The organism is Planotetraspora phitsanulokensis (assembly GCF_016863295.1).
GTDB classification, from domain to species: Bacteria; Actinomycetota; Actinomycetes; order Streptosporangiales; family Streptosporangiaceae; genus Planotetraspora; species Planotetraspora phitsanulokensis.
This window is the reverse complement of sequence record NZ_BOOP01000011.1, coordinates 221,413-278,159: the sequence shown is the minus strand read 5'-3', so window position 1 is coordinate 278,159 and position 56,747 is coordinate 221,413. Positions and strand designations below refer to the sequence as shown.

General features: G+C 69.9%; 51 protein-coding genes, 1 tRNA gene and 1 riboswitch (2 of these 53 only partly in view). Of the genes, 29 read left to right on the top strand and 23 right to left on the bottom strand.

The features are described 5' to 3' along the window. From Pph01_RS15555 to Pph01_RS15535, 5 genes are all read left to right on the top strand, one after another. Window positions 1-440 carry the 3' portion of an ABC transporter permease gene (locus tag Pph01_RS15555; RefSeq protein ID WP_239116717.1) on the top strand. 610 nt of this gene lie to the left of the window's left edge, so only the last 440 of its 1,050 coding nucleotides appear in the window; the start codon falls outside the window, past its left edge; it ends in the stop codon at window positions 438-440. A 9-nt stretch (window positions 441-449) separates the two neighbouring features. Beyond that, complete coding sequence (gene rhaS / locus Pph01_RS15550; protein ID WP_204073770.1) at window positions 450-1,535, top strand: rhamnose ABC transporter substrate-binding protein; 1,086 nt, start codon at window positions 450-452, stop codon at window positions 1,533-1,535. A 69-nt stretch (window positions 1,536-1,604) separates the two neighbouring features. Then, window positions 1,605-1,922 (top strand): L-rhamnose mutarotase, encoded by a 318-nt coding sequence (locus Pph01_RS15545; protein ID WP_204073769.1) that lies wholly within the window; start codon window positions 1,605-1,607, stop codon window positions 1,920-1,922. Between the two features lie 47 nt (window positions 1,923-1,969). Further along, the gene (gene rhaI, locus Pph01_RS15540; RefSeq protein WP_204073768.1) at window positions 1,970-3,121 is read left to right on the top strand and encodes an L-rhamnose isomerase; all 1,152 of its coding nucleotides are present in this window, start codon (window positions 1,970-1,972) and stop codon (window positions 3,119-3,121) included. Window positions 3,122-3,154: 33 nt separating this feature from the next. Then, window positions 3,155-5,233, top strand: coding sequence for a bifunctional aldolase/short-chain dehydrogenase (locus Pph01_RS15535; protein WP_204073767.1), 2,079 nt, complete (start codon window positions 3,155-3,157; stop codon window positions 5,231-5,233). 4 nt (window positions 5,234-5,237) lie between these two features. On the opposite strand, the gene Pph01_RS15530 is transcribed toward Pph01_RS15535, so the two are convergent. Beyond that, window positions 5,238-7,577 (bottom strand): ATP-binding protein, encoded by a 2,340-nt coding sequence (locus Pph01_RS15530; RefSeq protein ID WP_204073766.1) that lies wholly within the window; start codon window positions 7,575-7,577, stop codon window positions 5,238-5,240. Window positions 7,578-7,767: 190 nt separating this feature from the next. Between Pph01_RS15530 and Pph01_RS15525 the strand changes: the two genes are divergently transcribed. Beyond that, window positions 7,768-10,050, top strand: coding sequence for an ATP-binding protein (locus Pph01_RS15525; RefSeq protein WP_239116716.1), 2,283 nt, complete (start codon window positions 7,768-7,770; stop codon window positions 10,048-10,050). On the opposite strand, the gene Pph01_RS15520 is transcribed toward Pph01_RS15525, so the two are convergent. Beyond that, complete coding sequence (locus tag Pph01_RS15520) at window positions 10,007-10,411, bottom strand: ATP-binding protein (RefSeq protein ID WP_204073764.1); 405 nt, start codon at window positions 10,409-10,411, stop codon at window positions 10,007-10,009. The genes Pph01_RS15525 and Pph01_RS15520 overlap by 44 nt on opposite strands. A 146-nt stretch (window positions 10,412-10,557) precedes the next feature. Further along, window positions 10,558-10,752, bottom strand: coding sequence for a DUF5999 family protein (locus tag Pph01_RS15515; protein WP_203881702.1), 195 nt, complete (start codon window positions 10,750-10,752; stop codon window positions 10,558-10,560). Window positions 10,753-11,006: 254 nt separating this feature from the next. On the opposite strand from Pph01_RS15515, the gene Pph01_RS15510 reads away from it, so the two are divergent. Beyond that, complete coding sequence (locus Pph01_RS15510; protein ID WP_204073763.1) at window positions 11,007-11,468, top strand: PPOX class F420-dependent oxidoreductase; 462 nt, start codon at window positions 11,007-11,009, stop codon at window positions 11,466-11,468. Between the two features lie 333 nt (window positions 11,469-11,801). Beyond that, window positions 11,802-13,055, top strand: coding sequence for a protein phosphatase 2C domain-containing protein (locus Pph01_RS15505; RefSeq protein WP_204073762.1), 1,254 nt, complete (start codon window positions 11,802-11,804; stop codon window positions 13,053-13,055). On the opposite strand, the gene Pph01_RS15500 is transcribed toward Pph01_RS15505, so the two are convergent. From Pph01_RS15500 to Pph01_RS43325, 3 genes are read right to left on the bottom strand one after another with little or no spacing between them, the layout of a single operon-like run. Continuing rightward, on the bottom strand, window positions 13,024-13,746 hold the full coding sequence (locus Pph01_RS15500) for a response regulator (RefSeq protein ID WP_204073761.1): 723 nt from the start codon (window positions 13,744-13,746) through the stop codon (window positions 13,024-13,026). The genes Pph01_RS15505 and Pph01_RS15500 overlap by 32 nt on opposite strands. A gap of 12 nt (window positions 13,747-13,758) precedes the next feature. Then, complete coding sequence (locus Pph01_RS15495) at window positions 13,759-14,961, bottom strand: sensor histidine kinase (RefSeq protein ID WP_204073760.1); 1,203 nt, start codon at window positions 14,959-14,961, stop codon at window positions 13,759-13,761. A gap of 10 nt (window positions 14,962-14,971) precedes the next feature. After that, window positions 14,972-15,097, bottom strand: coding sequence for a hypothetical protein (locus tag Pph01_RS43325; RefSeq protein WP_275412833.1), 126 nt, complete (start codon window positions 15,095-15,097; stop codon window positions 14,972-14,974). Here Pph01_RS43325 and Pph01_RS15490 point away from each other — a divergent pair. Further along, on the top strand, window positions 15,096-15,719 hold the full coding sequence (locus tag Pph01_RS15490) for a DedA family protein (RefSeq protein ID WP_204073759.1): 624 nt from the start codon (window positions 15,096-15,098) through the stop codon (window positions 15,717-15,719). The genes Pph01_RS43325 and Pph01_RS15490 overlap by 2 nt on opposite strands. On the opposite strand, the gene Pph01_RS15485 is transcribed toward Pph01_RS15490, so the two are convergent. The 3 genes from Pph01_RS15485 to Pph01_RS15475 all read right to left on the bottom strand — a co-directional run bounded on the left by Pph01_RS15485 (window position 15,716) and on the right by Pph01_RS15475 (window position 20,093). Next, the gene (locus Pph01_RS15485) at window positions 15,716-16,624 is read right to left on the bottom strand and encodes an alpha/beta hydrolase family protein (protein ID WP_204073806.1); all 909 of its coding nucleotides are present in this window, start codon (window positions 16,622-16,624) and stop codon (window positions 15,716-15,718) included. The two genes, Pph01_RS15490 and Pph01_RS15485, sit on opposite strands and share 4 nt — an antisense overlap. 208 nt (window positions 16,625-16,832) lie before the next feature. Further along, on the bottom strand, window positions 16,833-19,568 hold the full coding sequence (locus tag Pph01_RS15480; RefSeq protein WP_204073758.1) for a helix-turn-helix transcriptional regulator: 2,736 nt from the start codon (window positions 19,566-19,568) through the stop codon (window positions 16,833-16,835). An 81-nt stretch (window positions 19,569-19,649) separates the two neighbouring features. Then, complete coding sequence (locus Pph01_RS15475) at window positions 19,650-20,093, bottom strand: MarR family winged helix-turn-helix transcriptional regulator (RefSeq protein ID WP_204073757.1); 444 nt, start codon at window positions 20,091-20,093, stop codon at window positions 19,650-19,652. Between the two features lie 63 nt (window positions 20,094-20,156). Between Pph01_RS15475 and Pph01_RS15470 the strand changes: the two genes are divergently transcribed. Next, window positions 20,157-20,981, top strand: coding sequence for an alpha/beta fold hydrolase (locus tag Pph01_RS15470; protein ID WP_204073756.1), 825 nt, complete (start codon window positions 20,157-20,159; stop codon window positions 20,979-20,981). Window positions 20,982-21,005: 24 nt separating this feature from the next. Here Pph01_RS15470 and Pph01_RS15465 read toward each other — a convergent pair whose 3' ends face one another. Next, the gene (locus tag Pph01_RS15465) at window positions 21,006-21,710 is read right to left on the bottom strand and encodes a GntR family transcriptional regulator (RefSeq protein WP_204073755.1); all 705 of its coding nucleotides are present in this window, start codon (window positions 21,708-21,710) and stop codon (window positions 21,006-21,008) included. A gap of 136 nt (window positions 21,711-21,846) precedes the next feature. On the opposite strand from Pph01_RS15465, the gene Pph01_RS15460 reads away from it, so the two are divergent. From Pph01_RS15460 to Pph01_RS15445, 4 genes are read left to right on the top strand one after another with little or no spacing between them, the layout of a single operon-like run. Further along, the gene (locus Pph01_RS15460; RefSeq protein ID WP_204073754.1) at window positions 21,847-22,647 is read left to right on the top strand and encodes an N-acyl homoserine lactonase family protein; all 801 of its coding nucleotides are present in this window, start codon (window positions 21,847-21,849) and stop codon (window positions 22,645-22,647) included. Between the two features lie 10 nt (window positions 22,648-22,657). Further along, on the top strand, window positions 22,658-23,944 hold the full coding sequence (locus tag Pph01_RS15455) for a hydroxyacid-oxoacid transhydrogenase (protein ID WP_204073753.1): 1,287 nt from the start codon (window positions 22,658-22,660) through the stop codon (window positions 23,942-23,944). A 9-nt stretch (window positions 23,945-23,953) separates the two neighbouring features. Beyond that, window positions 23,954-24,349 (top strand): FmdB family zinc ribbon protein, encoded by a 396-nt coding sequence (locus tag Pph01_RS15450; RefSeq protein WP_204073752.1) that lies wholly within the window; start codon window positions 23,954-23,956, stop codon window positions 24,347-24,349. Between the two features lie 38 nt (window positions 24,350-24,387). Beyond that, the gene (locus Pph01_RS15445) at window positions 24,388-27,159 is read left to right on the top strand and encodes an FAD-binding and (Fe-S)-binding domain-containing protein (protein ID WP_239116715.1); all 2,772 of its coding nucleotides are present in this window, start codon (window positions 24,388-24,390) and stop codon (window positions 27,157-27,159) included. 35 nt (window positions 27,160-27,194) lie between these two features. On the opposite strand, the gene Pph01_RS15440 is transcribed toward Pph01_RS15445, so the two are convergent. The 4 genes from Pph01_RS15440 to Pph01_RS15425 form a co-directional block, all read right to left on the bottom strand. After that, window positions 27,195-28,190: a ribonucleotide-diphosphate reductase subunit beta gene (locus Pph01_RS15440; RefSeq protein ID WP_204073751.1), complete on the bottom strand. Its 996-nt coding sequence runs from the start codon at window positions 28,188-28,190 to the stop codon at window positions 27,195-27,197. Window positions 28,191-28,216: 26 nt separating this feature from the next. Then, window positions 28,217-30,592: a ribonucleoside-diphosphate reductase subunit alpha gene (locus tag Pph01_RS15435; RefSeq protein WP_239116714.1), complete on the bottom strand. Its 2,376-nt coding sequence runs from the start codon at window positions 30,590-30,592 to the stop codon at window positions 28,217-28,219. 134 nt (window positions 30,593-30,726) lie between these two features. Next, window positions 30,727-30,993: riboswitch (cobalamin riboswitch) on the bottom strand. Window positions 30,994-31,111: 118 nt separating this feature from the next. Then, a complete protein-coding gene (locus Pph01_RS15430; protein WP_204073750.1) occupies window positions 31,112-31,837 on the bottom strand; it encodes a DsbA family protein in 726 nt (241 codons plus the stop codon). Between the two features lie 351 nt (window positions 31,838-32,188). Further along, a complete protein-coding gene (locus tag Pph01_RS15425) occupies window positions 32,189-34,075 on the bottom strand; it encodes a hypothetical protein (protein WP_204073749.1) in 1,887 nt (628 codons plus the stop codon). A gap of 466 nt (window positions 34,076-34,541) precedes the next feature. On the opposite strand from Pph01_RS15425, the gene Pph01_RS15420 reads away from it, so the two are divergent. The 4 genes from Pph01_RS15420 to Pph01_RS15405 all read left to right on the top strand — a co-directional run bounded on the left by Pph01_RS15420 (window position 34,542) and on the right by Pph01_RS15405 (window position 38,105). Then, complete coding sequence (locus Pph01_RS15420) at window positions 34,542-35,504, top strand: hypothetical protein (RefSeq protein ID WP_204073748.1); 963 nt, start codon at window positions 34,542-34,544, stop codon at window positions 35,502-35,504. 10 nt (window positions 35,505-35,514) lie between these two features. Beyond that, window positions 35,515-36,363: a hypothetical protein gene (locus Pph01_RS15415; protein ID WP_204073747.1), complete on the top strand. Its 849-nt coding sequence runs from the start codon at window positions 35,515-35,517 to the stop codon at window positions 36,361-36,363. A 148-nt stretch (window positions 36,364-36,511) separates the two neighbouring features. After that, window positions 36,512-36,853, top strand: coding sequence for a hypothetical protein (locus tag Pph01_RS15410; RefSeq protein WP_204073746.1), 342 nt, complete (start codon window positions 36,512-36,514; stop codon window positions 36,851-36,853). A gap of 736 nt (window positions 36,854-37,589) precedes the next feature. Beyond that, window positions 37,590-38,105, top strand: coding sequence for a DinB family protein (locus Pph01_RS15405; protein ID WP_204073745.1), 516 nt, complete (start codon window positions 37,590-37,592; stop codon window positions 38,103-38,105). 724 nt (window positions 38,106-38,829) lie between these two features. On the opposite strand, the gene Pph01_RS15400 is transcribed toward Pph01_RS15405, so the two are convergent. Further along, the gene (locus Pph01_RS15400) at window positions 38,830-39,867 is read right to left on the bottom strand and encodes a pentapeptide repeat-containing protein (protein ID WP_204073744.1); all 1,038 of its coding nucleotides are present in this window, start codon (window positions 39,865-39,867) and stop codon (window positions 38,830-38,832) included. A 196-nt stretch (window positions 39,868-40,063) separates the two neighbouring features. Here Pph01_RS15400 and Pph01_RS15395 point away from each other — a divergent pair, with 196 nt between their 5' ends. Continuing rightward, entirely contained in the window at window positions 40,064-40,264 is a 201-nt protein-coding gene (locus Pph01_RS15395; RefSeq protein ID WP_204073743.1) for a hypothetical protein, read from the top strand. A 42-nt stretch (window positions 40,265-40,306) separates the two neighbouring features. Here the strand turns inward: Pph01_RS15395 and Pph01_RS15390 are convergent, their stop codons facing one another. The 3 genes from Pph01_RS15390 to Pph01_RS15375 all read right to left on the bottom strand — a co-directional run bounded on the left by Pph01_RS15390 (window position 40,307) and on the right by Pph01_RS15375 (window position 43,338). Further along, window positions 40,307-41,845, bottom strand: coding sequence for an alkaline phosphatase D family protein (locus tag Pph01_RS15390; protein ID WP_204073742.1), 1,539 nt, complete (start codon window positions 41,843-41,845; stop codon window positions 40,307-40,309). A gap of 441 nt (window positions 41,846-42,286) precedes the next feature. After that, window positions 42,287-42,360: transfer RNA gene (locus Pph01_RS15380), tRNA-Pro, on the bottom strand. A 63-nt stretch (window positions 42,361-42,423) separates the two neighbouring features. Then, a complete protein-coding gene (locus Pph01_RS15375; protein ID WP_204073741.1) occupies window positions 42,424-43,338 on the bottom strand; it encodes a metallophosphoesterase in 915 nt (304 codons plus the stop codon). A gap of 70 nt (window positions 43,339-43,408) precedes the next feature. On the opposite strand from Pph01_RS15375, the gene Pph01_RS15370 reads away from it, so the two are divergent. Next, the gene (locus Pph01_RS15370; protein ID WP_204073740.1) at window positions 43,409-43,864 is read left to right on the top strand and encodes a GatB/YqeY domain-containing protein; all 456 of its coding nucleotides are present in this window, start codon (window positions 43,409-43,411) and stop codon (window positions 43,862-43,864) included. A gap of 147 nt (window positions 43,865-44,011) precedes the next feature. On the opposite strand, the gene Pph01_RS15365 is transcribed toward Pph01_RS15370, so the two are convergent. Beyond that, window positions 44,012-46,231 carry a transglycosylase domain-containing protein gene (locus Pph01_RS15365; protein ID WP_204073739.1) on the bottom strand — a complete coding sequence of 740 codons (2,220 nt, stop codon included), beginning with the start codon at window positions 46,229-46,231 and terminating at the stop codon, window positions 44,012-44,014. Window positions 46,232-46,489: 258 nt separating this feature from the next. Between Pph01_RS15365 and Pph01_RS15360 the strand changes: the two genes are divergently transcribed. Beyond that, complete coding sequence (locus Pph01_RS15360) at window positions 46,490-46,786, top strand: WhiB family transcriptional regulator (protein WP_036326687.1); 297 nt, start codon at window positions 46,490-46,492, stop codon at window positions 46,784-46,786. A 210-nt stretch (window positions 46,787-46,996) separates the two neighbouring features. Here the strand turns inward: Pph01_RS15360 and bagB are convergent, their stop codons facing one another. Further along, a complete protein-coding gene (bagB, locus tag Pph01_RS15355; protein ID WP_204073738.1) occupies window positions 46,997-48,151 on the bottom strand; it encodes an ATPase BagB in 1,155 nt (384 codons plus the stop codon). Between the two features lie 40 nt (window positions 48,152-48,191). Then, window positions 48,192-49,220 (bottom strand): ATPase BagA, encoded by a 1,029-nt coding sequence (gene bagA, locus Pph01_RS15350; protein WP_239116712.1) that lies wholly within the window; start codon window positions 49,218-49,220, stop codon window positions 48,192-48,194. A gap of 231 nt (window positions 49,221-49,451) precedes the next feature. Between bagA and Pph01_RS15345 the strand changes: the two genes are divergently transcribed. The 5 genes from Pph01_RS15345 (at window position 49,452) to Pph01_RS15325 (ending at window position 52,882) form a co-directional block, all read left to right on the top strand. Further along, on the top strand, window positions 49,452-50,393 hold the full coding sequence (locus Pph01_RS15345) for a slipin family protein (protein WP_204073737.1): 942 nt from the start codon (window positions 49,452-49,454) through the stop codon (window positions 50,391-50,393). A 20-nt stretch (window positions 50,394-50,413) separates the two neighbouring features. Continuing rightward, a complete protein-coding gene (gene sp36 / locus Pph01_RS15340; protein ID WP_203881737.1) occupies window positions 50,414-50,566 on the top strand; it encodes a Sp36 family protein in 153 nt (50 codons plus the stop codon). Next, window positions 50,566-51,030 (top strand): RidA family protein, encoded by a 465-nt coding sequence (locus Pph01_RS15335; protein WP_204073736.1) that lies wholly within the window; start codon window positions 50,566-50,568, stop codon window positions 51,028-51,030. Before sp36 ends, Pph01_RS15335 begins: the two co-directional genes overlap by 1 nt. Before the next feature lie 218 nt (window positions 51,031-51,248). Beyond that, the gene (locus Pph01_RS15330; RefSeq protein WP_204073735.1) at window positions 51,249-52,094 is read left to right on the top strand and encodes an NUDIX hydrolase; all 846 of its coding nucleotides are present in this window, start codon (window positions 51,249-51,251) and stop codon (window positions 52,092-52,094) included. After that, complete coding sequence (locus Pph01_RS15325) at window positions 52,091-52,882, top strand: MBL fold metallo-hydrolase (protein WP_204073734.1); 792 nt, start codon at window positions 52,091-52,093, stop codon at window positions 52,880-52,882. Before Pph01_RS15330 ends, Pph01_RS15325 begins: the two co-directional genes overlap by 4 nt. On the opposite strand, the gene Pph01_RS15320 is transcribed toward Pph01_RS15325, so the two are convergent. Continuing rightward, a complete protein-coding gene (locus tag Pph01_RS15320) occupies window positions 52,879-53,559 on the bottom strand; it encodes a Crp/Fnr family transcriptional regulator (protein ID WP_204073733.1) in 681 nt (226 codons plus the stop codon). The two genes, Pph01_RS15325 and Pph01_RS15320, sit on opposite strands and share 4 nt — an antisense overlap. 85 nt (window positions 53,560-53,644) lie before the next feature. Between Pph01_RS15320 and nth the strand changes: the two genes are divergently transcribed. Then, window positions 53,645-54,364 (top strand): endonuclease III, encoded by a 720-nt coding sequence (nth, locus tag Pph01_RS15315; RefSeq protein WP_204073732.1) that lies wholly within the window; start codon window positions 53,645-53,647, stop codon window positions 54,362-54,364. 151 nt (window positions 54,365-54,515) lie between these two features. Continuing rightward, the gene (locus tag Pph01_RS15310) at window positions 54,516-55,148 is read left to right on the top strand and encodes an NUDIX hydrolase (protein ID WP_239116711.1); all 633 of its coding nucleotides are present in this window, start codon (window positions 54,516-54,518) and stop codon (window positions 55,146-55,148) included. On the opposite strand, the gene Pph01_RS15305 is transcribed toward Pph01_RS15310, so the two are convergent. Then, window positions 55,095-55,718: a HEAT repeat domain-containing protein gene (locus Pph01_RS15305; protein WP_204073730.1), complete on the bottom strand. Its 624-nt coding sequence runs from the start codon at window positions 55,716-55,718 to the stop codon at window positions 55,095-55,097. The genes Pph01_RS15310 and Pph01_RS15305 overlap by 54 nt on opposite strands. A gap of 71 nt (window positions 55,719-55,789) precedes the next feature. Here Pph01_RS15305 and Pph01_RS15300 point away from each other — a divergent pair, with 71 nt between their 5' ends. Continuing rightward, window positions 55,790-56,747, top strand: partial view of a MarP family serine protease gene (locus tag Pph01_RS15300; protein ID WP_204073729.1) — the 5' portion only. Its footprint extends 227 nt past the window's final position; the window shows 958 of its 1,185 coding nt (coding positions 1-958); it begins with the start codon at window positions 55,790-55,792; the stop codon falls past the right edge of the window.

Below are 56,747 nucleotides of genomic sequence, written 5' to 3'. Positions count from 1 at the left end.
TCGGCCGGGCGCTGTTCGCGATCGGCGCGCAGGTCGAGGCGGCCCACTTCGCCGGCATCCGGGTCAAGCGGATCAAGCTCGTCCTGTTCGTGATCTCCGGGCTCGTCGCGGCCTTCGCCGGCGTCGTCTACACGCTCAGGTACGGCAGCGCACGCGCCGACAACGGCAGCGGCCTCGAGCTCGCGGTCATCGCCGCGGTCCTGCTCGGCGGGGTCGACTTCGACGGGGGCAAGGGCACGCTCGGAGGGGTCATCGCCGGGGTGCTGCTGATCGGGTTGCTGCGCAACCTCCTCATGCTCAACGACGTGTCGACGGAGATCCAGTCCGTCGTCACCGGACTGCTGCTGGTCATCTCAGTGATCACCCCACGTCTCGTCGCCGTGGCACGGCAACGGAGACGCGTTCCATCGCCGGTCATGCCCACCCCTCCCACCACCTGAGGAACACGTATGTTCACTTCTTCGCGAAGGTTCACCTCGGCAGTCGCCATGGTCGGTCTGGTCTCGCTCGGGCTCTCGGGCTGCGGCGGGACCACCAAGGAGTCCGCCTCCTCGCAGGCGCCCGCGGCGCCGGCGCAGACGGCGGCGGCCACCGCGAACCCGAACGCCCCGATCAAGGAGGGGCTGCAGATCGCCTTCCTGCCCAAGCAGATCAACAACCCGTACCTGACGATCCTCGACAAGGCGGGCATCGACGCGGCGGCGGAGTACAAGGGAACGGCCAAGGAGGTCGGCCCCTCCGACGCGTCCGCGTCGTCCCAGGTCTCCTACATCAACACGCTGATCCAGCAGCAGCAGGACGCCATCCTCATCTCCGCCAACGACGCCAACGCGGTCTGCGGCCCGCTCAACCAGGCCAGGTCCAAGGGCATCAAGGTCGTGTCGTACGACTCGGACGCCTCCAAGGACTGCCGCGACCTCTTCATCAACCAGGCCAGCTCGGAGGACGTCGGCCGCAGCGAGGTGAAGATGCTCGCGGACATGATCGACCACAAGGGTGAGATCGCGGTCCTATCGGCCACGGCCAACGCGACCAACCAGAACACCTGGATCGAGTTCATGAAGGACGAGCTCACCAAGCCCGAGTACAAGGACATGAAGCTGGTCAAGGTCGCCTACGGAGACGACGACGACCAGAAGTCGTTCCAGGAGACCCAGGGACTGCTCCAGGCCTACCCGAACCTCAAGGGCATCATCGCCCCGACCACGGTCGGCATCGCGGCCGCCGCCCGCTATGTCTCGGGCTCCAAGTACAAGGGCAAGATCGTGGTCACCGGCCTCGGCACGCCGAACCAGATGCGCGAGTTCGTCAAGAACGGCACCGTCGAGAAGTTCGCGCTGTGGAACCCCAAGGACCTGGGCTACCTCGCCAGCTACGCCGCGGCCTCGCTGGTCTCCGGCCGGATCACCGGCGCCGAGGGTGAGAAGTTCACGGCCGGCAAGCTCGGCGAGTTCACCGTCGGCAAGGACGGCGAGGTCATCCTCGGCCCGCCCTTCACCTTCGACGCGAGCAACGTCGACGACTTCGACTTCTAGCCATTTCTCGCCATCGGCGGGTACGGCGTGCCGCGCGTCGGCACGCCCTACCCCCAGGGGGGTTCCACCATGCAGCGTGTCTGCTTCCTGCTGAAGGTCCGGCCGGAACGGATCGAGGAGTACCGCGAACGGCATGCCGCGGTGTGGCCCGAGATGCGGGCCGCCCTCAGCGAGACCGGCTGGCACAACTACTCGCTGTTCCTGCGGGAGGACGGCCTGCTGGTCGGTTACCTCGAGACGGACGACTTCGAGGCCGCCCGCGCCGCGATGGCCGAGCGCGACGTCAACACCCGATGGCAGGCGGAGATGGCGCCCTTCATCGAAGAGCTCGACGGCGCGCCCGACGAGGGCATGGTCGGCCTCCGCGAAATCTTCCATCTCGACTGATCTCGACTGATCTGCACTGAAACTGACTCGACTGAATCGGGGATTCCATGAGCGACATCAAGGCGGCGTTGCGGCGGCAGCACATCGAGACGCCTTCCTGGGCGTACGCCAACAGCGGCACGCGGTTCAAGGTGTTCGCCCAGGAGGGCGTTCCCCGTGATCCGTACGAGAAGCTCGCCGACGCCGCCCAGGTGCACGCGTTCACGGGGGTTGCGCCGACGGTGGCGCTGCACATCCCGTGGGACAAGGTCGACGACTACGCCGACCTCGCCCGGCACGCGACGGATCTGGGCGTGCGGATCGGCGCGATCAACTCCAACGTGTTCCAGGACGACGACTACCGGCTCGGCAGCGTCACCAACCCCGATCCGGCGGTGCGGCGCAAGGCGCTCGACCACCTGCTGGAGTGCGTGGACATCATGGACCAGACCGGGTCGGACACCCTCAAGCTGTGGTTCTCCGACGGGACGAACTACCCCGGCCAGGACGACATCCGTTCCCGGCAGGACCGGCTGGCCGAGGCGCTTTCCGCCGTCTACGACCGGCTCGGCGACGACCAGCGCTTCCTGCTGGAGTACAAGCTCTTCGAGCCGGCGTTCTACGTGACCGACGTGCCCGACTGGGGCACGGCCTATGCCCACTGCGTCCGCCTCGGGCCGAAGGCGCAGGTGGTCGTGGACACCGGCCACCACGCGCCGGGGACGAACATCGAGTTCATCGTGGCGTTCCTGCTGCGGGAGGGGAAGCTCGGCGGCTTCGACTTCAACTCCCGGTTCTACGCCGACGACGACCTGATGGTCGGCGCGGCCGACCCGTTCCAGCTGTTCAGGATCATGTACGAGGTGATCCGCGGCGGCGGGTACACGTCCGATGTGGCGTTCATGCTCGACCAGTGCCACAACCTCGAGCCCAAGATCCCCGGCCAGATCCGCTCGGTCATGAACGTCCAGGAGGCCACCGCCAAGGCGCTGCTCGTCGACGCCGACGCGCTGGCCGCCGCGCAGGCGGAGGGCGACGTGCTCGGCGCCAACGCGGTGCTGATGGACGCGTACAACACCGATGTCCGCCCGATCCTCGCCGTACTGCGCGAGGAGATGGGGCTGGACCCCGACCCGATGAAGGCCTACGCCCGCTCGGGCTACTTCGAGAAGATCCGGACCGAACGTGTGGGTGGCACACAGGCCGGCTGGGGCGCCTGACCAGCGCGTTTCAGCGATATAGGGGGAAATATCATGACCATGCCGGTTGAGCAGCTGCTTCAGCGCGCGCACACTCTCGGGGCCGATCCCCGCAACACCAACTTCGCCGGAGGCAACGCCTCCGCCAAGGGTGAGGCCGTCGACCCGGTCACGGGCACCGCCGTCGAGCTCATGTGGGTCAAGGGGTCGGGCGGCGACCTCGGCACGCTCACCGAGGCCGGCCTGGCCGTACTCAGGCTGGACCGGCTGCGCGCGCTGACCGCCGTCTACCCGGGCGTCGAGCGCGAGGACGAGATGGTCGCGGCCTTCGACTTCTGCGCCTTCGGCCTGGGCGGGGTGGCGGGGTCCGGAAAAACACAGCGAGGCGCCGCGCCCTCCATCGACACGGCCATGCACGGCCTCCTCGACGCGGCGCACGTCGACCACCTCCACCCCGACGCGGGCATCGCGATCGCCGCCGCCGCCGACGGCGAGGAGCTCACCCGGCGGATCTACGGCGACCGGGTGGTGTGGGTTCCGTGGCGACGGCCCGGGTTCCAGCTCGGCCTCGACATCGCCGGGATCAAGGAGGCCAACCCGCAGGCCGTGGGCGTCGTACTGGGCGGCCACGGCATCACCGCGTGGGGCGAGACGTCGGCGGAGTGCGAGGCCAACTCGCTGTGGATGATCCGCACCGCTGAGGCGTACATCGCCGAGCACGGCGCGCCCGAGCCGTTCGGGCCGGTCAAGCCGGGTTACGAACCGCCGGCCGACGAGGTGAGGCGCGAACGCGCCGCCGCCCTGTTCCCGGTGGTCCGCGGGTTGTGCTCGACCGACGCTCCCCAGGTGGGCCATTACACCGCGACCCCCGAGGTCCTGGACTTCCTGGCCCGCGAGCGGCATCCCGAGCTCGCCGCGCTCGGGACGTCGTGCCCGGACCACTTCCTGCGGACGAAGGTCGCCCCGCTGGTCGTCGACCTCCCGGCGGACGCTCCCGTGGACGACGTGATCGGCCGCCTCAGGGAACTGCACGCCGCCTACCGCGAGGCCTACCGGGCCTACTACGAGCGGCACGCCACCGAGAGCTCTCCCGCGATGCGCGGCGCCGACCCGGCGATCGTGCACGTGCCGGGCGTCGGCATGTTCTCCTTCGGCAGGGACAAGCAGACCGCCCGGGTGGCCGGCGAGTTCTACGTCAACGCGATCAACGTGATGCGCGGTGCCGAGGCGCTGTCCACCTACTCCCCGATCGAGGAGTCGGAGAAGTTCCGGATCGAGTACTGGGAGCTCGAGGAGGCCAAGCTGCGCCGAATGCCGGCGCCCAAGCCCCTGGCCACGCGGGTCGCGCTGGTTACGGGAGGCGGCTCGGGCATCGGGGCCGCGACCGCCCGGCGGCTGGCCGCCGAGGGAGCCTGCGTGGTCGTCGCCGACCGCGACTTCGCAGCCGCGGAGAAGGTCGCCGCGGAGATCGGCGCGAGGGCCCACCGGCCCGAGGACGTCGCGACAGCCGTACAGGTCGACGTGACCGACGAGGCGCAGATCGTCTCCGCCGTACGGCAGGCGGTGCTGGCCTTCGGCGGGATCGACCTGATCGTCAACAACGCGGGGCTGTCGCTGTCCCGGTCCCTGCTGGAGACCACGGCGGACGACTGGGACCTCCAGCACGACGTCATGGCGCGTGGCTCGTTCCTGGTCGCCCGCGAGAGCGCACGCGTGATGATCGCTCAGGGCATGGGCGGCGACATCGTCTACATCGCGTCCAAGAACTCCGTGTTCGCCGGGCCCAACAACGTGGCGTACGGCGCGGCCAAGGCCGACCAGGCCCACCAGGTGCGGCTGCTCGCGGCCGAGCTGGGTGCGCACGGCATCAGGGTCAACGGGATCAACCCGGACGGCGTGGTGCGCGGCTCGGGTATCTTCGCGTCCGGGTGGGGGGCCAACCGCGCGGCCGTCTACGGCGTGCCGGAGGACAAGCTCGGTGAGTTTTACGCGCAGCGGACACTGCTCAAGCGCGAGGTGCTTCCCGAGCACATCGCCGCCGCCGTCTTCGCCGTCACCGGAGGAGATCTCTCCCTGACGACGGGACTGCACATCCCCGTAGACGCCGGCGTAGCCGCCGCCTTCCTCCGCTGACCCCCTAACCCCCCGGGTCGTGCTCGGCTTTCTGGGCGGTCATCCATGCGGCGATCTGGGCGCGAGAGGTGTAGCCCAGCTTGGCCAGGATGTGCTCGACGTGGCCCTCCGCGGTCCGCTGGGCGACCACGAGGGCGGCGGCGATCTCCTTGTTGCTCAACCCCTGGGCGATCAGCTCGGCGATCTCCAGTTCGCGCGCGGTCAGCGGCGACGCCGCGGAGGCGGCCGTCTCCGGTTCCTCGCCCGCCTGCTCGTCACCGAGTGCCTCCGCGACGGCCTGTTCGAGGGTCAACCGGCCGCCCTGCTGCATCGCGCGGGCGAGTCGCTTGGCGCCGAGCTGACTCTCGAGGGCGGCGACGCACTCCTCGTGTTGCTCGACGTACCGTCCCATTCGCAGGGTGGACACGCCGACCGTGCGGGCGATGGCGTCGGCCGCGCCGAGCATGCGGGCCGCCTTCGGATGGTGCCCTTCCGCGGAGAGGATCCAGGCGAGGACCTCGACGGCGGTCGCCAGGCTCAGCCGGTCGTCGAACGCCCTGCCGAGCAGCAGGCTCTCCCGCGCCGCGGCCGTCGCGCGCTCGTGCTCGCCCTGCCGCCACAGATGGATGGCGTATATCGCCAGAGTCCAGGCGCGGCACCAGCTCTCCTCATGATCGGCGGACAACGCGAGACCCCGTTCGAACAGGTCGCCCGCACGCACCGGATCCCCGAGGCAGCCGGTCGCGTCCGCGAGGGCGAGAAGCGCGGCCGCGACCGCGAAGCCGTCCCCAGCGGCGGTGAGCAGGGTGACGGCCTCCTCGAGGAGCGGGACCGCGCCCTCGAAGTCGCCGCGGTTGTGCGCGGCCTTGCCGGAGACCAGGCACGCCAGGGACAGGCTCACCGGATCATCCACCTCGCGGGCCAGGTCGGCGGCCTCCTCCAGCAGGGGCTCGCCCGCCGGGGCGTCCCCCTGGGCGAACGCCAGCCAGGCCGCGCCGCACAACGCCCGCGCGCGGGCCTCGGTGCGGCCGGGTTCCGCTTCGAGCATGCGGCCGATCCAGTGGCGGCCCTGGATGAACAGCGAGTTGGGCAGCCAGTGAGGCCGGTGCAGGTCGGTGGCCATGCGGAGCCCGGCCGCGGCCTCACCCGGCTCTCGCAGGCAGAACTCCAGCGCGGCCCGGAGATTGTCCTGTTCGAGCTTGAGCCGGGTGTACCAGGCGACCTGGCGACGCCCGAACCACTCGGCCGCCGCCTTGCCGGTGAGCCGCAGGTAGAAGTCCCGGTGCCGGCGTGCCAGCGCCGGACGCTCATCCGGTCCGCCCTCCTGGGCCCTGGCGAACGCGCGCAGGGTCTCCAGCAGGCGGTACCTGACGTCGCCCGTGTGCTCCTCTCTGAGCAGCAACGACTTGTCCACCACGGCGTCGAGGAGGTCGAGGACGTCTTCCTGGGCGATGCCGTCGCCTGAGCAGACGGCCTCGGCGGCCTCCAGGTCGAAATGGCCCGGGAAGATCGACATGCGCGTCCACAAGGTCCGCTCCGCGGGCGACAACAACTGGAAGCTCCAGTCGATCAGGGCGTGCAGGGTGCGCTGACGCGGCACCGCCGTACGGCTCCCGCCGGTGAGCCAGCGGTAGCGGTCGTCGAGGCGCTCGACCAGCCCGCTCACCGACAACGTCCGCAGCCGGACGGCGGCGAGTTCGATCGCGAGCGGGATGCCGTCCAGCCGGCGGCAGAGGGTGGCCACGTCCTCGCGGTTGCCGTCGTCGAGCGTGAATCCGGGCAGCACGGCGGCCGCGCGCTCCATGAAGAGGGTGACCGCGTCGTAGCGCTCCAGGGCCTTCAGCGTCCTGGGGCCGTCCGGCTCGGGCACCGGGAGCGGCGCGACCCGCATGACGCGCTCACCCATGATTCCGAGCGACTGCCGGCTCGTCGCGAGGATGCGAAGCTCCGGGATGCCGCGCAGGAGGGTGTCGGCGAGCGCGGCCACGGCGTCGAGCAGATGCTCGCAGTTGTCGAGGACGAGCAGGGTCCGGCGGGAGGCGAGGAAATCCGACAGCGCGCGCACGGGGCACCCGGCGGTCTGGTCCCGCAGGCCCACGGTCGCCGCGACCGTCTCGCCCACCAGGGCGGGGTCGTCGAGCGTGCCCAGGTCGGCCAGCCAGACCTCGTCGAACGCGCGATGCTGCTCGAACGCCGCCCGGAGCGCGAGGCGGGTCTTGCCCACGCCGCCCACACCGGTGAGGGTCACCAGGCGCGAGACCGACAGCAGCCGCCTGATCTCCGCGAGCTCGTGCCTGCGGCCCACGAAGCTGGTCATGTCGGCGGGAAGGTTGCCGACCTGCCGCGCGAACGCCGTACCGGCCATGATTTTTAACGCTAGGCGGCGAGAAGTGCCTGGTCAAACCCGATCAGCGGGGTTTGGGGCAGAAATGTACCCTGAATATGGCAGGGCATAATTCGCGCGGGATCGGGGTGCCGACAGCGGTATGACCGCGGTACTACCGGGGGGCTCGACGCGGCGGCCCTTGGGGCTGCCCGCCGAGGTGACGAGTTTCGTGGGACGTCGGCACGAGATGGCCGAGGTCCGTCGGCTGCTGTCCGCCACGCGAGTCGTGACCCTCACCGGCGTGGGCGGCGTGGGCAAGACCCGGCTGGGGCTGCGGGCGGCCGCCGACGCGCGCAGGCAGTTCCCCGACGGCGTCTGGCTGGTCGAGCTCGCCGGGCTGGACGAGCCCGACCTGCTCGAGCAGACCGTCGCGGAGGGTCTGGAGATCCGCGACGCCTCCCGGTTGTCTCCGCTGGACCTCATCGTCGAGCATCTGGCGGACAGGCAGGCGATGATCGTCCTCGACAACTGCGAGCACCTCCTCACGGAGTGCGCCGTCCTCGTGGACGCGCTGGTCCGGGCACTTCCCGAGCTGCGTGTGCTGGCGACCAGCAGGCAGCCGCTCGGCATCCCCTGCGAGCAGACGCTCAACCTCGCCCCGTTTCCGGTCCGCGAGGCCTCGCCGCTCGCGTCGGACGCTCTGGTGGAGTCCGACGCCATCCAGTTGTTCGCCGAGCGTGCCGCGGCCGTGGTGCCGGACTTCGAGGTGACGCCGGACAACCAGGAGGTCGTCGCGGCCATCTGCCGCCGGCTCGACGGCCTGCCCCTCGCGATCGAGCTCGCGGCCGCCCGGCTGCGCGCCCTCTCGGTGGAGCAGGTCCTCGCCCGGCTGGACGACAGGTTCCGCCTGCTCACCTCGGGATCGAGGGTGGCGCTGCCCCGCCAGCGCACGCTCCGGGCGCTGATGGACTGGAGCTATGAGTTGTGCACGGAGCAGGAGAGGCTGCTGTGGCAGCGGGTCTCGGTGTTCGCGGGCGGCCTGGACCTGGAGGCGGCCGAGGAGGTGTGCTCGGGCGACGGCATCCCGAGGGGGGACGTCCTCGACGTGGTGACCGGCCTGGTGGACAAGTCGGTGCTGGCCAGGGAGGAGCAGCGCGGAGCGGTCCGCTACCGGTTGCTGGAGACCGTCCGGCAGTACGGCAGGGAGCGTCTTCTCGCCACCGGCAAGGAGCCCGCGCTGCGGCGGCGGCACTGTGATCATTACCGGTGGCTGGCCGCCCGCGCGCGCGCCGAGTTGTTCGGGCCCGCGCAGGTCGACTGGTTCCTGCGCCTGTCGGCCGAACACGCCAACCTGCGCACCGCCCTCGAGTACTCCTTCGCCGAGCCGAGCCGGTGCGGCGAGGGCCTCGCGATGACGACCGACCTGCTCTACCACTGGATCAGCGGCTACTACCTCGGAGAGGGCAGGCGCTGGCTGGAGGAGGGCCTGGCCCGGGAGACGGTCCCGGACGAGGGCCGGGGCAGGGCGTTGTGGGCCGCCACGTGGGTCGCCCTCGTCCAGGCGGACATCCCGTCGGCCGCCGCCCTGATCGAGGAGGCGGGGGCCGTGGCGGAGGCGCTCGGATCCGAGAGCCTGCTCGCCTACGTCACCCTCTTCCAGGGCATGGTCGCCACCTGCCGCGGGGAGGCCGAGACCTCGATCAAGCTGCACCACGAGGCGGTGGACCGGCAGCGGAGCGCCGGGGATCCGCTCGGCCTCGCGCTCGCGCTCATCCGGCGGTCCCTCGTGCACTCCGTCGTGGGGGAGGACGTGCTGGCGGTCTCCGACGCCGAGGAGGCCGTGGCGATCTGCGACGCCCATGGGGAGAAGTGGCACCGGGCGTACGCGACGGCGGCCATGGGCATCGGGGTCTGGCGGCTCGGCGACGTCCGGCGCGCCACGGCGCTGGAGAAGGAGAGCCTCAGGTTCAACGACGCGCTCGACGACGCGCTCGGAGTGGCGATCGGCCTGGAGACGCTGGCCTGGATCGCCGCGGGCGAGGGGCGGTTCGAACGGGCCGCCCGGCTGCTCGGTGCGCTGAAGGAGGCGTGGGGTGTGCTGGGCGCCCCGCTGTCGGGGTTCGGCCATCTCGCCTGCTACCACGACGAATGCGAGGCGCAGACCCTGCGGGCGCTGGGAGAGCAGGACTTCCGGGCCGCGGTCAGGGACGGCGCCGCGTTGCCGTACGAAGAGGCGATCACCTATGCGTTGCAGGAGGAGGCGGTCGGCGCGAAGCCGGTGGAGCCGGCCGCTCGGCTGGCCCCGCTGACGCGGAGGGAGACGGAGATCGCCGAACTCGTCTCACAGGGGCTCAGCAACAAGGAGATCGCGGCGGCGCTGGTGATCTCACAGCGCACGGCCGAGGGGCATATCGAGCACATCTTGAACAAGCTGGGGTTCAACTCGCGGGCGCAGGTCGCCGCGTGGCTCAGCGAGCGGAGGGGGTATGCACGGGCAGTTCGAACCACATGACCTTGCCGGTGGGCGTGCGGGCCCCGCCCCAGCAGCAGGCCAGGGTGTCGAGCATGCAGAGGCCGCGGCCGCCCTCGTCGTCGTGTCCCGCGCAGTACGCGCTCGGCAGCACCGTCCCCGCGTCCTCGACCTCGCAGCGCAGCAGGCCCTCCATGGCGGAAAGCGTCAGTCCGACCGGTCCGTGCGCGTGACACAGGGCGTTGGTGACCAGTTCGCTGACGAGCAACTCGGCGACGTCGGTCACGTCGTCCATGCCCCAGGCCGCAAGCCGGTCGCGGGTGAGTCGCCGTGCCCTGGCGACGGAACGGGCGTTGGCCGCCAGCGGCCAGAACGACATTTGCACCTCAGGTCCTTCAACCATGATCACACGATGCCGTCGGCGGGTGGCCGTCCACCGCTCTCTGGCGGCGGCGTGGCGTTCGTCACGGACGGGCGAGAAACACATGGACGTTCCCACGCGCCACGGCGGACTTCCCGTCCTGGCCAGGTGAGACGTCATGACGTGGCTCATGCCGCGACGCCCACGCTCGCACGGTGGGCCGGGATGCTGCTGCCGTCGGGGAGCAGTTCGCCGGTGTCGTCGAACAGGACGACGCCGTTGCAAAGGAGACCCCATCCCTGCTCGGGGTGGAAGGCGACCAGGTGGGCCGCCTCACGGTCGGAGGCGGTGGCGGGCGGGCACGGAGGCTGGTGCTGGCACATGATTCGTTTCCCTTGGTCCTCGCTGAGGTCAGATGGGACTTTCTTGACGACGTTTTCAGCATGTCGCGTCCGAGTGCTGGTAGAGCACGGGGAAAACCCCCGTATCGGTACCCATTCCGCCCTACGTAGGTAGTGCGTATCCCTGCAAGCGCCCCTGAACGTAGATCCTTTTCCTCCTCTCGACCCCGATTCCGCCAGTTTCTGGGCATTTTGGGGTCCAAGTGGAGGGCAAAGGGCTCATTAGAGTTGGCCGTATGAGCCCAAAGATCGCGACCACGGACACCGTCACCCGTGAGCAACTCCTCGAATTCCTCCGGGAACGGCACCGGGCGATCGTCATCACGTCACGGCGTGACGGTCACCCGCAGGCGTCGCCCGTCACGTGCGGCGTCGACGACCAGGGCAGGATCGTCGTCTCGACCTATCCCGAACGCGCCAAGACCCGCAACGCCCGCAGGTCCGCGCAGGTGAGCGTGGTCGTCCTGTCCGACGACTTCGACGGCCCGTGGGTCCAGGTCGACGGCACGGCCGAGGTGCTCGACATGCCCGAGGCTCTGGAGCCGCTGGTGGACTACTACCGCTCGATCTCAGGCGAGCACCCCGACTGGGACGAGTACCGCGCGGCCATGGAGCGCCAGGGCAAGTCCTTGCTCCGCGTCACCCCCACCCGCTGGGGCCCGGTCGCCACGGGCGGCTTCCCCGCGCGCCTCGCGTAGATCTCCTCCGGCCCCGGCCGCCGCTCCGGGGGCATCGTGAACCTCATCCGCCCCCGGAGCGTCATCCTTACTGGCCGGTATCCCCACCGCCTGTGGGAGACCCGCATCGGGAGGTTGATCGCCGGTGAGGAGTGAGGGGACCTATCGCAGGAGCCGCTTTTGCGATCACAATGCCCTTTCGGCCCTTTCCGGGTCGATTAGGGGCTGGACCTCATGCGGGCGCGCCCGTCAGCGGCCGATCCTGAGTGAGCTGTGTTCGCCGAGCGGCCGGTGAACGGACCTTCGGGAGAAAGAGGTAGAGAGATCGTCGGCGACACCCCTGGAGCGGGCTGAGTGATTGTCACGCTTGCGGCCTCGGCGGTCGTGGCGGGTCTCGTCATCTGCGGGATCATCGCGTTCGCGGCCAGCGAGAACAGGGGCGTCCAGTACGCGCGCGGCATGGAACGGCGGACGCCGCCGCACGGTGAGCGGCTGGGCGGAGGGGGCGACGAGCCCGTGCCGGGCGTCGCCGCGGGGGCTCATCCGGCAGGGCCCGTGGCGACAACAGGCGGCAGCGGCGCGGCCTCGGAGGACCCCGCCTCGGAGGACCCCGGCCCCGGCGAGACCGGATTCGATGCGGCCGGGTTCGACGAGCCCCCGTTCGACGAGCCCCCGTTCGACGAGCCCCTATTAGGTGAGCCACTGTCGGACCCGGACGGGGACACCCACGCCGGCGGCACGGACGGTGAGGGCGCGGCGGGGAGCCGCGACTGGTCCAGCCTGCCGCTCGCCCCGTTGGTCGCCTCACCCCGCCCGGCGCTGGACGACGGCGTTCCCCGGCGAGGCCCCGACGTCATCGGCCGTCGGGCCGCACGTCCACAGCCGGGCGGGAGGCCGCGTCCCGTCCCCCTGGTGAAGTTCGACGCGGCCGGCCGTACGAATGCGGGGAACCTGGGGGAGAACGCGGACGGGTACCTCATCCAGGAACAGCTGATTGCGATGGCCGACGGGATCACCCGGGCGACGGAGGGCCGCTGGGCCTCGGCCCTCGCTCTCGGAGCGGTCGTGGCCGACCAGACGGGGGACACGCCCGATCCCCGGCAGGCGCTCCGCGACAGCCTGGAGTTCGCCAACGCCACCCTTCGAGGGAAGGGCGAGGAGGTCCCCGAGTTGGCCGGGATGGCGACCACCCTCGACGTGGTGCTCCTCGCCGAGGTCGCCGGCGGGTGGGCCCTGGTCTCCGCGCACGTGGGCAGCGGGAGCATCTTCCTGTTCACCACGCCCGACCAGGGAGAGATGCTGACGACCCCGCACTCCGTCGGGCTGGACCCGATCGTCCGGGCCGTGGGCGCGACCGACCAGGTGGCCGGTGACGTGGAGAGCACGGCCGTGCGGCCGGGCGCCCTGGTGGTGCTCGCCTCCAACGGCCTGACCGGCGTGTTGTCGTTCCCCGAGATCCAGGCGGTCGTCGGCCGGTATTTCCACGCCGCACCACAGGCGTGCGCGGAGGTCCTGCTGCGGACGGCCTACCGCCATGACCCGAAGGACGACGTGACCGTGGTCGTGGCCCGCGTGGTCAGGGTGACCGGGTACGTGTGGGGCTCGTGACCCCGCTCGTGACCCCGTTCGTGACCCCGGAGGAGGACCCCGGCTCCACCAGGTCCGCCTCGTAGGCCAGGATCGCGGCCTGGACGCGGTTGCCGACCCCGAGGCGGGCCAGGATGGCGCTCACGTGGGCCTTCACGGTCCCCTCGACCAGATGGAGGCGGGTGCCGATCTGGGCGTTGGACAGGCCCGCGCCCAGGAGGGCCAGCACGTCGCGTTCGCGTGGTGTCAGGCCCTCCGTTCGGGAACGCGCGTCGGCCGCACGGCGCATCCGTCCCCGATCGAGCCGGGTGATCACCCGGTGGGCCACCTCGGGCGACAGATACGCGGCGCCGCCCGCCACCGCACGCACCCCGGCGATCAGTTCCCGGGGATCGCCCGACTTGAGGAGGAACCCCCCGGCTCCCGCGCCCAGGGCGCGGGCGATGTACTCGTCCTCGCCGAACGTCGTCAGCATCACCACCCCTGTGTCCGGCAACGTACGGCGGATCTCGGCCGCGGCGCCGAGCCCGTCGAGGCCGGGCATGCGGACGTCGAGGAGCACCACGTCAGGCCGGCACGCGAGCGCGAGTTCGACGGCCTCCCGCCCGTCGCCCGCCTCGGCCACGACCTCGATCTCCGGATCCGTTGCCAGGATCGCCCGGACTCCGGCCCGGATCATCGCCTCGTCGTCGGCCAGGACCACCTTGATCATTACTGATCCCACCTACTCGCTGTCGTACGGCAGGCGGGCGACCACCTCGAACCTGCCGTCCCTCGATCCGGCGTGGAAGGCGCCGCCCGCCAGCCGTACCCGCTCGCGGAGCCCGACCAGGCCCGTGCCGTCCCCGATCGTGGCCGCCTGCGCCGGGTTGGAGACCGACACGGTCACGGATCCGGGACCCGGCTCGATGACCACGGAGACGGGCGCCCCCGGCGCGTGCCTGGCCGCGTTCGTGATGGCCTCCTGCACCACGCGGTACGCCGCGTTGCGCACCAGCGAACGTTCCCAGTCGTCGTCCGCCTCCGGCCGGGAGAGCGTGCAGGCGTCCGTCAGCTCGACCGGCATCCCCGAGGACCTCACCCGCTCGACCAGCGTGGAGATGTCCTCGTGGTGCGGGCCTAGCGGCGGTGGCTCGCCGTCCTCCCGGAGCATCCCGATCACCTGGCGGAGCCGTTCCGTGGTCGCGGCCGCCGCCGCGCGCAACTCGGCCGCCGAGGCCCGATGCCGGTCGTCGAGGTCGGGCGACATCTCCAGCGCGCCGGCCCGCAGCGCGATGAGCGCGAGTTCGTGCCCGAGCGAGTCGTGCATGTCCCCGGCGATGCGGGCCCGCTCGCGGAGCCTCGCCTGACCGGCCACCATGTGCCGCTCGTGGGCGCGCCGTTCGACCCGCCTCCGGACGTGGCGTCCGACGGCCCACGGCACCAGGCTGCTGATGAGCACACCCGAGAGGATCGGCACCCAGACGGTCTCCTGTGGAACGGGACCGGACGATGCGACGAGCGCGATGGCGCCCCCGACGCCGAAGATCGCACCGAAGATCCGCAGGGCGGCGCGCGGCCGATCCATCCGCCGTCCGGCCAGGTAGCTGAAGGCCACGATCGCGAGCGTGAACCCGTTCACGGGCCCCACCTTCACAACGGTGCCCAACTGCCAGAGCTGGACGGTGGCCAGCGAATCCGTCGCCCGCCACGGCCCCAGGGCGAGGACGACCGACATGGCGGCGAGGGGCGCCGCCCGGCTGACCAGAACGGCGGCTGTCACGACGGACATGCCCGCCAGCACGACGAGGACCAGTGTGTTGCCGGCCAGCGGCTCCCAGGCGTAGGGGTCGCGGGGCGGAAGCACGATCGGCAGGCACAACACGGCCCAGAGCAGGAGGTCGGCGAAGATCTCCCGGCTGTTCGCCCGGCGGATCCATCGCGTCATGACCTCGACGCTACAAGCCGGGACGCGGGCCGCCCTCCTCCGTGAGGACCACCAGGCCCCTGCCGAAGGTGGGGGGTGGGCGGTGCCGTTCGTCCGCGGTGCCGGGCAGGCCGTCGTCCGTAGCGTCGGTCATCATGACCGATGCGATCCTCGACCTGCTCAGACAGGTCATGACGTCCCCCTGGGTCTACCTCGCGCTCTTCGCGGTCGCGTTGGTCGACGGCTTCTTCCCCGCGGTGCCCAGTGAGACCGCGGTCATCACCGCCGGCGTCTTCGCCGCGACCGGCCGGCCCGAGGCGATCTTCGTGATCGCCGCCGCGGCGCTCGGCGCGTTCGCCGGGGACCACGTCTCCTACCTGATCGGTCGTGCCGGTGGGCGCCGGATGCTCAGGCGATTCGGGCCCGGAACCCGGGGCCGCGCCGCCTTCGAGTGGGCCGAACGGGCGCTGGCGGAGCGCGGCGGCCTGCTGCTGGTGGTCGCTCGTTACATCCCCGGCGGACGTACGGCGGCGACGCTGACCGCCGGCGTCGCCGGGTATCCGCTGCGCCGGTTCTCGTTCTTCGACGCGGTCGCCGCCGTCTCGTGGGCGGTGTACTCCACGCTGATCGGATTCGTCGGCGGCATGGCGTTCGAGGACGATCCGTTCAAGGGGCTGCTGCTCGGCCTCGGCATCGCGATCACTGTCACGGTCGTCACCGAAGTGGGCCGGCACCTGCGCGGGCGGGCCGCCAGGCGGCAGGTGCCGGCTGATCTCTAGGCGTGCGGGCAGGTGTCGCGGTACTCCTGGATCGCGGTGCTCCTCGGCGCCGGGCAGAGGAACTGGTCATAACGGGTGTCGTTGTCGATGAAGCGCTTCATCCACGAGATCATGTACTTCGCCATCGTGGTGTTCGACGTCTGCGGGAAGAAGTGCGAGGCGCCGTTGAGCTCCATGTACGCCTTCTCGGACGACGCCGGGATGCTGGTGTAGAACGGCTCCGAGTGCGAGGACACCGGGGCGACGGTGTCCGACTCGCCGCCGATGATCATCGTCGGGACGCGGACCCCCGACCAGTTCTTGGTCGTGTTCCACGGCGCGAGCGGGATGGCCGCCTGCAGGGACGGCCGGGAGGCCGCGGCCTCCAGGGTGCCGCCGCCGCCCATCGAGTGACCCGCCACGGCGAGCCTGCTCGAGTCGATCCGGCTGCGCACGGAGCTCGACTGCACGAGGTAGTCGAGCGCCGCCAGGAGCTGGCGACCCCGGCTGTCCGGCTGGTCGTAGATGGAGTCGGTCTCGATGCCGATGACCACGAAGCCCTGCGAGGCCAGCCGGGGACCGAGCCAGCTGAGGCTCGACCACCTCGCGGTGAATCCAGGAGAGATCGCGATGGCCCCGAAGGTTCCCTGGCTCGTGTCGGTCGGGTAGTAGATGGTGCCGCCGCCGAATCCGGTGACGAGCGAGGAGACCGAGGTCTGCGCCGTGGCGAAGGGGCCGCGCGTGGCCTCGATGCTCGCGTTGGTGGGAGCGGGGCCGCGCTCGTACGGGTTGTCCGCGGCCTGGGCGCCGGTGCCGAAGGCGACGCCGCCGACGACCGTGGAGACCGCCAGGCCGACGGCGGCGACCAACCGGGCGGCGCGGGAGCGCCGGGCGGGAGAGGGGGTGACGGGACGGGAGGGGATCATCCGTGGCTGCACGTTGCTGTGCTCCCTGCGGTAGGTGGGGAGCCACGCAGGCGGCCGTCCGGTTCAGTGCGGTGGACGGCTCGCGCCGGGTGGGGGTTCCCGATGGCTGCTGACCGTCGCCATTGTTCGGTCGCCCGGTCACCCCGGCATCGGCGAAATCACGTGCCTTGTCGCGACACGGTGGGCTGACCCGGTGTGGTGGCACGGGTCATGACAGCAGCCGGACCAGTTCCACGCGGGAGCGGATGCCGAGCTTGGCGAAGATGTTCCTGAGGTGGTGCTCGACGGTGCGCGGGCTCAGATAGAGGCGGGCCGCGACCTCGCGGTTGGTGGCGCCGTCCGCGACGAGCCGGGCGATCTGCAGCTGCTGGGCCGTCAGCTGGTCGGTCTTCGAGGAGAGCGCGGGCCGGACGGTCTGGCCCGCGGCACGCAACTCGCCCCCCGCCTGCTCGGCCCACTGGCGGGCGCCGAGCCGTTCGAACGTCTCGAGCGCTTCGCGCAGATGTCGCCTGGCGGCGGTGGGCCGCCGCCCTCTGCGCAGGGCGCCGCCGAACAGCAGTTGCGTGCGCGCGGTCTCGAACTCGCAGGAGCCCTGCTGGTGCAGGTCGAGGGCGTCGTGGAAGAGCCGCTCCGCCTCGCCCGGTTCGGCGAGGAGTGCGTGGCAGCGCATCGCCAGCGCGAGCCGGTCGGGGCTTCGGGTGCTGTCCGCCCATCGGCCGAGCACCCGAAGCGCCGCCGCGGCCTGCTCCCGGTCACCCGTGCGCGCGGCCGCCTCGATGAAGGTGGGGGTCGCCATGACCCGCACCACGACGTGGTTGTTCCTGCGCTCGGCCCCCAGCCGGGCGGCCGCGTCGGCCACGCGGCCCGCCGCGAGGTCGAGGTGGGCCAGCGCCCAGTTGCCCAGTGCGGCGGCGACCCCGAGCCCGTGGGCGTCGGCGAGCTCGAAGGCCGCCTGCGCCCGGATCCTGCAGGTCTCCTCGTCGCCGTGGACGGCAGCGGTGAGGGCGAGCCACGCCAGGTGGTGGCCGGCGGCGTTCAGTCGTCCGGTCTCCTGGGCCAGCCGGAGACCCTCCATGGCGTTGGCGGCGACGGAGTCGTAGCGGCCCATCCAGATCTCGGCCTGGATGACCGACTCCAGCAGGTGCGGCAGCGCGGAGTCGCTTCCCCGGTTGCGCGCGACCTCAACGGCTCTCGTGGCGAGCATGTGGGCGTGCCCGTCCTCGCCGAGCAGAAGGCTCGCGACGCCGGCCCAGACCGGCATCGCGGGAGTGCGGACCGACGAGGCGAGCCGCAACACCCGGCGCAGCGGCCCGGCGGCCTCGGCGTGCCGTCCCTTGAAGGTCGCCGCCAGGCCGGCCAGATACTCGAACATGAGCTGGGTGGCGGCGGAGTCGTCGGAACGGCGCACGGCCGCGGCCTGGCGGGCGATGGCGATGAACCGCTGGTTGTCCCCGGCGAAGTAGCTCGCCTCGGCGGCGCGCACGAGCGCGCGGATGCCCAGCGCGCGGTCGCGGTCGAGGAGCCACCCGGCCGCGGCCAGGAACTTGTCGTGGGCGCTCGCCGTCTCTCCCGCGAGCAACTCCAGGCTGCCCTGGAGCAGCTCCGCCTGGCCGCGCGTCTCCTCGCTGATCGTCAGCGAACGCAGTCGCGCGAGCAACGACCTGGCGTGCTGGGGCCGGCCCGCCATCGACGCGTGCCGGGCGGCGGACGCCAGCCGCGCCGCCCTGACGTCTCCGCGTTCGGTCAGCTCGGCGGCGCGTTCGAGGGCGAGGAACGGCTCGGGGTGGCCGCCTTGGCGGCGGGTCGCCTCGGCCGCGGCGGCGAGCTCGTCGCCCAGTTCCTCCGCCGGGCCGTCGAGGGCCGCCGCACGGTGCCAGGCCCGGCGCAGGCGCTGGTGGCCGGCGTCGAGGAGGTTCGCGAGCACACGGTGCGCCGCACGTCTCCGGGCGGCTGAGGCGTCGTCGTAGACCACCGCGCGCATGGCGGGCTCGCTGAAGACGTACCGGTCTCCTGCCGCCCGGACGATGTTCGATCTCTCCGCGGGTTCGAGGCCGATGAGCGGGCATCTCGGGCCGGCGGCGCGGAGCAGCGTCGCCGTGTCCAGGTCCGGGTCGGCAGCGATGAGGAGCAGGAGGTCACGGGTGCCGGAGGGCATGCCCGCCAGCCGGTCGGCGTGGGCGCGCCACAACCGCCCGGCCGGAGGGAGCGACTCCGGTGGCGGGGCCGCGCCCGTCAGCTGGTCGGGCGTGAGCGAGCCGACGAGCTCGCCGAGCGCGAGCGGGTTGCCCTGGGCGACGCGTTCCAGCGATACGCGCAGGTCGTCGCCGAGCCGTACGGGTGAGAGGTCGTCGGTCAGTTCCCGGGTCGCGTCGCCGGTGAGAGGCGCGAGCACGCGGGACGGCACACCGCCTGGGCCGGTGTACCCGGCGTCAGCGGTGAAGACCAGCGCGACGCGTTCCCGTGCCACGCGGCGGGCGGCGAAGAAGAGCACGTCCCGGCTGGCCGCGTCGAGATGGTGCACGTCGTCGACGCAGACGAGCAGAGGTCTCCTGGCCGCGACGGCCGAAAGCAGGTCGAGCGCCGCCGCCGGCAGCGCGAGCCCGGCGTCGGCCACGCCCAGCTCCATCACCCTCTGCAGGATGGCGGCGCGGGCGGGCGGCAGCGCCGCGAGCGCCGTCGTGACAGGCCGCAACAGGCCGTGCAGCCCGGAGAACGCGACCTGCGCCTCCGGCACCACGCCGCAGACCCTCAGCACGGTGAAGTCGTGCGCCTCCGCCGCGGCGAGGTCGAGCAGCGCGGTCTTGCCCATTCCGGCCGCGCCGAGCAGGATCAGCGCCCCGCCCGACGTGGTGCGCGCGCCGGCGAGCAACCGCCGCAGCGACTCCTGCTCCTCGTGACGGCCGCGCAGCACCGGTGCCTGAACAGTCCGGGGGGCGCGAGACACGCTCCCCAGTGTTACCCGGACATGTCATCGCTCAAAGGGAAATGTCGTCCGGGTTAGCGCATCGGCCGACAACTGGTGATTTCACCGATGCGCGCTCCCGGGGGACAACCGCTGCGCGAGCGACTGGAGCATGGCCACGATCTCGGCGACCTGACCGGGGTCGTCGGTTCCGGCCGCCGCGGCGATCGCCCCCTCGATCGACGAGGCGCGTACCTGCTCGAGCCGGGGGGAGACCTCGGGCGCGTGCCGGATCAGGACGCGGCGGCGGTCCCGCGGATCGGTCTCCGTCACGATGGAGCCCGCCTCCTTGAGCCGGGCGACGGCGCCCGACACGGCGCTCTGCGGGAGGCCGGTGCGGGCCGCGATCTCGCCGACCGAGGTCTCCGGATGCTCCCTCAGGTCGCTCACCACCACCAGGACGGTTCGAACGCCGGTGGTCTGAGGGCCGACGCCCTCCGTGGGCATGGCCTCTTCCCCGATCTTCATCAGGGTCCGTCCGAGGAGGAAGAGCTCGACACCGTTCATGCGTTCATGATACATCTAAAGAGATGCATCAATAGTGATGTATCTGATCGGAAGGAACTGCTCATGGAAACCGCCGAAATGATGCGCGTGCCCGGAGCGAGGCTCTACTACGAGGTTCGCGGCAGCGGGCCGGTGCTGCTCATCTCGCAGAGCGGCGAGGGAGACGCGGGACGCAGCCGCGACATGGTCGACCATCTGGCGGCCGCCTACACGGTGGTGACCTACGACCGCCGCGGCCTGTCCCGCAGCACGCTCGACGATCCCGCCGCGGGCGCCACCGTGGCGGATCACGCCGGCGACGTGCGGCGCCTGCTGGCCGAGGTGGCCGACGAGCCCGCCTTCATGCTCGGCTGCAGCTTCGGCGCGGTCCTCGGGCTCCATCTGGCGATCGAGCACCCCGAGGTGCTCCACATGCTGATCGCCCATGAGCCCGTCGCACCCCGGTTGCTGCCTGGCGGACTGCGGGTCCGGCAGGAGCGTGAGCTCCTCGAGTTGCGGGACCTCTACCGGCGGGAGGGGCTGACGGCGACGTTCGCCGAGGTCGCACGCGTTCTCGGCATCGACCCTGTCGCCCAGGAGACCGAGCCCGACATCACGCGTCATCCGATGGACGACCGCAGGAAGGCGAACTTCGCGTTCTTCGTCGAGAACGACTTCGCCGCCGTCGTCGAGGACACGCTGGAGGCCGGCGAACTGGCGGGCTCACCGGTCCGGATCATCCCGGCGGTCGGCCGGGCCACCCCGCGGACGGTCTTCGACCACCGCTGCGCGGTCGAGCTCGCCGCTCTGCTCGGTGTCGACGCCCAGGAGTTCCCCGGCGGCCACAACGGCAACCTGACCCATCCCCGGGCGTACGCGGCCAGGGTCCACGACCTGCTGGGCGGATAGGCCGTGCTCACCCGGGCGGCGCGGTCACGTGCTGTGGATCAGATCGACGTCCTCGGGCGCGGCGGCGACGCCGTTCTCGGCGGTGGCCTGGGCGAGCAGCAGCTCGCCCGTGTGGGCGATGTGGGAGCGCATCGCCCGGCCGGTGGCGTCGGCGTCGCCCGCCTCGACGGCGGTGAGGATGGGCTCGTGCTCGGCGGCGATGTCGGCCAGGGCCCGGGAGCGGTCGAGGGTGGAGGCGCCCAGCGTCATCGTCGCGTCGCGCAGGTTGCCGACCACGCTGACGAGCTTGCGGTTGGCGCCCGCGGTGAGCAGGAGCTCGTGGAACGCGCGGTCGTGCCGCATGAAACGGGGCTCGTCGTGGTCGCCGGCGGCGGCGCGCATGGCGTCGAGCTCGGCGCGCATGGCCTCGACCAGGGCGGGGTCGGCCCGTCCCGCCGCGATGCGGGCGGCCGGCACCTCCAGCAGCAGGCGAAGGTGGAACACCTCGGCGATCTCCCTGGGATCGCGTCTGAGCACACGGAAGCCGCGGCTGCGCTCGAACCGCACCATGCCGGCCTCGGCCAGCCGGAGCATCGCCTCACGGACCGGGGTGCGTGACACGTTGAGCTGGGCGGCGAGCCGATACACCGAATAGAGCTCGCCGGGGCGTAACTCGCCTGAGTGGATGGCCTCGCGGACGGACTCGATGACCTGCTCCGTGAGGCTGGACGCGCCGTCGACCGCTAGCACTGGGCACCTTCCGGAACTCGATCGGTGGCGGGGGACCCTAGCCCCGAACATCGTTCTACTCCATCGTTGACATGCAGCATGCTACATGCCAGATTCGGAAATCTGCTGGTAACAGTGCAAAACCGGAGGAATGGTCATGAAAGTGCATGTCCTCGACTGCGGAGCGATGAGCTGTGACCTGACCTGGCTGCTGCTCAAGCCGGGCCGTTCCATCAGACCCAGAACCGAGCGGGACAAGCCGGTCGAGTGGTACTCCTGCACCACCCACGCCGTCCTCGTCGAGACCGACGAGGGCACCCTCCTGTGGGACACCAGCTGTCCTCGTGACTGGGAGACCCGCTGGGTCCCCACCGGCCTTCAGGAGTTCTTCCCGTACGACCAGGTCTCCGACGAGCAGTACCTCGACGCCAACCTCGGCCGGCTCGGCGTCAGCCCCGAGAACCTCGACTACGTGGTGCTCTCCCACCTGCACTTCGACCACGCGGGCAACGTCCGGATGTTCGCGGGCACCGGGGCGCGCCTGGTCTGCAACGACAAGGAGAAGGAGTTCGCCTTCGGCTACGAAGGCGCGTTCAACGGGGCCCACCTGAAGTCCGACTACGAGGGGCTCGACTTCGAGACGGTCTCCGGCGACACCGAGATCCTCCCCGGCGTCACGCTCATCGAGGCTCCCGGGCACACTCCGGGGACCATGGCCATGCGGGTCGACCTCCCGGAATCCGGCACCATGATCTTCACTTCGGACGCCGTCTACCTGGGCGACTCCTACGGGCCGCCCGCCACCCCGGCGGCCATCGTCAACGACCTGAACGCCTGGTACGCCTCCGTCGAGAAGATCCGCTCGATCGCCGAGAGGTCGCAGGCCGATGTGATCTTCGGTCACGACGCGGAGCAGTTGCGCGCCATGCGCACGGCTCCCCACGGGTTCTACAGCTGAGGGGGCGGCCGTGGACAACGCTCCCGCCAATCCCGAGTCCGTCTTCACCTACGGCGCACCCGCGCTCAAGTTCGGCCCCGGCGCGTCGGCGGAGATCGGCTTCGATCTCGCCCAGTACGGCGTCCGCCGCGTCCTCGTGGTCACCGACCCCCGGGTCGCGGCCACCGGCGGGCCCCAGCGGGTCGCCGACCAGATCGCCGCGTACGGCATGGAGGCCGTCGTCTACGACGGCGCGCACGTCGAGCCGACCGACGAGAGCCTGGCCGCCGCCATCGAGTACGCCCGCGCGTCCGGCCCCTGGGACGCGTTCGTCGCCGTCGGGGGAGGGTCGAGCATCGACACGACCAAGGCCGTCAACCTCCTCACCACCAATCCCGGCGAGCTGATGGACTACGTCAACGCGCCGGTCGGGGGCGGCCGGGCGCCGTCCCAGCCGCTCAAGCCCCTGGTCGCGGTGCCCACGACCACGGGCACGGGCTCGGAGAGCACCACGATCTGCGTGCTCGACGTGCTGGACCAGAAGGTCAAGACCGGGATCAGCCACGTTCGGCTGCGCCCCGTCCTCGCGGTCGTCGACCCCGACCTGACGCTGACCCAGCCCGCCGGGGTGACCGCGGCGGCGGGGATGGACATCCTCTGCCACGCCCTGGAGAGCTACACGGCCAGGCCGTACACGTCCTTCGAGCACAAGCGCCCGGAGGAGCGGGTGCCGTACTGCGGGTCGAACCCGGTGGCCGACATGTGGTCCGAGCGCGCGCTGCGCCTGCTCTCCGGCTCGTTCCGCAGGGCCGTACGCCATGGGGACGACGCGGCGGCCCGGGCGGACATGGCGCTGGCCGCCACCTTCGCCGGCCTCGGCTTCGGCAACGCGGGCGTGCACATCCCCCATGCCAACGCCTACCCGATCGCGGGGCGGGTCAGGGACTTCCACCCGGACGGCTATCCGGCCGACGAGCCGATGGTGCCGCACGGGATGGCCGTCGCGTTGACCGCTCCCGAGGCGTTCCGGTTCACGTTCGAGGCCGAGCCCGAGCGGCATCTGCGCGCCGCCGAGCTGCTCGACCCGGCGGCGGACAAGCCCGACGATCTCGCGGAGCTCCTCCCCGGCGTGCTGATGACCCTGATGCGCGACATCGGGATCCCGAACGGCATCGGCGGCGTGGGCTACGACGAGACCGACGTGCCCGCGCTGGTGAAGGGCGCGATGAAGCAGCAGCGGCTGCTCGCGACCTCCCCCCGGCCCGTGGGCGAGGACGACGTCGCGGGCATCCTGACCCGTTCGATCGCGCTCTGGTGAGGTGACGACATGGCGATATACGAGCTGCGCTGCGACGGCGGGCATCGTTTCGAGGTCATCCAGTCCTTCTCCGCGCCCCTGCCGGACTGCCCGCACTGCGGCGCGGCCACCGGCAAGGTCCCCAGCCGGTTCGGCATCGGAGGCTCCGCCCGCACCCCTCCGCCCGCCGCGATGATGCCCCAGACCTGGCGGGGCACATACGGCGGCGACCGCGAGTACGTCACCGAGCTGCGGCGGACCGCCGAGGCCCGGCGCGACCTGGAGGAACGCCATCCCGAGCTGGCGGGGGACCGGCGCCCGATCATCGCCCACGAGGGGCGTTACGAGAACGCGCCGCTGCGCGCGGGCGATCAGCCTCCCGCCCATACGCACACGCATGGGCATGCCGGGGAGGGGGGATCCTGAAGCCGGCCGAACTGGCCGCGGCGCTGCGCCGGGCCGGTGTGCGCGACGTCGACGCCTCGTCGAGACGCCGCGCGGAGTACTCCTCCGACGCCTCGCTCTACCGGGTGCCCCCGGCGGTGGTGGCCTTCCCGCGCGACGCGGAGGAGGTCGCCGCCGCCCTCGCGACCTGCGCGGCGGAGGGGGTGCCGCTGACCTCCCGCGGCGCGGGGACGTCCATCGCGGGCAACGCCGTCGGGTCCGGGCTGGTCCTCGACTTCGCCCGCCACATGAGGCGGGTGAAGTCGCTCGATCCGGAGAGGCGGACCGCGGTCGTCGAGCCCGGCGTCGTGCTCGACACGCTGCAGGGCCGGGCGGCGCCGTACGGGCTGCGCTTCGGGCCCGATCCCTCGACGCACGACAGATGCACGATCGGGGGCATGATCGGCAACAACGCGTGCGGATCGCGGGCGCTCGCGTACGGCCGGACGGCGGACAACGTCCTGACGCTCGACGTTCTCACCGGAGGCGGCGAGCGGCTGACCGCCGGGCGCGGCACGGGCGACTCGCCCACTCTCGTCGCCCTGGAGGGGGTCGTCCGCGAGAACCTCGCGGTGATCCGGACCGAGCTGGGGCGGTTCCGCCGCCAGATCTCCGGATACTCCCTGGAGCACCTGCTCCCCGAGCACGGCTTCGACGTGGCCAAGGCCATGGTCGGCACCGAGGGCACCTGGGGCGTGCTGCTCGAAGCCGAGGTCTCCCTGGTCGAGGCGTCCGCGCACAGCGTGCTCGTCGTGCTCGGCTACCCGGACATGGCGACGGCGGCGGACGCCGTGCCCGCTCTGCTGCCCCATCGGCCCGTGGCCCTCGAAGGCATCGACGCCCGCATCGTCGACGCGGTGCGAACCCGGCGCGGTCCCGGCCGGGTGCCCCCGCTTCCGGCGGGGGGCGGCTGGCTCCTGGTGGAGCTCGGCGGCGGATCGGTGGAAGAGCTCCGCTCGCGGGCCGCCGCGCTGGAGGCGGACGCGGCGGCGGCCGGCAGCCTTCTGGTCACCGACCCGGCCCTCGCGGCCGTCGTCTGGCGGATCAGGGAGGACGGAGCCGGGTTGTCGGCGCGCACCCCCGCGGGAGCGCCCGCGCACGCGGGCTGGGAGGACGCGGCCGTCCCGCCCGAGCGTCTCGGCGCCTACCTGCGCGGATTCGAGGCGCTCATGACGGGCTACGGGCTGACTGGCATGCCGTACGGACATTTCGGCGACGGCTGCCTGCACATACGCATCGACTTCCCGTTCGACCGGGCGGAGGGGGTGCGGGTCTTCCGCGAGTTCCTGCTGGACGCCGCGCGACTGGTCGCCTCGCACGGCGGCTCGATGTCCGGAGAGCATGGCGACGGCCGGGCACGCGGCGAACTGCTGCCGCTGATGTACTCCCCGGAGGCGCTGGCCGCCTTCGCCGCCGCCAAGGCCGTCTTCGACCCCGGTGACGTGCTCAATCCCGGAGTGATCGTACGGCCGGCCGCGGTCGACGCGGCCCTTCGGCCGGTGCCGCCGCCCCCGGCCACCCGGGGGACGGCGTTCCGCTATCCCGACGACCCCGGCGGCCTCACCGCCGCCGTGCACCGGTGCACCGGGGTCGGCAGATGCGTGTCCGTGGCCCCCGGGGGCGTCATGTGCCCGTCGTACCAGGCCACCCGTGACGAGAAGGACACCACGCGAGGCCGGGCGCGGGTCCTGCAGGAGGCCGTGAACGGCGCGCTGCCGGGAGGGTTGCGGGCGCCCGAGGTGCGTGAGGTGCTCGACCTGTGCCTGTCCTGCAAGGGATGCAGGTCGGACTGTCCCACGGGCGTCGACATGGCCACCTACAAGGCCGAGGTGCTCCACCAGGCCTACCGCCGCCGCCTCCGTCCCGCCGCCCACTACACGCTGGGGTGGTTGCCGCGCTGGGCCCGCCTGGCCGGCCTCGCTCCCCGGGCGGCCAACGCGGTGCTTCGCGGGCGGCTCACGGCCGCGCCGGTCAGACGCCTGGCCGGGATCGACGCCCGTCGTGCGCTGCCCGCCTTCGCCGAGCGTCCCTTCCATCGGCAGGCGCACGACGGGGACGGCGCGGGGCCTCCTGTGCTGCTCTGGGCTGACACCTTCACCGACCACTTCTCGCCGCGGATCGCCCAGGCCGCCGTCCGGGTGCTGAACGGCGCGGGCTTCTCCGTGACCGTGCCCCGCTCGTCCCTGTGCTGCGGGCTGACCTGGATCTCCACCGGGCAGCTCGGCGCGGCCCGGCGCAGGCTCCGCCGTACGGTCGACGCCCTGGCCCGGTACGCGGAGGCGGGCACGCCGATCGTCGGGCTCGAGCCCTCGTGCACCGCCACGCTGCGTTCGGACGCGGTGGAGCTGCTCGGCGCCGACGACCGCGCCGCCCGGCTCGTCGCCGGCTCGGTCAGGACCCTCGCGGAGTTCCTGAGCGGCCTGCCCGACTGGACGCCGCCCGATCTGGGCGGCGTCGAGGTGCTGGCCCAGCCGCACTGCCATCACCACGCGGTGATGGGGTGGGAGGCCGACCGGGCCCTGCTGACCCGGGCGGGAGCCTCGGTCACGTCGGTCGGCGGGTGCTGCGGCCTCGCGGGCGACTTCGGCGTCGTCCGGGGGCACTACGACATCTCGGTCGCCGTCGCGGAGACCCGGCTCCTCCCGGCCGTACGGCAGGCGGGCGAGGGCACGGTCCTGCTCGCGGACGGTTTCTCCTGCCGCACCCAGCTCGACCAGCTCGCCTCCGCGAGGGCGTACCACCTCGCCGAGTTGCTGGCCGGGGACGTGATGCCGCCGCCCCCGGCCGGTTGACGGGCCCTTAAGAAGCAGCCGTCAGAAGTAGCCGCTCAGAAATCGTCGTCGAAGGTGACCGTGCCGGTCACCCCGACCTGGTACGCCGAGACCCGGCGCTCGAAGAAGTTCGACAACTCCTGGACGTCCTGCAGCTCCATGAAGGCGAAGGGGTTCTTCGACCCGTAGAGCGGCGGGATGTCGAGCTGGGCGAGCCTCCGGTCGGCCACGTGCTCCAGGTAGGCGCGCATGTCCGTCAGCGACAGGCCGGGCACGCCCTGCCCGAGCAGGTCCTCGGCGAACTGGACCTCGCAGTCGACCGCCTCCGCGAGCATCTCGCTGACCTGGCGCCGCATCTCGTCGTCGAACAGGTCCGGCTCCTCACGCCGTACGGTCTCGACCACGTCGAACGCGAAGGCCATGTGCATCGACTCGTCGCGGAACACCCAGTTGGTGCCGGAGGCGAGGCCGTTGAGCAACCCGCGCGACCGCAGGAAGTACACGTAGGCGAAGGCGCCGTAGAAGAACAGGCCCTCGATGCAGGCCGCGAAGCAGATCAGGTTGAGCAGGAACGCCCGCCGGTCCTCACGGGTGCGCAGCTCGCGCAGGTTGAAGACCGAGTCGATCCAGCGGAAGCAGAACTCGGCCTTGCGCCGGATGGAGGGGATGTTCTCGATCGCGTCGAAGGCCGCGAAGCGCTCGGTCTCGTCGGGCACGTAGGTGTCCAGCAGGTTCAGATAGAACTGGACGTGCACCGCCTCCTCGAACAGCTGGCGCGACAGGTAGAGCCGGCCCTCGGGCGAGTTGACGTGCTGGTAGAGGTTGAGCACCAGGTTGTTGGCCACGATCGTGTCGCCGGTGGCGAAGAAGGCGACCAGCCGGCTGATCAGATGCCGTTCCGCCGGCGACAGCCGGGCGAGGTCCTTGAGGTCGGAGTGCAGATCGACCTCCTCGACCGTCCAGGTGTTCTTGATCGCGTCACGGAAACGCTCGAAGAAGTGCGGGTAGCGCATGGGCCGCAACGTCAGGTCCATGCCGGGATCGAGCAACATCGGGCTCTCCTTGGGATCGGCGGCGCTCACTGGCAGGCCTCGCAGGACTCGGGGTTCTCCAGGGAGCAGGCGACGGCTTCCTCGACGGGGATCGCGGGCCTGGCCACGGCGACCGTGGCCTGCTGGATGCGGGTCGCGGGCCGCGACCGCAGGTAGTAGGTCGACTTCAGGCCCGACTTCCACGCGTGGAGGTACATCGAGCTGAGCTTGCCGATGCTCGGCGCGCTCATGAACAGGTTGAGCGACTGACTCTGGTCGATGTACGGCGCCCGCGCGGCGGCCAGGTCGATCAGCGCCCGCTGGGGCAACTCCCACGCGGTGCGGTACAGCTCGCGCAGCTCGGCCGGGAGCGCCTCGATGCCCTGCACCGACCCCTCGGCCCGCTTGATGGCGTCCCTGATCTCCTGCGTCCACAGGCCCCGGGCCTTGAGCTCTCCGACGAGCGCGGTGTTGATCTGGAGGAACTCGCCGCTGAGCGTCTCACGCTTGAACAGGTTGGACACCTGCGGCTCGATGCACTCGTAGCAGCCGGCGATCGAGGCGATGGTGGCGGTCGGGGCGATGGCGATCAGCAGGGAGTTGCGCACCCCATGGGCGGCGATCCGCTTCCGCAGCGCCGCCCAGCGCTCGGTCTGCGTGACGGTCACACCCCACAGGTCGGGCTGCAACCGGCCCCTGGACACCCGGGTGCGGTCGTACGCCGGATGAGCGCCGAACTGCTCCGCCAGACCCGCGGAGGTCTCCAGCGCGGTCAGGTAGATCTCCTCCGCGATCCGGGTCGACAGGTCCTTCGCGGCAGGCGAGTCGAACGGCAGGCGCAGCGCGAAGAAGACGTCCTGCAGGCCCATGACGCCGAGTCCGACCGGGCGCCAGCGGGGGTTGCTCGCCGCCGCCTGCTCGCTCGGGTAGTAGTTGATGTCGATCACCCGGTCGAGGAACGTCACCGCGGTGCCGACCGTGGCGCGCAGCCGCTCCCAGTCGATGTCCCCGCCGGCCAGGTGCGCGGCCAGGTTGACCGAGCCGAGGTTGCACACCGCGGTCTCGGTGTCGCTGGACACCTCGATGATCTCCGTGCAGAGGTTGGACAGGTGGACCACGTCGCCGGGCTCCGCGGTCTGGTTGCACAGCCGGTTCGAGGCGTCCTTGAAGGTCATCCAGCCGTTTCCGGTCTGGGCCAGCGTGCGCATCATCTTGCCGTACAGGTCGCGGGCCTTGACCTGGCGGACGTAGCGGCCCTGCTCCTCGGCGGCGCGGTAGACCGCATCGAACTCCTCGCCCCACAGGTCGGGCAGCTCGGGGAGCTCGTCGGGGTCGAACAGCGACCACACCCCGTCGGCCTCGACCCGGCGCATGAACTCGTCGGGGATCCAGTTGGCCAGGTTGAGGTTGTGGGTGCGCCGAGCGTCCTCGCCGGTGTTGTCCCGCAGTTCCAGGAACTCCTCGATGTCGGGATGCCACGGCTCCAGGTAGACGCAGGCGGCGCCCTTACGCCGGCCGCCCTGGTTGACCGCCGCGACCGACGCGTCGAGCGTGCGCAGGAAGGGGACGATGCCGTTGGACTGCCCGTTGGTGCCGCGGATCAGCGCGCCGCGTGAGCGGACCCTCGACCAGGAGATGCCGATCCCGCCGGCGAACTTCGACAGGTGGGCGACCTGCGCGTATCGCTCGTAGATCGAGCCGAGTTCGTCGCGCGGCGAGTCGACCAGGTAGCAGGACGACATCTGGCTGTGCCGGGTCCCGGAGTTGAACAGGGTCGGCGAGCTGGGCAGGTAGGCCAGCGACGACATCAGCCGGTAGAGCTCGATCGCCTCCGCCGGGTTGTGCGCCAGCCCGCAGGCCACGCGCAGCAGCCAGTACTGCGGAGTCTCCACGACCAGCCGGGTGACCGGGTGCCGCAGCAGGTAGCGGTCGTAGACCGTGCGCAGGCCGAAGTACTCGAACCGCAGATCCCCCCGTGGGTCGACGGCGTCGTCGAGCTCGCCGGCGGCGGCCGCGACGAACTCGGCGGTCGAGTCGCCGATGAGCCCCTCCGCGTGGCCGAGCCGGATCGCCTGGCTGAAGGAGGCGATGCCCTGGCCGCGGACCTCCTTGCCGATGTATCCCGACAGCAGGCGGGCGGCCAGCCGGGAGTACTGCGGCTCCTCACCGATCATCTCGGCGGCGGTCTGGATCGACAGCCGGTCCAGCTCGTCGGTGGTCGCGCCGTCGTACAACCCGCTGATCGTCTTCGTCGCGACCCGCAGCGGGTCGACGTCGTTCAGGTCCCCCGCCCAGTGCTCGACCGCACGGACGATCTTGTTGACGTCGACCGGCTCGGTGGAACCGTCGCGCTTGCGCACCCGCATCTGCGTGCGGTGCGGCGCCTCGGCACCGGTCGTCGAAACACCCTCTGTGAGCGTCACAGCTCTCCCCTCGCGACCCTCTGATCGGAGGTCCGATCGGCGCGCAGGGAGGCATGCCGGCGCATGCGCCCATGAGGGCGTGCGCCGGAGCCGTCAGCCGTCCCGCGCGGCCTCGGACCTGCCGCGCACACGTGGTCGTGCGCGGCGCGCTGGCAGGTCTTCGGACTCATGGGCGGTACGGCGGACGCCGTTTTCCTACTGGCTGTCGCTTCCCGGACCGCCACCGGCTCGGGCCGGATGGATCCAGTGCATGTGACAGCGGTCGTTCCCAATCACCGCTGCGGGGCAGCTCCGGAATTGGCGAGGCTCGCGCGCCGGGCACGCGAGCACGACCGCACCGGATTCCCTCTTGCCTCGGCCCGCCCTGGATGGACGGCCGAACCAGCTGCACGGGACACCATATATAGGGGCTCGGAGAAAGTCACACCCAACATGTCGTGTTGGCGTGTCGTCTGAGTGGCGTCTTCCGGTGGTGTACGGTGGGTCCCGCCTCGCTGGAGGCGGGACGCCGCCGTGCGGCTACTTGGTCGCCTGCTCCAGGACGTCGCGCAGGCCTGACGAGGTCAGCGCGTCGTTGTCGTCGACCTTCTGGCCGTTGAGCATCAGCGTGGGAGTGCCCTGGATCGACGCCAGCGCCGTCTGCGTCAACTGCTGGACCTGGCCGGCGTAGCGCTGCGACTCCATGCAGGACAGCACGGTCGGATCGGTGATCTTCGCCTCCGCGGCGAACTTCTTGAGATCGTCGATCGTCAGGGCGACGGTCTCGTCCGGCTGCTTGGCGAACAGGACGTCGTGGAACGCCATCCAGGAGTTGTTCGGCACACACTGCGCCGCCGCGGCCGCCCGGAGGGAGCCCTGCGGGTTGACGAAGGCGATGGGGTGGTAGACCACCTTGATCTTTCCCTGGGCGGCGAACTGCTTGACCAGGCCGCCGTTGATGTGCTCGAACGTCTTGCAGATCGGGCACTGGAAGTCTTCGTAGATGTCGAGCACCGGCTTGGTCACCCCGGGCTGGGCCATGGTGACCGTGCCGGTCTCCTGGACCGTGATCGGAGCGATCGTGCCCGAGAACGACGTCGGCTTGGTCCTGTTCGCCTGCACGAGGACGCCGGCCACGATCGCGGCGACCACGACCACGGCGATGGACGTGAACACGATGATCCGCCGGCGCTTCTCCTTCTGGGCCTGCCGGATTCGCTCTTCGCGGACCCGCTCGCGGGCCGACTGCCGAGCCGCCTTACTCATGATGCTCCAAATCCTCTAAACCACATGTTCGACGCTATTGCCGCGATATATGGCCTTATGGGCTGCTTGTTTAGATTTAGGCGGTTTATGGACAACCGCGGCCGAAGTGAGCCCTGCCGGGTGCGAGGTGGCCCGGCGATGGCCCGCGGCGTGTACGGCCGGGCGGGGCGAACCAGGTCCATCCAGGGGCGCATGTCCTCCACCGCAGCTCAACGGGCATATAGAGGCGAGCCTATAGCGGGAGGTCTTCGGTCAGAGTAAGGGCGGCCGTTTGTCCCGATGGAAAACGACTCGTGCCGGCACCGAGATCGGTGCCGGCACGAGGGTCAGGCCGAGGAGGATCGTGGTCGATCAGCGGACGTCGACGTAGTCCTCAAGGCTGTAGGCGTTGATGTAGTGCGAGTTGGGGGTGAACCAGGCGGCCATCCAGTAGCCGTCCTTGGTGGCCTTGAACTTCTTGCTGAACTGGCCCTTGGAATTGGTGCTGGTGTAGCCCAGGTACCGATAGGTCTTGCTGCCCTTGGCCCGGTGGTAGATGTAGATCCGCTGCTTGGTGACCTTGACGAACTTGCTGCCCGACAACTTCTGCAGCGTGCCCTTCACGGTCGCGTAGCGCCCCTTGCGGACCGGCTCAGGTGAGGCGTTGAAGCTGACGATCCGCGTCTCGATGCGCGAGTAGTGGACCTTGTTGCTGTAGGCCGCCTGGTAATCGGTCTGGGCGGGGAGGTACAGCCGCCAGTAGCCCTTGGGGTGCTGGACCCACGCGTCGAGGTTGTAGGAGCCGCTCTTGGACGCCGTGAACCAGCCCAGCGTCTTCCATCCGGTGCTGCCGTTGCTCGACTGCTGCAAGTAGACCTTGCGGTTGGCCGGGATCTTGTAGTTGCTGGTGCTGAGGTTGCCCTGGATGTGCAACTCGGAGAGCTCGCTCAGCCAACTCGTGCACAGGCACAGGTAAACACTCTGGACGACGTCGAGGGCGAAAGTGGCCTTCGACGGGACCAGGAAGGGACTTGCCGTGTAATCCTGGGCGGTCTCGACGCTTCGGATGCCGTCTCCGCCCGCCATGTAGCGGTCGGTAAGCGTGAAGCGACCGTTCGACCAGGTAGTGGCCTTGGCGTAGTCGCCCATTCTCACGGGGACGCCCGGCGCGGGCTTCCAGGTGGAGCCGTCCAGGTATTCGAGTATTCCGCTCGCCGTGACCGTAACTCCGTAGTTGACCCGCTGGCTGGTCTTGTCGAGCCTGATCCGCGTCTTGTCCAGCCTCGACGGGACCGTGACCGAATCGAAGGTCGTCCAGGAGCCGCCCTCGGCGTTGGGGTCGGAACCGTCGACGGTGATGGCTACAGGCTTGCCCGGGTTGTCCGGATGTGCCGTCGTGGTGAGCCGGTAGCTTCCATCGGAAGCGGTGACGGCCGACGTGCCGTAGTGCCCGATGGTCAGGTGCAGAAGCACGCCAGGCAGCGGTGTCTCAGCTCCGGTGGCTGGATCGAAGGTGGCGAGTTTGCCGGTCGCGGTCGCATTCGGGTGGAGGAAGTCGAGCGTCGTCGGGGTGATCTGATGCTGCTTGACTCGGGTCACACGCCGGAAGGCGACGGCGTCGTGCGCCTCCTTGCTGCTCTGGTCGCCGTCGGCGTCTTCGGCGATGAGGCTCACCGAGTAGGTGCCGTAGCCGGGCAGCTTCAACCGCGTCGAGCGCCACACGCCGTTTGCGGCGACCCCGGTGACCAGCGTGAACGAGGTCACGGTTACAGGGGCGGAGCCGTCCCGGGTGATGGTCGCGCTCAGCGTGCTGATGGCCGAGTCGGAGGACGCGGCCACCTCGAGGATTCCGCTGTCCCCGGTTACGGTGGCCACCTTGCCGATGGTGGGGTGTACGGCCGTCTCCGGCTCGTCGTCACCCGGCTCTGTGGGGTCGGTCGGCTCGCTCGGGTCGGCCGAGGACGGAGTCTCCTCCGGGGTGGGGGTCGGGGTGGGAGTAGGTGTGGGGGTGGGGTCGGCTGAAGGCGGGGGCTCCTCGGAAGTCAGGTCGGCCGGGGGAGGGGTGTCCTCCGGCGTGGCGGCTGGGGTGAGAGTCGGAGTCGTTGTCGGGGCGGGGCTTTCCGATGGGGCAGGCGTCTCTGCGGCCGCCGTGATCGCCGGCGTCGGCTCGTCGTCTGCGAGGGCCGTGTTGGGCCCGACCAATAAGGACGCGGAAAGTGCCGCCGAGAGCACCGCGGAGAGGGCGGTGGTGCTTCTCACTGAGTCGATCCTCCACAATGCACGAATCAAGCACGGTGCTCGCCGCGCGCGAGGGATGTGGCGTCGGCCCACCGTGGTCTGTGTTCTGGTAGACGCCCAGAAACGATCATAAGATTACTGCTCGGCACGGACATTTCGGCAACCGTTATTCGGCATTCGGCGAACAGCATCTTGGTCACGAATTCGTCGGCGCGTGAGGCCTCAGTCGTGCGTGATCGCATCCTCACCGAGGGTCGATGACGACGGTCTCGAAGTGCCTCCGCGACCGCAGCCCCTTTGCTCCGGCCGCATGCTCAGCGAACGCGCGGTTGACGTCAATAGATCTCCAGAACCGGAACCGATTCTTGCGGCACAGGTGAGAAGGGGCGCGGAGCGCGTCTCGGATAAATCACATGTGATTGAGGAGTCAGGTCTGCTCCGGAATGCAGCGTGGATACTCGCTGAGAAGGCGATCTAGAGTCGGGGCATGACTGCTCCCTTGGTTTTCGGGGTCTTTCCACTGGGGATGGCCGGTGGACCGGACGGACTGGCCGTGGGGCCGCTCGACGACTTCGAAGCGATCGGGCGCGCGCTCGGCGAACTTCAGGGGGACGGCAAGGCCCTCCTGCCCCGGATGTACGTGGTCTGGTCCGGGCCTGAGTCGACCGCGGAGGTGAGCGCGCAGGTGGCTCAGCTCGCCGGAATCGGTGTGCCGCTCGACATGGTGCTGTGTTACCGGGATCCCAGTGGTGATGTGGCGGCCTGGGCTTCGTTCGTGTCGCAGGTGGTGATCCGGCACGGGCGGGAGTTCGCCGCGCTCCAGGTCACCGGTGAGCCGAACCTGACCTGGGCCGGTGCCGCCGCGGATGGGGCCTTCCCCGGTGCGCTGGACGCCCTTGTGCAGGGGGTGCTGGCCGGCGCGGCCGCGAAGCGGGAGGCGGGGGCGACGGTGGAGATCGGGTTCGCGGTGGTCCCCGACATCGATCCGGCGACCGGTGGTTTCTGGGCCGAGGTCCGCGATACGGGAGGTGTGGAGTTCGCGGCGGCGCTCGACTACGCGGGCATCGACATCTACCCGGACGTTTTCGGCCCGAGGCTGGGCCCGGACGAACTGCCGGCCGCCGTCGAGCAGATGTTGCGGGACTTCCGGGAACGAGATCTGGCGACGGTGGGCATCCCGGCCTCAGTGCCGATCCGGATCTGTGAGAACGGCTGGCCGACCGGCCCGGATCGGCCGGAGGAGCAGCAGGCCGCCGCCTTGGAGACCGTCATCCGCACCGTGCACGCTCTGCGTACGGAGCTGAACATCACGCACTGGGAGCTGTTCACCTTGCGCGACGCCGACAGCTCCAAGGACGACATCTTTCATCGGTTCGGCGTTCTGCGCGACGATTACTCCCCCAAACCGGCGTTCCACACCCTGTGCCGGCTGATCTCCGAGCTCGGCTGAAGCGCCTGCCGTGTCGAACATCTTCACGGATTCCGTCCGGGTCTACGCACTACCCGACCGGCAGATCGACCAGGCCGAGGCGCAGTGGATCACCCGGCAGCTGCTCGGGCCGTACGGTTCGTACCACGTTCCCGTCTCGATCCGATTGGCACCGGCGGGGCAGCACGCCGACATCCAGTACGGCGGGGGCAAGAGCCCCGACATCGTGGACTTCTGCGAGGAACAGGTGGGGCACCGGTACCTCACGATCTGGGGCCGGCACTACAACGAGGGGGGCCTGCAGCAGGACGAGATCTGGAGCGAAGACGTCAACGAAGGCCCCCGGCGCTTTTGCCGGTACGGCTTCGACGAGGTGCGCGTGATCGCCACAGGTGAGCGGCCTCCGGTAGCGGCTGAAGAGCCGTGGCGGCGCGGTTCCGACGGCTCCTGGCGGCTGCCGGTCGCCGGCAGCTACCGCACGGGCAATGACCGCTGCGCGGACGTCGGTCCATGCGCCACCCTCGCGACGGAACCGCCCGCGCCCGTCCCGTCGGCCTTACCCACACCGACGACTCCGAACGAGTCGGGAGACGCGCTGACGAGCATCGACCCCCCATGGCTGGCCCCGCTCGCCGACGAGCACCCGGGTGTGACCTTGATCGAGTACCGCTGGCGGGGCCGGCTGGTGCACCGCGTCCGCGAGGACGACGATGACGTGTGGGGTCGCGCCTGGCAGCACCGCTGCGCCGATGACTGGGACAACTGCCTCGACCCGGACTTCCTCCGCTTCACCAGAGAGACCGACCTGGTTCTCTCCGAAGAGGTGTACCGCCGCGACGAACATGACTGGCAGGAATATGTTCGACGGTACTCACGGTGACCCCGTCGGCCTCGTTCAATGCCGCTCCAGGGACCAAGGTCATGGGGGCTCGTCGGGACCAGGGTTCAGCGCCCCCGCCATGGATGATGCACGAGTTCGGCAGGACAGAGCGACGGGACCTGTCCCGGTGCGTCGAGGGCTAAGAGTCATGGCCGCCTGGTATGCGGGAGCTTTTGCGGTGGCGATGACAGTCGTCATTCTGTTTCTGTCGGTAGGGGTGGATGACCAGTCTGAACCGTTCCGGTCGTGTACTGCTAAGACGCTGGAGTGCTGGCAGACGTCCCGAACAGACGTTTTCATATTCGCCGTGATCGTTGGTGTGCTGCTCCTGCTCGTCAGTCTGCCTGGATCGCTGGTGGCGTTGGCCATCATGACGGTGAGTCGGGTGCGCTCGGCGATGGTCACCGGTACGGTGGCCGCTTTCGCCGGGTGGTTCTCTTGCACGTTGGGTGTGCTGTGGATCGGGGGAGTAGGTGTCCCTTGGCTTTAGGCAGCAACGAGGAAGGCCGGTTCCGATGATCGGAACCGGCCTCTCAGCTGGTACTACGGGGTCGGGGTGGCGGGATTTGAACCCACGGCCTCTTCGTCCCGAAGGAACCCGGGGGACGTCGCTAACGGCGCTGATACTGGCCTTCACCTGCGCGGATGAGCGCTCGGTGATCGCGGCTGTTAGCCGACGTTCGCGGCGGTTGTCACTCAGTTAGTCACCCAAAATCGGGGCGCTGACCTGCGGTTTTCGTTAGGTCCCGCCCGGGTCTATTCGGCTTCGTCCTTGGGCTTGAGCTGGCACGTCGCCCTGACAGCCTGCTTGCAAAAGGGAGCCAGTCACCACTTGGGAATCTCCTCGGCCTGCTCCGGCGTGTGGTGGTGGTCAGTGTGAGGCGTCGTGTGGTCTCGTTGCTGTATTTGCTGCTGTACGGCTTCCGCTCTCCCGCCTGCCCGCGTTTACGGTTGGCCTGGTAGGTGTGCATGCAGCTCAGCCGTGATGAGGCCCTTCAACATCCCTGGCGCTCCGTTTACTGGCAAGCCAAACGATCACTGTTCGGGGACGGGCGGTGCTCACCTCTTCTGGCAGTAGACGATCTCCTTGTCGCCGCGTGCCGGGTACGCCATGATCAGCAGCCGCTCTCCCGCCAACCCTGAAGGTGCCTTCCAGAACCCCTAATCTAACGGCGCGGCAGAAAATATCGTGCGATGCCAGGATCGCCGAAGTAGTGTCGGCCCTCATGAGTATTCCTCGCGTACGTCCGCCCTTGGTCGCTGACGAACGCACCCAGCTCGTCGGCTGGCTCGACACGCAGCGCGCGATCGTCCAGTGGAAGTGCGAAGGGCTGTCGGAGGAGGACGCCTACCGGCCGGTGCTGCCCACCTCGCCGCTCATGACCATGGCGGGCCTGGTCTCGCACCTGCGCTGGACCGAGCACTGCTGGTTCGAGGTGCTCTTCCTGGGGCGCCCCGCTGGCGGCAACCCGCAGTTCGACGAGAGCGTGGAGGACGCCGACATGCGGGTCGAGGGCGTCCCGCTGGCGCAGCTCCTCGACGAGTACGAGCGCCAGTGCCGGATCTCAAACGAGATCGTCGCCGCCCACTCACTGGACGACGTGGGTAAGCACCCCGACTACCGCTCGGCCGCGGCGAGCCTGCGCTGGATGCTGATCCACATGGTCGAGGAGACCGGCAGGCACGCCGGCCACCTGGACGCCATCAGGGAACTGGTCGATGGCGAGAAGGGCTACTACTGACCGCCCGCCGGAGACCGTCCGCACCGCAGAGACCGACCTCACCTCAGAGACCGGCCGCACGTGAGAGATAGACGAGTAAGTCCTAGGTCACTCGAGCGGCCGGCCGGTAGAACCGTCGAATTTCCGCCGCAGCTTCACCAATGCGTGCGCCAAGGCGGGCGTGCCAAGACCAAGCTCAAAGAGATCATCCGCGACTACAAAGACGGCTTGGCCATTGCGCCAGCGGACTACACGGTTGAGCGCGCCGTGAATGACTGAGTCTGAGCACGCGGACACTTCAGGGGCTTCACTCGTGCCTGAATCGGGCCATCAAGCGGGCGATGGCACGCGACAAGGTCAAGCGGAATGTGGTGGCGCTCTGCTCGGTCCCTACGGGGAAGGTGGGACGCCCGTCGAAGGCTCTTACTCTGGCTCAGGCGGAAGCCGTACTGGAGGCAGCCGAGGGTTCTGGGATGTATCCCAACAATCGTCCTGTCCTTGCTCACCGGAGCGCGGACGGAAGAACTCAGGGCGCTGACGTGGGATCACGTGGATACGAAAGGCGACCCAAACGCCACGCCGCCCATACCGCCCCACGTGGCTGTCTGGCGGTCGGTGCGGGCCGGCGGCGACACCAAGACTCGCAAGTCTCGCCGAACTCTCGCCCTGTCCAAGCGTTGTCTAGACGCCCTACAGCGGCAGAGGGAGCAGCAGGAAAGGGAGAGGGAGGTCGCGGAGGCCAAGGTCATGGGGGCTCGTCGGGATTAGGGTTCAGCGCCATGTCTGGTGAGAGCGACCTTGGCCTCTTATCGAGGATCGCTTCCTGGACGTCTCGATGGTCGAGCTCCAAGCCGGCCAGGTTCACTCCATCGAAACGTGCGTCACGCAGGTTGGCGCCCGCGAGCGTCAGGCCGGTCACCTTCGCCCCTTCGAAGATGGCGGTGGCCGCGTTCGCACCGGTGAGGTTGGCTCGTGTGAGATCGGCTCTCCAGAGGTTCGCCCCAGACAGATCCGCCTTCTTCAGGTCGGCGTCTGTGAGGTTGGCCTGGGCGAGATCCGCTCCGTGGAGGCGGGTGCCGGCGAGGTCGGCACCTGCCAGGTCTGCTTCGGCCAGGTCGATGCGGCGGTCTTGAGCGTCATTTTCGACGGTACGGCGGCCGATGACTGTGAGCGCTGCTTGGACATCGGCTCGAAGCCTGGGCCGACCCCGGAGGTATGCCGCTTGCTCGACCCTTGTTCGGCCGTCGGCATCGGGAGCGAGCGTGGGCGCGGCCAGAGGTGGGGGATCGCGTATGAACGCGGTGAGTACCTCCATCACCGTGGGGTGGTCACGGGCCGAATCGCGGGCGATGCGTTCCAGGGCGTAGATGCCGCCCAGCCGGACGGCCAGCTCGCTTGAGCCAAGTTGCTCGATCGCTTTGGTGTACCGATCCGTCAGGTGACCTTGCTCGCTCAGCGCGAGTTGACGCTGTCCCACTTCATAGGTGCGCCTGGTGGTCTCGGCGTTGCGAGCGGTGTAATACACCGCCACCAGCGCCGCCAATCCGGTGGTGACGGTCAACGCCCGCCCTCGTATCGCGTCCAGCGCTTCGGCCCGGTCCTTCCCTACCAAACCGGTGACGCCATCGACGGACTCCAGCACCCAGGCCGCTCCCGGCCCGAGAACCCACACCAGCGCTACCAGCAGGAGCAAGCCCGCCGCAGCCAAGGCTGTCCGGGGCTGCCTTCGCAGGGCGGCCCTCATCAGCAAGATGCTCTTCGGCACCAAGGCCAGCAGTTGCACCGCTCGTTGTCGCACGCCCCCACCGTGGCAGCAGTCCTCAGCGGCAGGAAGGGGCACGGCTGATGCAAATGCGGTCCTCTCCACTCCCTTATGGAGGGCCTGGTCGGCCTCTCAGCTGGTACCACTGGGTCGGGGTGGCGGGATTCGAACCGCGACCTCAAGCCTGCTCTGATCAGCCGGACCCGGTCTGGACCTGGTGGAGATCGCCGTCACCGGCAGCTGGAGTGGATATCGCTCGCCGTCGGAGGCGCGGCCGGCCGTGGGCAACTCACTCGCCGCCGGCGGCCGGCAACTGGTCCAAGTGATCACCGAGATCGAGCACGGTGCGTGGGGCGACCTGGCCATGCTGCTCGAGCGGCGCCGGGCAGTCGGTGATGAACCGGCCCCGCCGGCCTGACGTTCCCCGCTCCCGCCGGGAGCGGGGAACGTCCACACGGTGTCAGAGCCGGCGCACCGATCCGACCTCGGCGCCGTTGTCCAGCTGCCAGCGGTCGGTCGCGCTCACGGTGCCGTTCGGCCGGTCCACCTGGTTGCCGAGCACATACGTCGACGTCCAGGCCGAGGAGGTGAGCGCGCAGTCGAGGTAGCCGCGGTAGGCGTTCAGCTCGCCGTTCTGGGCGTAGGCGTAGGAGGCGCGGTAGGCGCCGGTGTCGGCGTTCTTGTCGTAGTCGGTGGCGCTGTTGCTGGTCACCGGGGGGCCGACGAATTCGGTGGCGACGAGCGCGGTCGTCGCGTTGCGCCGCTGCCGCACGTGCGTGACGATCCCGCGGTGGGTGTCGCCGCTCAGCACCACGGGATTGAAGGCGCGGTGCCGGCGGGCCGCCAGCCGCTTGGCCAGGGCGTCCGTCAGCTCGCTGCGGTCAGCGTCGAAGCCGGACCAGCCGCCGCCCGAGTTCGGGAACCACGAAAGCGGCTGGCCGGATCCGATGGCCGTCCAGGCGGCGTGCGAACCGGCGACCATGTCGAGCAGCCAGTCCAGTTGTTCCCGCCCGAGGATCGTGCCCGGGGCCCGGTACTGCCGCCCGTCGGTGAGCAGCAGATCGAGGTTCGAGCCCCACTTGACGCGCCGGTGGAGCGTCAGCTGCATCAGCCCGGACGCGGCGTCCAGCACCGGCGGGCCGCCACGCAGCGGCATGTTCTCCCAGTACGCCTGCAACGCTGTGGCGAGCTGGGCCTTCTCCGCGGGAGTCATGCCGGGGGCGCGGCCCTGCACGTCGTTCCAGAACTCGTGGTCGTCGGGCACGGTGTAGACGGGGAACCGGGCGTGCATGTCCATCAGCGCCAGCCGCGACTTGTACTGCCCGTACCGGATCCGGTAGTCCGACAGCGACTGGATCTGCCGGGGCGGCAGGTGGCCCGGCCGGCCGAAGTCGTAGATGTAGTCGCCAAGGTGCGCCACAAAGTCGATGTCGTCGCGGGTGGCGAGGTCGGCGATGCCGTTGAAGTAGAAGATCCCGCTCCCGGGCTTGGCCATGTTCTGGCAGCTCAGGATCGCGAAGCGGACTGGGACGTCGGCCGAGGGCACCGGGGTGGTGCGGGTGCGGCCGACCGGGCTGACCCAGTCGCCGGCGCGGAACCGGTAGTGGTAGGTGGTGTCCGGATGCAGGCCGGTGACGTCGACGTGCACGGACCAGGCGTGCTGCGGCTCGGCGATGAAGACACCGGTCGCATGCGGACGGGTGTCGAGGGCCTCAGGCGTTTCGGCGACCGTCCACTCGACCGGGATCGGGCCCTGGCCGTCCATGCCCAGACCGGGCTCGGTCGGCTGAGTGGTCAGACGCGTCCAGATCACGACGGCGCCCGGCAGCGCGTCACCGGAGGCGACGCCGACGGTGAAGGGGGTGGAGGGAAACGTGGCGGCGGCGGCGGAAGCCGGGGCCGCCTGCCGCAGCGCGCCGGCGCCGACGGCCAGACCGCCGGCTGCGATCGCGGCACCTCTGGCGTTGACGAGGAACGTCCTGCGACTGAGCTCGGGCATGTTCGACCCGCTTTCTGGCATAGGGAGACGGCGTAGCTACGAGTACGCGGGGCCGACGAATATCAGCCGAACCTCGTGTGGTCGCTCGACGAATTCCTCAGGCACAGCTGCCCGCGAACCGAGTTCCCCGAGCGACAGCGGCGTTTGCCGCTTTTCAGGAGGCGGGGGGTGCTTCACCGGGGAGGCCGAGCTCCCTCCCGACGCAGCCCGTCGAAGATGATCGCCATGTAGCGGCGCCGCAGGTCGGGGTCGGCGTCGGGCGCAAAGGCGGCCATGTGACGTCCGGCGCGACTTCCGCAACGCGATCAAGACCGCGGAAGGGGTGGACCCGGCCGAGTGGACGCCCCGAGAGCTCCGGATCCTCCGAGGCCGTAGTCACTCAGGAGACGCGGAAGGCCGGTTCCGATGATCGGAACCGGCCTCTCAGCTGCTACTTCTGGGTCGGGGTGACAGGATTTGAACCTGCGGCCTCTTCGTCCCGAACGAAGCGCGCTGCCAAGCTGCGCTACACCCCGGTGTCACAGGTCGTTTTGCCCTGCGACTCGGCAAGTCTAGCGGACTTTGTGCGTGCTTGTGCGTCAGCGGGCCGGGCGGCGGGGAACCAAGGTCAACAGAGTGGCCTCGGGCGGGCAGGCGAACCTGACCGGGGCGTAGGGCGAGGTCCCGAGACCTGCGGACACGTGCAGCCAGGAGCTTTCGTGCCTGCTCAGCCCCTTCACACGCGCCCGGTCGATTCCGCAGTTGGTCACGAGGGCCCCGTAGAACGGGATGCACAGCTGGCCGCCGTGCGTGTGGCCCGCCAGCAGCAACTGATATCCGTCCGCCGCGAAGCGGGACATGTTCCGGGGCTCGGGAGAGTGCATGACGCCCAGCCGAAGATCGGCGTCGGCGGGCGCCGGCCCGGCGATCTCGTCGTACCGGTCCCGGTCGATGTGCGAGTCGTGGATGCCGCCCACATGGACGTCCAGGTCAGCGACCTTCAACCGTGCGGTGGCGTTGTTCATGTCCACCCAGCCCGCCTCGGTCATGGCGGCTCCCAGCTCCGCCCAGGGGAGATTGGGGATGTGCTGCCGCGAGTCGTTCTTGGACGTGCGCCACAGATACCTGGCCGGGTTCTTCGGCCGCGGGGCGTAGAGGTCGTTGGATCCGTAGACGAACAGGCCCGGCCGATCCAAGAGCGGCTCCACGGCCCGCATGTACGGCCCGATCGCGTCGGGGTGGGCCAGCGTGTCACCGGTGTTGACCACCAGGTCGGGCTCCAGGGAGGCCAGTGACCGCACCCAGTTGATCAGCCTCGAGCGACCCGGGGTGAGGTGAAGATCAGAGATCTGCAGGATTCTGACCGGGCGCTGCCCGGGGGCCAGCACGGGCACGTCGAACCGTCGAAGGCGGAACCAGTTCCGCTCAACGATGGACGCGTAGCCGAGACCGGCCACACCGAGACCGAGGATGGACAAGGGAATCGCGGCGGCTTTCCTCACACAGCCAATCATGCCCGACCGCTGTCCCCCTCTCAGACATAACCTGGCGAGAACCAGGCCCCTGACACGGCAAGATGGATCCATGAGTGCGTTGAAGGACAAGTTGAAGGCCGATCTTGCGACCTCGTTGAAGGCCCGCGACGAGGTGCGGCTCCGGACGATCCGGATGGCGCTGGCCGCCATCGGCGTCGAGGAGGTCGCGGGCAAGGCGGCGCGGGAGCTCTCGGACGACGAGGTCGTCAAGGTCCTCACCCGTGAGGCGAAGAAGCGCAGGGAGGCCTCGGAGGCCTTCGCCAACGCCGGCCGCGCCGAGCAGGCTCAGGCGGAGCTCGACGAGCAGGCCGTCCTGGAGGAGTACCTCCCCGCCCAGCTGTCCGACGAGGAGCTGGGCACGCTCGTCGACGAGGCGATCGCGGAGAGCGGCGCCGCCGGCCCCAAGGCGATGGGACAGGTCATGAAGGTCCTCAACCCCAAGGTCGCCGGCCGGGCCGAGGGCGGCCGGGTCGCCCAGGCCGTACGGGCGCGCCTGAGCGCCTGAGGCCGTCCCCAAGCCAAGGCCATACAGACCTGAGGCCGTCCCCCGGGTCCGTACGGCCCGCCTGAGTCCCTGAGGCCGTGCCTCAGGGACTCACCCAGGAACGACGAAGCCCTCCCCGCCATCGGCGGGGAGGGCATTTTCACGTCGTCACTGGGCGGGCGGGACGATCGGGGGGTTCGGGCCCTGGCCGGGGCCGCCGTTTCCGGGATCGCCGGGCCCACCGGGACCGCCGTGACCGTTCTTGTCCTTGTCCTTGTCCGGCGGCGGCTTGGGAGCGCAGGCCTGGCTACAGCCGCCGAACCTCGACATGTCGGGCCGGATGAAGCTGGTCGCGTCGATCCCCTTCAGCGCCGAGGTCATGGTGGCCTTCCAGATCGGGCCGGGGATCGTGGCGCCGAACACCGAGCCGTACTGGTGCCCGTTCATGGTCTCGCCGCTGAGCGGGTACTTCACTGGCCCGCGCGGGTCGCCGAGACTGACCGCCCCGGCGAGGTCGGGGGTGTACCCGGCGAACCAGACGGTCCGCGACTGGTCACCCGTTCCGGTCTTGCCGGCCGCGTCCCTGCCGGGGATGCCGCCCACGCCGGACATCGTGCCCTTGGTGAACACACCCTCGAGGATGTAGTTCGCCGCGTCGGCGATCGCCGGTTCGATGGCCCGCTTGCACGACGGCTTGAACGACGTCGTCTTGCCGGTCCGGTCGACGACGGCGGTGATCGCCATGGGCTTGCAGTACTTTCCGCGCGCCCCGAGCGTGGCGTACGCGGAGGCGACGGTGACCGGGTCCATCTCGTTGAACCCGAGGGTGAAGGTCTGGAACTCGCGGAGCTTGGCGCCGTCGGAGCGGGTGATCCCCATGTCCTTGGCGGTCTTGACCACGTTGCAGAGGCCGACCTTCCGCTCCAGCGTCAGGAAGAAGGTGTTCACCGAGCCCCACGTGCCGGTCTGGAGGGATTCGAACCCGCCTTCGCCGCCCTCGGAGTTGTGCTGCGTCGCGCTCGGGTCGCCGACGTTCTGGCCCTTGCAGTTCTTGAAGTCGGAGTAGCCGCCGGCCCGGAAGGTGCCGCCGACCTTGAACCCGTCGCTGAACTTCAGGCCCTCCTTGAGGGCGGTGACCAGCGTGAACACCTTGAAGGTCGATCCGGCCTGGAATCCGGTCCCACCGCCGTGGTCGGAGTTCGCCACGATGTTGTAGGAGATCTCGTTCTTCTTCTTGTTCCGGCCGAACTTGCGGCTGGACGCCATCGCCCGGATCGCGCCCGTTCCGGGCTCGACGAGCGCCTCGGACGCCACCGGCTTGTCGGAGGAGCTGACGTACTTCTTGATCGCCTTGTCCGCGGCCTTCTGCATCTTCGGGGTGAGCGTGGTCTTGATGGTCAGGCCGCCGCGGTTGAGGAAGTCCTCGCGGGCCTTCGGCGTCTTCCCGAACTGCGGGTTGTTCCTGATCTCGTTGCTGACGTACAGGCAGAAGTACGGGTAGGAACTCTCCCCGCATCCACCCGGGATCGCCACGTCCTTGTAGCCGAGTTTCTTCGACTTCGACTCCGCCGCCTCGGCCAGCGTGATGATCTTCAGCTCGGCCATCCGGTCCAGCACCGTGTTGCGCCGCTCGAGGAGGCGCTCACTGGTCGCCTTGCCCCGGTTCGGGTCGGTCCTGTTCGGGTCCTGTACGGCTCCCGCCAGCGTGGCCGCCTCGGTCAGGTTGAGCTGGGAGGCGTGCTTGCCGAAGAAACGCTGGGAGGCGGCCTCGATGCCGTACGCGCTCGCGCCGTAGTAGGCGATGTTGAGATAGCGGTTGAGGATCTCGTCCTTGGAGTACTTCCGCTCGATGGCCATCGCGTAGCGGATCTCGTTGAGCTTCCGCGAGACGGTGGGGGCGACGGCGGCCGCCTTGGCCTCGTCCGAGTCGGCCGTGTTGTAGAGGACCTGCTTGACGTACTGCTGGGTGATGGACGAACCGCCCTGGGTCACCCCGCCCGTGGTGAGGTTCTTGACCAGCGCGCGGCTCGTGCCCTCGAGGTCGAGCGCGCCGTGCTCGTAGAACCGGAAGTCCTCGATCGCCACGATCGCCTTCTGCATGATCGGCGCGATCTGGTTGAGGCCCACGGACACGCGGTTCTGCCAGTAGAACTGGGCGAACGGCTTGCCGTTGGCGTCGAGGAATGTGGTCTTCTCGGGCAGCGGAGGTTCGGGCAGGTCCTCCGGGGCGAGCCTGAGGGCCTCGGTCGCCGACTTCACCGTGACGCCCGCGCCGCCGACGGCGGGCAGGGCGATGGCCGCCGCCAGCAGACCGGCCACGCCGGCTGCGGCGATCAACTGCAGAAGGTTCCAGAACGCCGACGCCCGGCCTTTGCCCTTAGCTTGCACGGGTCCAAGCGTACGTCGGATAGGTCACGTGATCGGCACCAATTGCACCAGCTTGCATTACTGATTCCCAAGGATGACTAGTCATTCCCGGCCACATGGCCTGACATGACCATGCGAGAAATTGGTCCCCCCGGGGACTGTCGGTCCGATCGCCTCCTTGCGTACGTTCTCCTCTGCGGCAACTGCTACCAGGAGGCTCGACGCCCGCGCCCGTCGGCCGAAGTGACGACTGACCACCTAAGGGGAGTGGGGTCGAACATGTGGATCACGGATTGGACCTCCCGTGCCGCCTGTCGAGGTGCGGATCCTGACGCGCTTTTCGTACAAGGCGCCGCGCAGAACCGGGCGAAACTGATCTGTCGAGGATGCCCCGTCCGTACCGAGTGCCTCGCCGATGCGCTGGACAACCGCATCGAGTTCGGGGTCTGGGGCGGAATGACCGAGCGGGAACGCAGAGCGCTGCTGAGGCGGCGACCCGACGTCGACTCCTGGCGCGACCTGCTCGAATCAGCCAAGGAAGAGTACGAACGCACCAACGAATTGATCGCCGGCTGACCCCCGACCGGCTGGGCACCACCGCACACCCTTGCGGCTTCTCGGCCCGAGTCACCATCCCCGGGTCAGTCTGATCTCACGGCCGGCACCCCGGCCGTTCGGGTTTCGTGGCGGGCGCTCCCTGCGCCTCCCCCTCCATCCATCACCGTGGCCACGCCGTCACATCGCTGTTACCGCGCGGCCCGGTGATCTTGACGAACGCGTCGGAGACTACGACGCGAGAAGCCGTCCGATCTGGCGCAGTCCCGCCAGGTCGTGGACGTCTTCCGGCATGGCGGGCACCTGGGCGAGCGGCACCGTGGGGTGCGCAGAGGTGAAGTGCTCCTGTTCCCGCTGCTCCCGTGCGGCGAGCTGCATGCGGTCGGCGTGCAGCCGCAACACGGCGGCGGTCAGGTCGTGCTCGCGGCGCGCCTCCAGCTCCTCGGCGGCGGCGGCACTCCGGGCCGCGGACAGTGTGGAGGCCGATGCCCGGTGCACCCGGTTGACCACCACCCCGGCCAGGGGCATGCGGTCGTCGGCCAGCCGTTCGACGAAGTAGGAGGCCTCGCGCATGGCGTCGCGCTCCGGCGCGGCGACGACGAGGAAGGCCGTGCCGGGCGCCTGCAGGAGACGGTAGGTCTGTTCCGCCCGCTGCCGGAAGCCGCCGAAGACCGCGTCGAGGGCCGACACGAAGGTCTGGATGTCCTTGAGCACCTGTGCTCCCAGCACCTTGGTCAACATGCCCGCGACGATGCCGAACCCGGCGTTGAGCAGCTTGAACGCGCTCCGTCCTCCCGCCTTGGCCGGGGCCGTGAGGATGCGGATCAGCCGTCCGTCGAGGAACCGCCCGAGCCGTTCCGGCGCGTCCAGGAAGTCGAGGGCGGACCGCGACGGCGGGGTGTCGACCACGATCAGGTCCCAGTCACCCGAACGGCGGAGCTGGCCGAGTTTCTCCATGGCCATGTACTCCTGCGTGCCGGAGAAGCTCGACGACAACGACTGGTAGAACGGGTTGGTCAGGATCTGCTGAGCCCGCTGGGGGTCGGCGTGGGCCTCGATGATCTCATCGAAGGTCCGCTTCATGTCGAGCATCATCGCGTGCAGCTCGCCGCCGTTGGCCGCGTCGACCCTGTCGTCCGCGGTGCCGTTGCCCATGATGCGGCGCGGGGTGTTGTCGAGCTCGGTGAGGCCCATGGACTGGGCGAGCCGCCGGGCGGGGTCCACGGTGAGCACGACGACCGACCGCCCGCGCTCGGCGGCGCGCAGGCCGAGCGCCGCCGCCGTCGTGGTCTTCCCGACGCCGCCGGAGCCGCAGCACACGATGATCCGCGTGCCGTCGTCGTCCAGGATCGCGTCGATGTCCAGCGCGGGGGCGGTCCTGCTCACAGATCAACCTCTTCTGCGTGGGTGTGCGGGTGCGTCACCGTCATGCCGCGCCCTGGTTGCGGATGACCTCGGCGAGTTCGTAGAGGCCGGTGAGGTCGACGCCGTCGGCCAGCAACGGCAGGTCGTACCGGGGGGCGCCGGTGGTGTCCAGCGTGCTGCGCTCGCGCCGTTCCAGCTCCGTACGGAGGGCGTGCTCCGCGACCTCCTGGGCGAGCGACTCGGCGATCAGGGACGCGTCGGCCTTGCCGTCCGCGAGGCCCGCCGCCTTCAGCCCCAGGGCGAGCTCCGACAGGTCGAACCGATCCGCGGCGGCGGCGTCGAGGACCGCGTCAGGCAGGGTCGTCGGCCGGACCATGTTGATGAAGACGCCCCCGACGGGGAGCTTGGCCGTGTGCAGCTCGGAGATGCCGTCGAGCGTCTCCTGGACGGGCATCTCCTCCAGGAGCGTCACGAAGTGCACGGCCGTCTCCGGCGAGGCGAGGACGCCCCGGACCATGTCGGCGTGGTTCTTGACCGGGCCGACCCTGGCCAGCCCGGCGACCTCCTGGGTGACGTTGAGGAAGCGGGCGATCCGGCCCGTCGGGGGTGCGTCCATGACGATCGCGTCGTAGACCCTTCGCCCTGACGCGTCGCGCCGCCGTACGGCCTCGCTGGTCTTGCCGGTCACCAGGACGTCGCGCAGACCGGGCGCGATGGTCGTGGCGAAGTCGATCATGCCCATCCGGGTGAGCGCCTTGCCCATGCGCTTGATGCCGTAGAACATCTCGAGGTAGTCGAGCATGGCCTCTTCGGGATCGATCGCCAGCGCGTAGACGTCGCCGCCTCCGGGCGCCACGGCGATCTTCCGCTCCTCGTACGGCAGGGGCGGGCGGTCGAAGACCTGGGCGATGCCCTGCCGTCCCTCGACCTCCACGAGCAACACCTTGCGGTCGCCCGAGGCGAGGGCGAGCGCGAGGGCCGCGGCCACCGTGGTCTTGCCGGTGCCGCCCTTCCCGGTCACGACGTGCAGTCGCACACCTTCCCAGTCGGTGTCACGGGCTGTGCTCTTCCTGTGGGTTGGCTGCTTCACTTCGCCTCCTCCGGCCTGCCTGACGGGGTCGTCACGCGGGCCCCGCCACAGCTGTGCCGGTCGGCCGGCCTGCTCCACTCGCCCACGCTTCGAAGGCTACCCAACGGTCATATGCCGATTCATCTCGGTCGACTTCGTGGGGAACCGCGCATGACGGCTTGGACGACGATTGGGTAAGACTTGGTTCACGGGCGAATCCCCCCGAACGCGCCCACGAAGGAGATGCCGGCAATGGAGTCGGTGCTGTTCCCGTTCATCGTGATCCTGGCCGTCCTCGCGATCATCGTCGTCTCACGCGGCGTGCGCGTCGTCCAGCAGTTCGAAACCGGGATCGTCTTCAGGCTGGGGCGCATCCGGCGGGACATCCGAGGGCCCGGTCTCCATCTGATCGTTCCGGTCGTCGACCGGATGCAGAAGGTCAACATGCAGATCGTCACGATGGAGGTTCCCGCGCAGGAGGGCATCACCCGGGACAACGTGTCGGTCCGCGTCGACGCGGTCGTGTACTTCCGGGTCATCGACCCGATCAAGGCCGTCGTCAACGTGCAGAACTACCTCTACGCCGTCTCGCAGGTCGCCCAGACGTCCCTGCGTTCGGTCATCGGGCAGTCCGAGCTCGACCAGCTCCTGTCCGACAGGGACGCGCTGAACACCCAGCTGAAGGCCGTCATCGACGAGCCCACAGAAGGTCCCTGGGGCATCAGGATCGAGCGCGTCGAGATCAAGGACGTCGCGCTCCCCGAAGGCATGAAGCGGTCGATGTCCCGCCAGGCCGAGGCCGAGCGCGAGCGCAGGGCTCGCATCATCACGGCGGACGGCGAGTTCCAGGCCTCCAAGCGGCTGGCCGCGGCGGCGCGGCAGATGTCCTCCGACCCCTCGGCGCTGCAGCTGCGCATGCTCCAGACCGTCGTGGAGGTCGCGGCGGAGAAGAACAGCACGCTCGTCATGCCGCTGCCCGTCGAGCTGCTGCGCTTCTTCGACCGGATGGCCCCCGCCGCCGAGCAGGCCCCCGCTCCGGTGGCGGAGGACCCGGAGCCCGAGCCCGTGGAGGAGGCGATCGACGAGCTGCCGGCGGTCGAGCCCTCTGCCGTCCTGCCCGGTGATGTGCCCGGGGAGGGCCGCCGGATCGAGGCTCCCCTGGGGAACGGCACAGGCGAGGGCGGCGTGGCCTGACACATCGATAGCCTGTGCGCATGACCAAGTGGGAATACGTCACGGTGCCGCTGCTGACGCATGCGACCAAGCAGATCCTGGACAACTGGGGAGAGGACGGCTGGGAGCTCGTCTCGATCGTCCCCGGGCCCAACCCCGAGCAGCTCGTCGCCTACATGAAGCGGCCCAAGTGATGACGACGCCGGAAGAGCGGATCGCCGACCTCGGGCTCGTGCTGCCCGAGGTCGTGCCCCCGCTGGCCGCCTATGTGCCCGCCGTGCGGACGGGCGACCACGTGTACACCTCGGGCCAGCTGCCGATGGTCGACGGGAAGCTCGCCGCCACCGGAAAGGTGGGGGCCGAGGTCTCGGCAGAGGAGGCCAAGGAGCTCGCGCGCGTCTGCGGGCTCAACGCGATCGCGGCCATCAAGTCGGTGGCCGGGGACCTGTCGAAGGTCGCGAGGATCGTGAAGGTCGTCGGCTTCGTCGCCAGCGCGCCCGACTTCACCGGGCAGCCTCAGGTCGTCAACGGCGTGAGCGAACTGCTGGGCGAGGTCTTCGGCGACGCCGGCAAGCACGCCAGAAGCGCTGTGGGCGTCGCCGTACTCCCTCTCGACGCCCCCGTGGAAGTCGAGATCATCGCCGAACTCCACGCCTGACTCGCGGCGCGTCCCGGCTCGCGGGCGCGATCACCGCACATCCTCGGGGAAGGGGCCGCTTGCCGGCCCCTTCGCCGCGTTCTCCAGGTTTCTCCGGGCTTCTCAGAGTTTCCTCGGGCAAGATCACCGGTTGTCTCTCGCACGCCCCTGTCCCCAGAAAGACGGCGGCGCGAATACCATGAGGCCGGAAACCGAGCGATGTTCTGCTGGAGGCGCACATGGGCATTCCACTGCCGGGAGAACTCGGGGAGCGTGCGCGGGGCATCCTGGCCGGCCACATCCTGCCCGTCCCCGCCCGTGACGCCGCCACCGTGGTGCTGCTCCGGGACGACCCGTTCGAGGTCTACCTGCTGAAACGCAAGGCGACGATGGCCTTCGCGGCAGGCGCCTACGTGTTTCCCGGGGGTTCGGTCGACCCGCGTGACAGCGACCACGCCGTCGCCTGGGCCGGTCCCCGGCCCGCCGAATGGGGTGAGGCGTTCGGGGCCGACGAGAGGACGGCCAGGGGCCTGGTCTGCGCCGCCGTACGGGAGACTTTCGAGGAGTCCGGAGTCCTGCTCGCGGGGCCCAGCCCGGAGACCGTCGTCGAGGACACCACGGGCGACGACTGGGAGGCCGATCGCCTCGCGCTGGTCGACCACACCCTCTCGTTCGCCGAGTTCCTCGACCGGCGCGGGCTCGTGCTGAGGTCCGACCTGCTGAAGTCCTGGGCGCACTGGATCACGCCCGAGATCGAGACCCGGCGGTTCGACACGCGGTTCTTCGTGGCCGCCCTGCCCGCGGGCCAGCGGACGCGCGATGTGGGCGGCGAGGCCGACGTCGTGGCGTGGATGACTCCGGACGCGGCGCTCGCGCGAAGCCGGGCGGGCGAAATCATGCTCATGCCACCGACATTTCATACATTGACCGAGATTGCGGCGTTCGAGAGGATCGACGACGTGTTCTCGAACGACCAGACGATCACGACCTTCCTGCCGTCCGCCAGGGAGCATGACGGACAGGTCGTGCTCGACGTCCCCGACATCGACTACCGCCTCCCCACGCAGAAGCGGGAATCGGCATGAGCGGCCTGCGGATCCCGGTCGACGGCCCGGACGGGTCGGGTACGGCGGGCGCGACCAACCTGCTGGCCCCGAACCCTTCGCCGATGACCCTCGACGGCACCAACACCTGGGTCGTCGGCCTGTCGGACCACGTGCTGGTCGTCGACCCCGGACCCGACGACGAGACGCACCTCAAGCGGGTCGCCGGTCACCTGGGCGACCGCAGGGTGACGGCGATCCTGCTCACGCACGGCCACGAGGACCACAGCGGCGGCGCCAGGCGTTTCGCCGAGATGGTGGGCGCGCCGGTCCGCGCGCTCGATCCCCGGCACCGGCTGGGCGACGAGGGGCTCGCGGACGGGGACGTGGTGACGGCCGGCGGTACGGAGATCCGAGTCGTCGGCACCCCGGGACACTCGTTCGACTCGTTGTGCCTGTGGTTGCCGGAGGACCGGGCGATGCTCACCGGCGACACGATCCTCGGCCGGGGGACCACCGTGATCGCCCACGACGGGGATCTGGGCGACTACCTCCGCAGCCTCGACAGGCTGAGGAGCGGCGCCGAGATGCTGGAGGCCGTGGCGCTGCTTCCCGGTCACGGGCCGGTGCTGCCCGACCCGATCGGCGTGCTCGACGCCTACATCGCCCACCGGCGGCAGCGGCTGGACCAGATCCGCGAGGCCATCAGGCAGGGGGCCAGGGACGCCCGCGAGATCGTCGAGATCGTCTACGCCGATGTGGACACGTCGTTGTGGCCCGCCGCGGAGATGTCGGTCGCGGCCCAGCTCAACTACCTCAAGACGCTCTAGCGCGAGCGGTTGTAGAGCCGCTCCCTGTCCATGATCACAACGGCCTTCGCCTCGATGCGCAGCCAGCCTCGCCCGGCGAAGTCGGCCAGGGCCTTGTTGACCGTCTCCCGTGAGGCGCCCACGAGCTGGGCGAGTTCCTCCTGAGTGAGGTCGTGGTGCACCCGGATGCCGTCGTCGGTCTTCTTCCCGAAGCGGTCGGCGAGGTCGAGCAGTTGCTTGGCGACCCGGCCGGGAACGTCGGTGAAGACCAGATCGGCCAGCACGTCGTTGGTGCGGCGGAGCCGTTGCGCAAGGGCGCGCAGCAGATGGAGGGCCACTTCGGGACGCCCCGTCAGCCACGGACGGAGATCGTCGTGTCCCAGCCCGGCGAGCCGGACGTCGGTCAACGCGATGGCGGACGCCGTACGGGGGCGGGGGTCGAAGAGGGACAGTTCGCCGAACATCTCACCCGGACCGAGGACGCTCAGCAGGTTCTCGCGGCCGTCGGGGGCTGTTCGCGCTAACTTGATCTTGCCCTCGAGCACCACGTAGAGGCGGTCTCCCGTCTCGTTCTCGCTGAAGAGGGTGCGACCCTTGGGGAGTTCGACCTCGGTGACGCTGGTCCGCAGCGCCGCGGCGCTCTCAGGGTCGAGCGCGGAGAACAGGGGAGCCTTGCTCAGTACTTCTTCGGTGCTCACGGTGCCTCCTTTACTGTGGTTCGCGCTCGGTCGTCGGCTCCGTGCTTAGCCATTGTGACCCACGCCTTCCGCATAGGCTTACTGGGTGTCCCGCAAAGTCCCATCGGCTGCCGAGTCCCGGCTCGCTCTGGTGCGTCGTGCCCGGCGGATCAATCGAATCCTGGCCGAAACCTATCCTGACGCCCATTGCGAGCTTGACTTCGGCAACCCCCTTGAACTGCTGGTCGCCACGATCCTCTCGGCGCAGTGTACGGACAAAAGGGTAAATATGGTTACTCCGGTGCTTTTTGCGAAGTATCGGACAGCTGCTGACTTCGCGGCGGCGGACCGCGCGGAGCTCGAGGGGATCATCAAATCGACCGGGTTCTTCCGGGCGAAGGCGAACAGCATCATCGGCATGGCCCAGGCGCTCTGCGAACGGCACGAGGGCGAGGTCCCCGGCAAGCTCCCCGAGCTCGTCAAGCTGCCGGGCGTCGGCCGCAAGACCGCGAACGTCGTCCTCGGCAACGCCTTCGACGTTCCGGGGATCACCGTGGACACCCATTTCCAGCGGCTGTCCCGGCGCTTCGGGTGGACCACGGAGACCGACCCCGTGAAGATCGAGCACGAGGTCGGGGACCTCATCCCCAAGTCCCAGTGGACGATGTTGTCCCATCGGCTCATCTGGCACGGCCGGCGGATCTGCCAGGCGCGCAAGCCCGCCTGCGGCGCCTGCCCGCTCGCGGCGCTCTGCCCGTCGTACGGCACCGGCCCCACCGATCCCGACGAGGCCCGCAAGCTCGTCAAGGCCGGCCCGTTCTCCTGAATCCGACCGGCCGGCTCCGGCGCCGGGCGCGTTTTCCTCTTCTCTGCGGGAAGCCTCAGCCGTCCGTGGTCGTTGTACGGCAGGCTGGTCGGCTCAGGCCCCCGAGGGGCCGAGCCAGCGCTAATCGGAGGTGCTCGTGGTTCCCGGCTGGTTGACCGACTTGGCGGCGGGAGCCGTACGGACCCGGGTGCCCGCGGCGCTGCGGCCGCCCGCGAACGGCGACGGCCGGCGTGCGGCGGTGCTGCTGCTGTTCGGCGAGGGGCCGGAAGGGCCCGACATCCTGCTCATCCAGCGCAGTTCCAAGGGGCGGGTGCACGCCGGGCAGCCCGCGTTCCCCGGCGGCGGTCTCGACCCCGAGGACGACGGCCCGATCGGCGCCGCCCTGCGCGAGGCGGAGGAGGAGACCGGACTCGACCCGCAGGGCGTCGAGGTGGTCGGCACCATGCCCGAGCTGTACGTCATGCGCAGCGACAACCGAGTGACGCCCGTGCTGGCCTGGTGGCACACGCCGTGTGCGGTTCACGCGGCTTCTCCCGACGAGGTGGAGGCGGTGGAGCGCATCCCCATCGCCGAGCTCGTCGACCCGGCCAACCGGCTTCGACTCCGGTATCCCGCCGGAGCCTCGTCCCACCCGGCGTTCCGCGTCCGCGGTCTGCTGGTGTGGGGATTCACCGCCGGCGTGCTCGACGGGGTCCTCGCCGCGACGGGGTTCGAGCTGCCGTGGGACCGGTCACGGATCGAGGATCTGCCGCCCGAAGTCCTTGACCTGGCCGCCCGAGGTTAGCGTCAGGCCGAGCGACGCCCAGTCGGCGACGTCGTCGTCCTCGTCCGCCGCCAGGCGCCGCAGCGCGGACAGCCCGGCGGGGTCGGGCGGATCGCCCATGACGTTGGGCAACGCGTAGGCGGCGCCGTACCGGACGACGGGATCATCGCTCCCGGAGAGCTCGATCACCGACGGGAGGGCGCGCACGTCGCGCAGGTGCCCGAACGCGATCAGCACGGAATAGAGCACATGGGAATCGCTCTCGCTCACCGCGAGATAGCGCAGCACGGGCAGAGTCCGGTCGGCGAACGGGCGGTCACGGCCGAGCTCGCCCAGGATGTCCACGCCGAGCACCCGCTCGCTCGCGGACGCGCTCGCGCACAACCGCCTGGCCACGGTGAACGTCTCCAGGTCTCCCCGCGCCTGCAGCGCGGTGATGGCCTGCCACCGTGTGGTCCCGTCCGGGTCCCTGTCGCCGAGCGCGACCTGGATCAGCTGGTCGACACCGGTTTCGTGATCGCCGTCTGGCCCCCGCCGGGTCCCCTCGCGCTGGGCCTCACCGTCTTCGGGTGGCCCGTCCCCTGCCTCCATGACGTCACGATATCGAGGAGACCTGAGGGACGCCTGCACGATGACCGGCTCGGCTGGATACCGTTGAAACTGTGCGCGGTGATCTCCTGGATCTCATTCTGATCGGCCTCGTGGTGGCCTTCGCCGTATCCGGTTATCGGCAGGGCTTCATCATCGGGGCCTTCAGCTTCATCGGATTCGTCGGCGGGGCCGTCCTCGGAATGTTCGTCGCGCCACCGATCGCCGGCGCGATCGTGAGCGGCGACACGGAGCGGGCGCTGCTCGCCATCGTGGTGGTGTTCCTGGCCGCGACGGTGGGCCAGTTCGCGTCGTCCACCATCGGGGCGGTGGTCCGCAGCCATGTGACGTGGGAGCCGGCGAAGACCGTCGACGCCTTCGGGGGCTCGGTGGCCAGCGGCCTGTCGGTCCTGGTGATCGCGTGGCTGCTCGGCTCGCTGATGGTCTCGATGAGCTTCACCATGATCAAGGACCAGGTGAACGGCTCGGTGGTCTGGCAGACCGTCGACGACGCCATTCCCAGCGGCGTACGGGCGCTGCAGAAGCCGTTCCGGGACTTCGTCGACTCCTCGGAGTGGCCACAGGTGATCACCTCCATCGGAGGGCAGAACGTGGCGCCGCCCGACGAGGGGGTCCTGAAGGGCAGCCCCGGCCTGACCAAGGCGCGCAAGTCCATCGTGAAGGTCCAGGGCACCGCCCCGAGTTGCCGCAAGCGCATCGAGGGCACCGGATTCGTCTACGCGCCCCACAAGATCATGACGAACGCCCACGTGGTCGCAGGGGTGACGCGGGATCTCCGGGTCACCGACTCCACGGGGGCGGGCCACGACGCCCGGGTGGTGCTTTACAACCCCGACCGGGACATCGCCATCCTCGACGTGCCTGACCTGCAGGTGCAGTCGCTCCGCTTCGACTACTCGGCCGAGAGCCGCGACGACGCGGTCATCGCCGGTTACCCCAAGGGCCACGGGTTCACGCCGCTGGCCGCGAGGATCAGGGTCAAGCAGCGGGCCGAGTCGTACGACATCTACA

Coding starts and splice junctions, on each gene's coding strand:
- Pph01_RS15345 (WP_204073737.1), top strand. CDS start 49,452: ATGGAGTCGGTGCTGTTCCCGTTCATCGTGATCCTGGCCGTCCTCGCG.
- Pph01_RS15360 (WP_036326687.1), top strand. CDS start 46,490: ATGTGGATCACGGATTGGACCTCCCGTGCCGCCTGTCGAGGTGCGGAT.
- Pph01_RS15495 (WP_204073760.1), bottom strand. CDS start 14,961: ATGACGCGATGGATCCGCCGGGCGAACAGCCGGGAGATCTTCGCCGAC.
- Pph01_RS15500 (WP_204073761.1), bottom strand. CDS start 13,746: ATGATCAAGGTGGTCCTGGCCGACGACGAGGCGATGATCCGGGCCGGA.
- Pph01_RS15535 (WP_204073767.1), top strand. CDS start 3,155: ATGACCATGCCGGTTGAGCAGCTGCTTCAGCGCGCGCACACTCTCGGG.
- Pph01_RS15305 (WP_204073730.1), bottom strand. CDS start 55,718: ATGGAGGCAGGGGACGGGCCACCCGAAGACGGTGAGGCCCAGCGCGAG.
- Pph01_RS15450 (WP_204073752.1), top strand. CDS start 23,954: ATGGCGATATACGAGCTGCGCTGCGACGGCGGGCATCGTTTCGAGGTC.
- sp36 (WP_203881737.1), top strand. CDS start 50,414: ATGACCAAGTGGGAATACGTCACGGTGCCGCTGCTGACGCATGCGACC.
- rhaS (WP_204073770.1), top strand. CDS start 450: ATGTTCACTTCTTCGCGAAGGTTCACCTCGGCAGTCGCCATGGTCGGT.
- Pph01_RS15430 (WP_204073750.1), bottom strand. CDS start 31,837: ATGAGTAAGGCGGCTCGGCAGTCGGCCCGCGAGCGGGTCCGCGAAGAG.
- Pph01_RS15375 (WP_204073741.1), bottom strand. CDS start 43,338: ATGATTGGCTGTGTGAGGAAAGCCGCCGCGATTCCCTTGTCCATCCTC.
- Pph01_RS15470 (WP_204073756.1), top strand. CDS start 20,157: ATGGAAACCGCCGAAATGATGCGCGTGCCCGGAGCGAGGCTCTACTAC.
- Pph01_RS15485 (WP_204073806.1), bottom strand. CDS start 16,624: ATGATCCCCTCCCGTCCCGTCACCCCCTCTCCCGCCCGGCGCTCCCGC.
- Pph01_RS15335 (WP_204073736.1), top strand. CDS start 50,566: ATGACGACGCCGGAAGAGCGGATCGCCGACCTCGGGCTCGTGCTGCCC.
- Pph01_RS15520 (WP_204073764.1), bottom strand. CDS start 10,411: ATGGTTGAAGGACCTGAGGTGCAAATGTCGTTCTGGCCGCTGGCGGCC.
- Pph01_RS15370 (WP_204073740.1), top strand. CDS start 43,409: ATGAGTGCGTTGAAGGACAAGTTGAAGGCCGATCTTGCGACCTCGTTG.
- rhaI (WP_204073768.1), top strand. CDS start 1,970: ATGAGCGACATCAAGGCGGCGTTGCGGCGGCAGCACATCGAGACGCCT.
- Pph01_RS15420 (WP_204073748.1), top strand. CDS start 34,542: ATGACTGCTCCCTTGGTTTTCGGGGTCTTTCCACTGGGGATGGCCGGT.
- Pph01_RS15390 (WP_204073742.1), bottom strand. CDS start 41,845: ATGCCCGAGCTCAGTCGCAGGACGTTCCTCGTCAACGCCAGAGGTGCC.
- Pph01_RS15510 (WP_204073763.1), top strand. CDS start 11,007: ATGAGCCCAAAGATCGCGACCACGGACACCGTCACCCGTGAGCAACTC.
- Pph01_RS15460 (WP_204073754.1), top strand. CDS start 21,847: ATGAAAGTGCATGTCCTCGACTGCGGAGCGATGAGCTGTGACCTGACC.
- Pph01_RS15325 (WP_204073734.1), top strand. CDS start 52,091: ATGAGCGGCCTGCGGATCCCGGTCGACGGCCCGGACGGGTCGGGTACG.
- Pph01_RS15440 (WP_204073751.1), bottom strand. CDS start 28,190: ATGTTGCTCGATCCCGGCATGGACCTGACGTTGCGGCCCATGCGCTAC.
- Pph01_RS15330 (WP_204073735.1), top strand. CDS start 51,249: ATGGGCATTCCACTGCCGGGAGAACTCGGGGAGCGTGCGCGGGGCATC.
- Pph01_RS15405 (WP_204073745.1), top strand. CDS start 37,590: ATGAGTATTCCTCGCGTACGTCCGCCCTTGGTCGCTGACGAACGCACC.
- Pph01_RS15490 (WP_204073759.1), top strand. CDS start 15,096: ATGACCGATGCGATCCTCGACCTGCTCAGACAGGTCATGACGTCCCCC.
- Pph01_RS15545 (WP_204073769.1), top strand. CDS start 1,605: ATGCAGCGTGTCTGCTTCCTGCTGAAGGTCCGGCCGGAACGGATCGAG.
- Pph01_RS15530 (WP_204073766.1), bottom strand. CDS start 7,577: ATGGCCGGTACGGCGTTCGCGCGGCAGGTCGGCAACCTTCCCGCCGAC.
- Pph01_RS15475 (WP_204073757.1), bottom strand. CDS start 20,093: ATGAACGGTGTCGAGCTCTTCCTCCTCGGACGGACCCTGATGAAGATC.
- Pph01_RS43325 (WP_275412833.1), bottom strand. CDS start 15,097: ATGATGACCGACGCTACGGACGACGGCCTGCCCGGCACCGCGGACGAA.
- Pph01_RS15410 (WP_204073746.1), top strand. CDS start 36,512: ATGGCCGCCTGGTATGCGGGAGCTTTTGCGGTGGCGATGACAGTCGTC.
- Pph01_RS15515 (WP_203881702.1), bottom strand. CDS start 10,752: ATGTGCCAGCACCAGCCTCCGTGCCCGCCCGCCACCGCCTCCGACCGT.